The sequence below is a fragment of the Dyadobacter sp. LHD-138 genome (genome assembly GCF_030929615.1).
Classification (GTDB): Bacteria; Bacteroidota; Bacteroidia; order Cytophagales; family Spirosomataceae; genus Dyadobacter.
The window spans coordinates 115344-173014 of the sequence record NZ_JAVFVU010000003.1 but is presented as its reverse complement, the minus strand read 5'-3'; the positions used below and the strand labels follow the sequence as shown (position 1 = coordinate 173014).

The window sequence follows — 57671 nt, the reverse complement described above, 5'->3', positions numbered from 1 at the left end:
TGATAAGCGGATGCACAACAATGTACGCCAGCTAGGCGAACCGCGGACAGGTTATACCAAAGATTTTGTCGAGTCCTATCTTTGCACGGATGGCCTGCCGATTTCGATAAGTCCCTTGTACAAAGGAGACGCCACGTTCGGAACAGAATTTACGAACCGGGATCCCCGCATGAAGCAGTCTGTTTACCAGGCCGACAGGGTATACCGCATTTACGAAAACGGCTCTAAAGAATTTAAGCCTATGCCGGAATTTGACAATAACTACGCGCCGACTAGTTATTACATCCTCAAAGGATATTCACCCTATGAACGTGACCGCCAACAATTGCAAACCATCGTGGATGATTTTATATTTCGCTACGCTGAAGTGCTCCTTAACTATGCAGAAGCGCAGGCTGAGCTGGGACTGGCTACACAGGAAGTACTGGATAAATCGATTAATCTCCTGAGAGGCCGGGTGGGAATGCCGGGACTGAAACTGGAAGTTGGTTTTACGGATCCTGCGTGGCCAAACTGGGAAATTCCTGTTACGCCGCTGATCAACGAAATTCGCCGCGAGCGCAGGCTGGAACTTAGTGCCGAAGGCAAGCGCTGGGATGATATCGTGCGCTGGAAAGCGGGTAAATTGCTGGACAATGTAAAAACGTATACAGGGGCAAAAGATCCTGTAACAAAAGCCAACCGTATTTTATATCCTGGCTTCACCAGAAAATGGAACGATAAACTGTACCTGTTCCCGTTGCCTACCCAGGAAATCGCCTTGAATGCCAAACTGACCCAGAATCCGGGCTGGTAATACAGGCCAGCGGGACTGGATTTTAGCGTCGGTCCCGCTGGTCTCTTCACGTTATTGTCTATTTTAAATCTTTAAGGAAGAGTAAATTCTGACCTTTTAACTGCTTGAGCGTATAAGGACCTCATTCATGCATACTGAGGATCCAACCGCTTTTCTACCAACAACGTATATGATAGCCAAAACTGCCGTTTGTTTTTCTTCCGTGCTTATCGCTTTGAGTATCCTTTTGCCTGATCATGCAGGCGCAGCCGAATTGTATGTGGGGGCTTCCACGGTGGATATTACACCAGCAATGCCCGTTGCACTGGATGGCCAGATGCAGCTTCGCGTTGCCAAAACGATAGAGACTCCGCTGACCGCCAATGTGGTCGTCTTGGATTCAAGAGAGGGTAACACCGGCACGAATGTCAGTGTATTTGTATCCTGTGATCTGGTGGCGATACCGAAAGAATTTTTGAAAATGATTCGCGACGCTGTCTCTACCCGTGTCCATGGAATAGATCCTGACAAAATTATTGTCAACGCAACGCACACCCATACCGCAGCTGTGGTACGGGACGGATGGTATACCATTCCAAAGGAGGTAACACAGGTGAAAAGTTACCAGCAATTTGCAGCCGGGAGAATAGGGGAAGCGATCTTAAAGGCGTGGGCACAGCGAAAGCCAGGGCGTGCAACCTGGGGAATGAGCTATGCAAAAGTGGCTTACAACAGACGGGCAGTGTATGCAGATGGTACCGCAAAAATGTATGGGAACACCAGTCTTCCCGAATTTCGGGGCATAGAGGGTGTTGAAGATCAAAGTATCAATACGTTGTTTTTTTGGAATGAATCCGGAAAGCTGATCGCGGCCTGTGTAAATGTTTCCAGTCCAGCGCAGGTGGTTGAATCAAGATCGACCGTCAATGCGGATTACTGGTACCCGGTACGGATTGCCTTGCAAAAAAAGCTGGGAACAGATCTGGTTGTACTGGGATGGATAGGAGCGGCAGGTGATCAAAGCCCCCACGTGATGTATAACAATGCAGCGGAGCTCCGTATGAGCGGACTTATCAATGGTAGCAGCAATGAAACCGCAGCCCCGGGAACCAAGGAAGCCGCCGATGCCCATCTTCACGAAATTGCACGCAGGGTTACGGAGGCAGTTGTGCAGACTTATGAAGCCGTGAAGGGTGACCGTCACAAGGATGTCAGGATAAGCCATACCGTTACCGAGCTGCATTTACCCGCTCGTATGGTCACGAAGGAAGAATATGACCTGGCAAAAAAAATGAGCGATGAAGACCGAAAAGATCCAAAACAGGCTGTTCTTTTAAGCAGGCGCATTGCCTGGAATGAGGAGGTGATGAAACGCTTTGACAATCAAAAAATAAATCCGAAACCAACTTATCCGGCAGAAGTCCATGTGATGCGGATAGGAGATGTCGTGCTCTGTACGAATCCTTTTGAGCTTTTTACTGAATTTGGTGTCCAGATGAAATCGAGGAGCAAGGCCCTGCAAACCATCGTGTTACAGCTCGCGGGGCCGGGTACCTATCTTCCTACGAAGCAGGCTGTAAAAGACGGGCATTATTCCGCCATCATCCAGAGCAATCAGGTTGGACCGGAAGGCGGGCAGGTGCTGGTGGACAATACCGTAGAAATGATCAACAAACTCTGGCCTTGATCCGTGAATTTTGAAAAACCTGGCCGTTCGCAGCCGGTTCATTCCTTGTATCATTCGCTCATTCAAAATTAAATAGTTAGTTATGAGATACTTTGCAAGATGTATTTACTTACCTGTTCTTTTATTCACCAACATTATATTTTCGGATGTATCAGCTGCGGATGTTCTCTATATCGGACGTGCCACTGCGGATATTACCCCCAAGCTTCCAATAGCTGTATCCGGACAGTTTAATCTTCGTATCGCTAAACAGGCCGAAACTCCGATTCGTGCCAGCGTGCTTGTTCTTGAAACGAGGAAAAGCAATCAACCGGCAGATCTGGCCATCATGGTTTCCTGTGATCTGCTGTACATCCCGATTGACCTGATCAGCCAGTTGAGACAGGAGGTGACAAAAAATATTCCGGGACTGGATGTTAACAAGATTATTGTCAATGCAACCCATACCCACACGGCTCCCGTCGTTACCGAAAACGGAGAATATGCCATTCCCGGGCAGGGGGTAACGCAGGTAAAAGACTATCGGCTTTTCTTTGTTGGCAAAGTGGCAGCGGCCATATCTGAAGCCTGGAAACAGCGCGCCGAGGGTAGTGTTGCCTGGGGGTTCAGCTATGCCGTTGCGGGTTACAACCGACGCATTTCCTATTCCGATGGTACTTCCGGTATGAGCAGCAGAACCAATCTTCCCGAGTTCCAAAATCTGGAAGGCTCCGAGGATCATGATATCAACACGTTGTTTTTCTGGGATATACAGGGGAAATTGATTGCGACGGTCATAGGTGTTGCAAGTCCGGCGCAGGAAGTGGAAGGGAATTATGCCGTCAATGCAGACTTTTGGCATCCCGTACGCGAAGGTATCCGCAAACGTTTCGGTACGGACGTATGCGTTGTTCCCTGGCTTGGAGCGGCGGGCGACCTCACGCCACACATCCGGTACCGACAGGCCGCCGACGACCGCATGCGCGAACTAAGAAAACTAAGCAGGACTGAAGAAATCGCCCGCCGGATTATACTGGCTGTGGAAGAGGCTTATGAAGTGGTGAAAAACGACAAACACACAACCCTGGTGATGCAGCACAAAACTGAAATGCTGCCGCTGCCGGAAAGACTCGTCACCGACAGGGATTATAACGAGGCCACGGTTTTCGTTACAAATGCACAAAAACAGATAGCCACCGATCCAAAAGCGGCAGACAGGCTATACCGGATGATGAAATGGCAGGAAGCGACGCTTGAACGGCATGAACGGCAAAAAAATAACCGTAATGCTTTGTATCATATGGAGTTGCATGTGATCAGGCTCGGTGATGTGGCGATCTGCACCAACGAGTTTGAGCTGTTTTCGGATTATGGTATCAGAATACAATCCCGCAGCAAAGCACTGCAGACGTTTGTGATTCAGCTTGCGGGCAGTCCTGCCTGGGGCGCCTACCTGCCCACCGAAAAAGCGGTGAAAGGCGGGGCATATAGTGCAGTGATCCATAGCTCACTCATTGGGCCGCAGGGGGGACAGATATTGGTAGACAGGACGGTTGAGCTGATCAATAGCCTATGGCCTGAATGACATTGCCGGATTACACTGTGATTGTTAATATTAAACCTGAATGAATTTCATGACACAACGCGCTTCGATTACATATGCCACGCTATACCTGCGTTTGCTGGCCGGTTTGCTGGTTTTCTTTACCTTGACCCGCAGTGTTTTTGCCCAGGAAAAGGTATTTCGCGCCGGAGCTTCTACCACCAATATAACGCCGTCGTTGGGAGCTGGGATTGTGGGGAACTTTGGCACACCGCCACCGGCTCTGCATGTCCACGACGAACTGCATACCCGTACGCTTGTACTCGACGACGGTAAAACGATGCTCGTGTTTGTGATTTCGGACAACGTAGGGATCAGCCGTCAGGTGTTTGATCAGGCCAAAAGCTTTATCACGCAGGAAACAAAGATTCCTGCCGAACATATCATGATGTCATCAAATCATACCCATTCGGGCGTCAGTGCATACGGAGATTATGAGGAGCGCAGGCCGGGTGTCGAAAAACCGCTGGACGCTTATCAGCAATTTATGGCACGGCGCATGGCTGATGGTGTCCGCATCGCCATCCATAACCTGGAACCGGCAAAGATCGGATGGGGCGCAGGCAGTATGCCCCAGCATGTCTTCAACCGCCGCTGGAAAATGAAGGAAAAAGTCATGAATCCGTTTGGTGCGTTGGATGAAGTACAGTTCAACCCCGGCGTGGGCAATACCAATAAAAAAGAACCCGCTGGACCGACCGACCCTGAGATATCTTTCCTTTCCGTCCAGACACAGGCGGGCCGGCCGCTTGCCCTGTTGGCAAATTACTCGTTGCATTATGTCGGAGGTGTTCCTAAAAACGATATCTCTGCGGACTACTTCGCTGTGTTTGCCGACAGGATCCAGGAATTATTGAAGGCCAATCGTCAGGACCCGCCATTTGTAGCCATGATGACCAACGGTACATCCGGTGATGTCAATAACATCAATTTTCGCGGACCTGCCGAGAATCATCCGCCTTATGCAAAGATGAAAATTGTAGCCAACGACGTAGCCAATGAAGTCCTTAAAGGTTATCGGACTGTAAAATACCAGAACTGGGTATCACTTAAGGCGGCCCAATCGGAGCTTAAACTTGATGTACGGAAACCGACACCCGAAATGCTGGCCCGTGCAAAAAAGATACAGGCACGCCCCGATAGTGAAAAAGGCGATCACCCGCTGGATAAAACCTATGCCGACCGAATCATCAAATTGCAGGAACTTTGGCCGGATCAGATCAGCGCGATCATGCAGGTTTTCAGGATTGGGGATCTGGGTGTCGCGGCCATACCCTTCGAAGTGTTCACGGAAATAGGGTTGGAGATCAAAGCAAAAAGTCCTTTTAAACCCATATTCAGCATCGGCCTGGCCAACGGTTACTACGGATACCTGCCGACTCCCGAACAGCATTTGCTCGGCGGATATGAAACCTGGCTCGGAACAAACCGGGTTGAGAAAAACGCCTCCCGGAAAATCGTGTCTGAAATACTGAAACTGTTTAATGAGGTAAAATAATTGCCTGCCGACCATGTTTTACGGCAGGCATCAATCCTAAACAACAAAAATATTATCTACCCTAAGCCTAATAACATGCATCAGCCTAATTTATCCTGCGCAGTCACGCGACCGTTCAGCCGCTCCGTTTTTATCACCGGATTGTTACTTTCCTTACTTTCAGGTTTTCTGACGGTCAGAGCGACCGAAATTCACGTCGGTACATCCACGGCGGATATCAGCCCCAAACTACCGGTGGCGCTCATGGGACAGTTTGATTTGAGAATAGCAAAATCGGCAGAAACGCCGCTGTACGCGGGTATTATTGCGATCGAATCCAAAGAAGGAAACAGGTCGCTGGACACCGCAGTCTTTGTTTCCTGTGATCTGATCCTGATCTCTGCCAGTTTGCAGGAAGAAGTGAGGGCCGAAGTGTTGAGGCTTATTCCGGGGTTCAATGTCAATAAGATTATCCTCAGCGCTACGCATACCCATACCGCGCCGGTATTGGATGATGATCCCGATAAAGCATTTGTTTACCCCATCCCCAAAGAGGGCGTCGTAAAGGTGAAGGATTACCGGGACCTGTTTAGCCAGAGGGTGGCCGCAGCCATCGAAAAAGCGTGGAAAAGCCGGGCGAAAGGCAGTGTTACCTGGGGACTGAACCGCGCCGCAGTGGGTTACAATCGCCGTGCGGTTTATAAAGACGGAACAACCGTCATGTATGGAAAAACGGACAAATCAGATTTTCAGAATTTGGAAGGATATGAAGATCATGACGTCAACTCGCTGTTTTTTTGGGATGCAAAGGCAAAGCTGATCGCCATGAGCATCGATGTGGCCTGCCCGGCGCAGGAATTTGAGCACAGAGAATTTGTTAATGCCGACTACTGGCATCCGGTTCGTCAGGCGCTCAACAAGCGTTTTGGCGCCGATGTGAGTATTCTGGGATGGATCGGTGCCGCCGGAGACCAGTCGCCGCACAGCATGTATCGGAAGGCTGGCGAGGCTCGTATGCAAAAGCTCTCCAGTAAGACCCGCATGGACGACATCGTAGCCAGGATCACCAGAGCGGCCGAAGAAACGTACGAGATCGTAAAAGACGACAAGCATTCGGACGTAGCTTTTTCCCACAAAACCGAAAAGCTGAAATTGCCCCAGCGTATCATTACCGCAGCCGAATATCTTGAATCTAAAAAAGTCGAGGAGGATTGTGCCGCACAGATAGCACTGGATCCTAAGAAAGCAGGAGCCCTGTATGCAAAAATGACCTGGTTTGGAGACGTCCTTAGACGTTTTAAAGCGCAGCAGGGCGTCAAGAACCCGGTTTATGAAACGGAGATACACGTCCTGCGTATCGGCGATGCTGCCATTTGTACCAATCAGTTTGAGCTTTTTACGGACTATGGTATCCGTATGCAGGCCAGAAGTAAAGCGGTGCAAACCTTTGTTATCCAGCTCGCGGGCCCCGGTACCTATCTGCCATCTGCCAAGGCGGTGAGTGGGGGAGGTTATAGTGCCATTTGTCAAAGCAATGTCGTGGGTGCTGAGGGAGGACAGGTCCTGGTTGACAGGACGGTAGAAATGATCAATAGCCTCTGGCCGTAGTCGCTTTGAAGTGCAAATTTTCAACATTTATACAAGGGTGATAAAGCATCCGAAGGGGTACCTTTTGGTCTGTCCTTTTGGATTGCCATTTTAGAATGACTTTGATTTATGAAAAAAGCAAATAAATACCATTCAATTTCCGTGTCCCCCGTCATTTGGATAGTGATCCTGTTTTGCAGTGTTTGCAGTTGTGCAAAAAAACAGGAAACCGGGTCCAGGGAAGGTTCAACACCGGCAGACAAAGCACTGGCCACCTTCGAAGTTGAGCCGGGTTTTAAGATCGAGCTGCTAGCCAGTGAACCCGAAGTAACCAGTCCGGTGGATATGGAAATAGATGAATACGGAAGGCTGTATGTGGTTGAAATGCCGGGTTATCCGCTTGACAAAAGCGGCACCGGAAGAATAAAATTACTGTCGGATTCCGACGGTGATGGTAAGATGGATAAAAGTACCATCTTTGCCGAAGACCTGATTTTGCCCAATGGGATTCTGCGTTGGAAAAAGGGAATTATGATCACCGATGCTCCCAATGTGCTCTACCTTGAGGATACGGATGGGGACGGAAAAGCGGATGTGCGGGATACGCTGCTGACAGGCTTCTCCTTGTCCAATCCGCATGTGAATGTTAACAATCCGGAGTACGGACTGGATAACTGGGTGCACCTGTCGCATCTGGGGCATATCGGAACCCGGAAATATGGCACCGAGTTTGGCGACCTGGGATCCGAGATACACTTTCCGGATCAGCCGGATTCGCCCCGCCTTCCCAAAAATGCCGAGGGCCACAACGTGCGGTTCCGTCCGGATAGCCATGAACTTGAAATGGGCTCTGGCAGATCACAGTTCGGACATACGTTTGACCAATGGGGACGCCATTTTCTTACCCACAACCAGAACCATATTTATGAAGAAGTGATCAGTGCAGCCTACCTGAAACGCAATCCTGACCTGCTCATTTCTGACGCCACTGAGGCTATTTCCGATCATGGCAAGGCCACGGAGGTTTTTCAGATCACCAAAAATCCGGACCGTCAGCTGTTTACGCCAGTGGGTGTAACCACTTCATCCAGTGGTATTACAGCCTACCTGGGCGGCGCATTTCCTGCTCCCTACGACAGCATCACCTTTGTGGCCGAGTCGGTAAGTAACCTTGTTCATGCCGATATTATCCGGGGAAAAGGGGCCAGTTTTACAGCCGTCCGTCAACATAAAGACAAGGAGTTTCTGGCTTCCACGGATTCCTGGTCACGCCCGGTTAATATGTACGTGGGACCCGACGGAGCGCTGTATGTGCTGGACTATTACCGTCAGACCATCGAACATCCGGAGTGGATGTCTGAGGAGGCGGTAAAAGCCGGTGGACTGTATAACGGATTTGATATGGGGAGAATTTACAGAATCACACCAACGGCAGCCAAGGGGCCGCAATGGACAAAAGGGCTTAAATTGGGCGATGCGACCAGCGAACAACTTGTGCAATACCTGGCAGATCCCAATATCTGGTGGCGGAAAAATGCACAGCGACTGCTTGTTGACCGAAATGATGCAGGCGTAATTCCCGCATTGGAAAAACAAACAACCAACACCAGCTCAGCAATGGCCCGGCTCCACGCGCTCTGGACGCTGGAAGGTATGAAATCACTAAAATCCAGCCTTATTGCTACTGCACTGAAGGATGCTGTTCCCGGCATAAGGGAAAACGGGATCAGACTTGCAGAATTGCACCGCGGGGATTTTCCGGAACTTACTAACAATCTGATAGCCCTTCAGAATGATCCGGATCCTAAGGTCAGGTATCAGCTTTTATGTACCCTCGGATACATGGATACCCCTCAGGTGGGCGCGATCAGACAGAAATTGTTATTTAAAGATCTGGACGACGATTGGGTTCAGATTGCGGCATTGTCTGCAAATGCTTCCCAAACAGCCCCTCTTTTGAAAACGATGCTGGATAACTACAAAACGGAGAATCCAGCCTATGCATCGCTGGTTCAGCGACTGACCACGATGGTCGGTGCAGGAAGCGATCCGGAACCCATCAAAGTGCTGATTCAGAAAGCAACGCGCTCGGTTCCTGAAAAGCAGGCAGCCTGGCAAACCCCTGTGCTGAATGGTCTTACGGATGGACTTAAAAGGAAGAAAATTGATTTCACGCTTTTGGCTAATGAACAAAAAATGCTGATCAGCAGTGCTTTTGAAAACCCAACTCAGGGTGTAAGAAAGGCCTCGCTTCAAATTCTGAAAGTGATCGGTGTGGAAGACAAAATACAATTAAAAGCGACGATTGAAAAAGCAATAATGATTGCCAAAGATAGGAAGCTATCCGACGAAAAAAGGTCGGAGGCTATTGATTTTCTTGTCCTTGGCGATCCGGCTCCCTACGCGGCAACGCTGGAAAAGCTGATTATTCCCCAGGAGCAACCCGCAGTGCAGCTGGCTTCTCTAAAGGTACTCAGCCTGATACCGGATCAGACGGCCGCAAATTATATCCTGAAACAGTGGGAAACTCTGACACCCGAAATTAGGGATGCGGCATTGAACGCGTTCCTGACAACGCCGGAAAGAGTGACGCTGCTGCTGGATGCTATTGAGTCCGATAAAGTAAAACCGGCAAGCATAGGCTGGCCCAGAAGCGTGCAGCTGATGAGTCATTCTGATGAAAAATTAAGAGAAAAAGCGCGCAAACTGCTGACAAGAAATGACCAGGAAAAAGTCAATAAAGACTATCAAAAAGCCCTTATGCTGCCAGGTGATCTGACAAGGGGGAAGCTGGTATACATGCAGAACTGTGCACTTTGCCATCAGGTACGCGGGGAAATCGGGGTTTCGTATGGTCCCGACCTGGGCACCGTACACAACTGGGGTTCCAGGGATCTTATGGCCAATATTCTCGACCCAAACCTATCGGTAGCACCAGGTTTCGATTTGTGGGAAGTAGAACTCAGGGATGGAGAACCGGTACAGGGCATGATCATGAACGAAACTTCGGCGGCGATCAATCTGCGGACTGCTCCCGGGATCGACAAGACCATCAACCGTCAGGATGTTAAATCGGTGAAGGTTTTGAATATGTCGGTGATGCCCGTGCTGGCAAGTCAGATCGATCACCAGAAGATGGCTGACCTGATCGTGTTTTTGAAAAACAGTAAAAGTAACTAAACCAGACGCCATGATGAACCGGGGTACCTTTATAAAAAACAGCCTGTTGGCTGGTGCAGCCATGTTATCCGGAACCACAGTCCCGGTAATGTCTGCTGTTTTACCGAAAAAAGAAAAACCCTTTACGATGAAGTTCTCTCCGGAGTTCGGGATCTTTAAGGAGGTGGTTGGAAAGGATGTCGTCGAACAAATCAGATGGGGATATGATCAGGGGTTCAGGGCCTGGGAAAGTACCTTTCTCGCCCGCAGGCCTGTGGATGAGCAGGAGCGGATCAGCCAAACGGTGCAGCAACTGGGGATGGAGTTCGGGCAATTTGTAGGTACGATGAATTTCAAGGAACCTACCTTTGCAAGCCGGGACGGGAACATCAGGGAAAATGTACTGAAAGAGGTAAAAGCCTCCGTTGAAATTGCAAAAAGGATGAATACCAAATTCATTCACAATGTACTGGGCATGGCTGATCCCAAGCTTCCCTGGGATTTTCAGATGGCTAATGCGATCGAGCTCCTCAAAAGGGTGGCTGCTATCTATGAACCCCACGGCATTGTGATGGTGATGGAAACCATGAACCATAAGATCAATCACCCGGGCATGTTCCTGCATTCCATCCCGCAGGCCTATGCCATGGCGAAGGCCGTGGGCAGCCCGAGCCTGAAACTTCTGTTTGATTTTTATCATGTCCAGATACAGGAAGGTAATATTATGCCAACCCTTGATTACGCATGGGATGAGATCGCCTACATGCAGATAGGGGATACTCCCGGGCGCAACGAACCGACTTCGGGAGAAATCAATTTTGTGAACGTATTGCAACATGTTCACAACAAAGGGTATCGGGGATTTATGGGCATGGAACACGGGGTCAGCAAGCCTGGAAAAGCGGGAGAACTTGCTGCGCTTGCCGCCTACCGGACGGTAGATCCCAAATAGTATTTACTTTATTAATCATCTGTCATTATCTTAAAAGGACTTTCTTCGTATGATCAAGAAAATAACAACCCGTTTTGTGCCGATCCTCCTTTTGTTGGTTGCGGGTGCCTGCTGGGTCAGTTTTACCAAAAATCAGGGGCCACTAAAACCCTTGAAATGGAAGACCGGCGTCGCACTGTATTCATTCAACCGCTTTGCATTTCCGGAAACACTGGAAAAGGCCGATAGCGCTGGTGCGAAATATGTGGAGGGTTTTTTCTTTCATAAGTTGGGGGACGACTTTAACGGCCATTCCATACCGGGCCTTTCAGATAATGAAATCGTTAAAATGAAAGCCCTTATGGATAAAAAGGGTATCGAAATGCGCTCACTTTATGCGGGCGGAGCTAAAAATGCTGCGGAATGGAAAGCGTTCTTTGAATTCTCTAAAAAGATCGGGATTGAATTCCTGGTCTGCGAACCGGATAAGAAGGATTGGGATCTGCTGGATAGCCTTGCGGGAATCTATAAAATAAAGATCGCCATCCATGAACATGCCAAAGGTTCCAGCGTTTACTGGCATCCGGACTCTGTACTTGCTGCGATTAAAGGCCATCCGAATTTTGGCGCCTGTGCCGATTTGGGTCATTGGGCAAGAAGTGGCCTCGATCCGGTTAAATGTCTCCAGACGTTAAAGGGGCATGTCATCAGTGTACACGTAAAAGACCTGGATACGTTTGACAACCTTAAAGCGAACGACGTGGTCGTAGGCACCGGGGTGATCAAATATCCAGCAGTAATTGAAGAGCTGAAAAGACAAAACTTTACCGGTATGGCCTATATCGAACGGGAAGCAAACTGGGAGCATAACATGCCTGACGTGCGCCAGGCTCTGAAATATATCGGCGATCTGGCCGGGAAGTAGGGAAAAATTTTGTACTTCAAATCAGCCTAACAAACCTTAAAAAGCATGGTTGTCTTCCTGACGGCCATGCTTTTTAAGGTATTGGCGCGCCCAATAACCGAAAATGTATTCGGTTAAAAGTTAAGAATCCTATCATGATCTTTGAACCACTTGACGCCTTTTTTGCTATCGGGCAGTGATTTTCTTCCCCTTTCGCGCACACATTTCAATACAGTATAGCCCCTGAAAAATAGTATTACAAAAGCAAACAAAAGTAGAGGAACGACAGTAGCGCAGAACTTAGTTTTGTAAAAGTTAAAATGTGCAAAACCTTCTAAGCTTATTGTTATGCAAGATAAAATATTACTTAATCTTTTTTGCTGGAAGCATTGTTTGTTACCTGTCGTGTTAATGTGCTTGTGTGGATATGCTACATTCTCACAAACGACGTCTATCGTTTCCGGCAAAGTCGTTGACGAACAAAACGATGCGCTGCCTGGTGTGAATATTCAGGTAAAAGGAACCACAACCGGTGGCAATACGGATGCAAACGGACATTATTCTATAACTATTCCTTCAGGTGGATCGCTGATCTTCTCATTTATCGGATACCAAAGCCAGGATGTTCCGGTTGGAAACAGGTCGGTGATAAATGTTACGCTCAAAGCAGACATTGCGGTGTTAAAAGAGGTACTTGTGGTGGGTTATGGAACCCAGTCCAGGGAAACGCTGACAACATCCATATCCAAGCTCGATAACAAGGTTCTGGAAAATGTACCTTACGCCAATGCGGCCTCAGCGCTTCAGGGAACCATATCCGGGGTGCGGGTCCAAAGCACATCCGGGCAGCCTGGTTCGGCCCCAAGGGTTATTGTCAGAGGCGGAACATCAATCAATAATCCGAACGGAGCAAGCCCATTGTATATTATTGACGGTGTGATCCGAACGGATATGAATGACATTAATTCAGATGATATTGAATCAATGCAGGTATTAAAGGATGCTGCCTCTACCTCCATATATGGTGCAAGAGGTTCGAATGGTGTGGTCATCATCACCACTAAAAATGGAAAAGCAGGACAGACCCGAATTTCTTATTCCTACGATTTAACCACTTCAAAGCCAGGGAAACTCTTTGAAATGGCGAATGCAAGGGATTATCTGACCATAAATAGGTTAGGTGTTTTTGGAGCGGCAAAATTTGGAGATTATACTTCCAGATTAACGCTGCCCATGGGATACGGTACGGGGAATGACCTTACGAACAACACGGCATTTACCACGCAATATCTTACCGGCGCGAACGAACATAAACTGAAAGAAGGATGGCAGAGCATGCCCGATCCGGCTGACCCTAGTAAAACATTAATTTTTCAGGATACGGATTTTCAGGCGCTGATGTACCGGACAGGTATTTCCCATAATCATAATTTATCCGTATCGGGCGGTACCGAAAAGGCGACTTTCAATGCAGGGGTGGGTTACATGACTGCGGATGGAACCGTGATTACGACCAAGTACAGCCGTTTGAGTTTTAATATCAATGGAGATATTAAGGTCAGAGACAACCTGAGTTTTTTTTCGAGAGTCATGTTTTCTAAATCCGTATCCAACACGCCTTACGGATCTACGGCCGTGACCTTTTACCGCAATGTGGGCCTGGCACCCACCGCTAAATATAAATTTGAAGATGGGACATTGGCGCCGGGTACCAACAACGGCATCGGAAATCCAGAGTATCATATGAATTCAAGAGTGAACGATAATTCAAATGAAAAACTCACTTTGACCCTTGGCTCTCACTGGGACATTCTTCCCGGGCTGTCATTTGATCCGCAGGTGTCTTTGTATAACGTAACCGGAGATTCCTATACATTCCAGCCTGGATATTGGAATGGCCCGCTTGCGTTTGTCGATTCGCGGGTTGCTACGGCCAACAATTCCAGATGGAGGCAGACTCAGGCTGACGGTGTTTTTTCATATACCAGAATTTTACTGAAAGACCACAGTTTTGATGCAAAAGCGGGTATTTCATATTTTGCCAGAACAAATTCCAGTCTGAGTGCAAGCGGCAGGGGGGCATCTACTGATTTGATCCCAACCTTAAATGCATCAGGAGAAGCTACGGCTGTGAATAGTTCCATTAGCAAGCAGGTCATTTTAGGTTACTTTGCAAGTGCCAATTACAATTACCGGTTAAAATATCTGCTGACCGTAAACATGCGGTATGACGGAGCCTCCAATTTGGGTGATGCGTATAAATGGGGCTTTTTTCCGGGTGTTTCCCTTGGCTGGAATATTCATAAAGAAGATTTTTGGAGCGGCATGTCAAGAACCGTGTCGCAGCTGAAATTAAGAGGAAGTTATGGAGTGAACGGTAACATCAGCGGGCTTGGAGATTTTACCGCGCAGGGAGCCTATGGCGTTGGGGCTAAATATGGAGGCGCGGCAGCCATCCAAAATACGGTGATACCCAACAAGGACCTGAAATGGGAACAGTCTAAAACTTTCGATATTGGTGCGGACTTCGGCTTTTTGGATAATCGTGTCACCATGATTCTGGATTATTACAAAAGGACAACCAGCAACTTATTGACGAACCTTCCATTGCCTCAGTCCACAGGTTTTGGCAGTGTACTGACAAATTTGGGCACACTTGAAAACAGAGGATTTGAAATTGAGCTGGGGGCAAGGATGCTTCCTGTGAATGCTCCGTTGCAATGGAATTTATCCTTTAATGCTTCCAGAACCAAAAATAAAATCCTGAAACTGCCCTACAACGGAACTGAAAACAACCGGGTTGGCGGGGTGCTGGTCTGGGATGATGCAAAGCAGGATTACGCCTGGAAGGGAGGACTTCAGGAAGGCGGTCGTCTCGGGGAAATGTATGATCGCCAGCAGGTAAGGATATACGCTACGGATGAGGATGCGCGGAAGGGACCCGTCGCTTCTTACATTGTCGGCGCGGATAAAACCCAGTACGGTGGTGACGTGGAATTTTATGATGCCGACAAAAATGGGATCATCGATTCCCGTGATAAACGATACATGGGGAATGCCTATCCGCTATGGACGGGAGGCTTCTCGAATACGCTGAGTTTCAAAAATTTTAATTTGTATGTCAGAATGGATTACACCACGGGACATACCATTTTTAACTGGGGAAGAATGTTCCTGGATGGCAATATGTATTCGGATGGAAACCTTACCCAAAGAATGGTAGACCGCTCCTGGAAAAAGCAGGGCGATGTTACCGACATGCCCCGTTCTTACTGGGGCGGCGAAAGGGTGCAGCGTAATTTGTTCGATGGGGTGACCAATTCGGGAACCTCTCTTTACAATGAGCCGGGTGATTTTCTGGCCATCAGGGAAGTTACATTGAGCTACAATGTACCATCTAAAATATTGCGCAAACTAAAAATTGCAAACCTGCGCTTTAATGTAACCGCAAACAACATTCATTATTTCACCAAATATCTTGGATTGAACCCGGAAGAAGGGGGCGTGGATGACGGACGGTACGCTATGCCTAAAAATATAATTTTCGGAGCCAATATCTCATTTTGACAAATCGAAATCATGAAAAAAATTAAAATAATCTCATTTGTATTAACCGTTTGTTTTGGCACATTTTCCTGTGATGTATTGGATGTATCACCAACCAGTGTGATTACAACCACCTCGTTCTGGAAAACCCAAAATGACGCCGAAGGCGCGCTGAACGGCATGTATGTAAACCTGAGAAACGTGTCAGGTGCCATTTATACCCTTGGTGAGCAGCGAAGCGAGGTTTTCGAGGGAGGTGTTTACGGCAGTGGAAGAAACGACCTTTTTTTGAACGAGATCAGCGGCGATCAGCCAAACCATCCCGACTGGAGCGGCTTCTATACGGTTGTCAATGCTGCAAACCTGATTTTAAAATATGCCCCGGCAGTACAATTCAAAACCGATGCCGCTAAAAACAGTATTTTGGCACAGGCCTATGCAATGCGTGCCTACACCTATTTCGTGATGACCAGAACCTGGGGAGATCTTATTATCCGCACCGAGCCTACGGAAAGTTCCAGTGCCGAGGTCACCATCAAGGAAAGAGTACCGCAGGCAGAAGTCTTCAGATTGATTAAAGACGATCTGGAAAAGGCCATTACACTTTTCCCGGATAACAATTTGCCATCAGGAAGATTTAAGTGGTCCAAAGCAGCTGCCAATGCATTGAAAGCGGACGTATTTCTATGGACAGGAAAAAAGCTAAATGGAGGTCAGGCCGATTTTACCACCGCACTGAATGCGATCAGTGAAGTTGAAAAGGCGGATGTGTCATTATTGCCTAATTTTTCGGACCTTTTTGAATACGTGAACAAAGGAAACAAAGAAACGATTATGACCATCCGTTACCAGGATCTTGACGGGGCGGCCAACAATCAATTCTGGCTGCATTGGATCATCGATAGCGCCATTCCTGCCAATACTGATGCGGCGACCAAGGCATTGATACAGCCGGTTGGCGGAGGCCAGGGACTGCTTGTGTTAACCGGGCTGGTGCGTAACCAGTTTACAGAAGACGACACGAGAAAGAAAGGATCATTTCATGAAATTTTCACCTATGATCAGGCGGGTAAGGCGACTTTCTATACCACGCTGGCCATGAAGGGAAGGGGCCTTTTGACCGGAGGGAGCAGGTTATTCCTCAGTGATATTGTTCTTTACAGGTATGCCGACATACTTTTAATGAAAGCCGAGCTAAAAAATGCGCTTGGCCAGGATCCATCGGAGGATATCAACAAAGTGCGTCAAAGAGCCTACAAAACAAGTTATGACAAACACATATTTGTAAATGGTACGAAGGAAGCCAACGATGAAGCGATATTAAAAGAGCGGCTGTTTGAATTGGTTTACGAAGGAAAAAGATGGTGGGATCTGGTGCGGTTCAATAAAGCGTTTGATCTGGTTCCTAATCTTAAAAGTAAAAAAGGGCAGGACAATCTGTTACTTTTTCCCATAGCCAATACGATTCTTAGTCTCGAACCGAAAGTGAAACAAAACCCGGGTTACAAGTGAGTTGGATTTACTTGTCAGGGAAAATTCCACATGTATTGGTGGCGAACAAAGGAAGTAGACTGCTATCACATGTGAAGTGCTTGGAGCCCGCGCTAAGGCCCCGCAAAGTTAGTTGGTATATGGTCTGTCAATCTGAAAATTTTGGAAACAATGGATATTGAATTAATAAAAAAGAAATTTGATGCAGATGGTTACGTTTTTTTGCCAGGTTTTTTGTCCGGCTCAGAAATTGATCATTTAAATCAAAAACTGGAATTTTTTATTGAAAATAAAGTGCCGGGAATACCCGCCACGGATGTGTTTTACGAAGATAAAAGTGATCCGTCTACTTTAAAGCAAATCATGCATGTCTCGGCGTATGAACCCGATTTTCACCCGCTGCTGGCAGACAGCAAATTCAGCCGGATAGCGGAGGAACTGCTGGGGGATAAAGTTATTCCCCGCATCCTGGAATATTTTAACAAACCGCCAAAAATCGGAAAGCCCACACCACCGCATCAGGATGGATATTATTTCATGCTCAAACCGGCAAAAGCCGTCACGATGTGGATGGCACTTGAAAATGTGGATGAGGCCAACGGATGTGTTCGTTATGTAAAAGGATCCCACCGGAAGGGAATGCGGACACATGGCCGGACGCAGACTTTGGGGTTTTCTCAGGGGATTGTTGATTACGGCCTGCCTGATGATCTGGAAAATGAAATTGCTTTTCCGGCCAAACCGGGCGATTTGCTCATTCATGATTCCCTCACCATTCACCGTGCCGATGGCAACCAGACGAATGATCGCAGCCGGAAAGCACTTGGGTTTATCTATTTTGGGGAATCGGCAAAAGAAGATGTAGAGGCTAAGGCGGCTTATCAGGCCATGCTGCAAAAGGAAATGCGGGTAAAAGAGGCGGTTTCCGGCTCATAATGCGCTGGTCATTTTAATCATTATTTTTTATATCGATAAGTTATGATGAAAGTTAAACCCTTGCTGCTAGCACTGCTGCTTGGCGGATCCTGCTTTACGCAGACAAAGGCTGCGACTGCTTTGGATTCCCTTGAAGTGACCAAAATTTGGGATCGGGAAAAACACAATGCATTTCCCGATCTGATCAAGTTCAAAGATTATTTTTACTGTACTTTCAGGGAGGCTGTCAATCACGTTGGGAACGGAAACAAGGGCAAAGTGAGAGTGATCCGATCCCGAAATGGGCATGAATGGCAGGAGATCGCTTTGTTTGAAATGGAAGCTGATGACGTCAGGGAAGCGCGCTTATCGATAACACCGGATGGGAAATTAATGGCAATTGTTGCCGCGGGCATTTTTAATGAGGGCAGGTATCTCACGCTTGCTCCCTATGTTTCTTTTTCGGATAAATCGGGGACAAATTTTTCAAAACCTGAAAAAACCAACTTTAGCCAGGAAATTACACCATCTCTTGACTGGATCTGGCGGGTAACCTGGCATAAGGGAATCGGGTACGGGATTATGTACTCGGTTGACTATAAAATGGATAAGGGGAAAACCGTCAGAACCATGTATGCCCAGCTGTTAAGTACAAAAGATGGCAGGCATTACAAGAAAGTATCTCAACTGGATGTCGACGGAAGTCCCAATGAATCTACCATCCGGTTTGATAAAAACGACAAGATGTATGTGATGGTCAGAAGGGAAACCAATGATCAGATGGGCGTGCTGGCTGTCAGTGAATTTCCATATCAGAAGTGGAACAGCAAAAAGTTGAGTTTTAGATTGGGAGGTCCTAATTTTCTGTTTCTGGGTAAGAACAGATTAATCATGGGTTCAAGGTTTCACGAACGGAAAGGTACTTCAACGGCCTTACATCTCACCGACCTGAATGGAAAAGTGCTGAAAACGATAAAACTTCCTAGCGGCGGCGATAATAGTTACCCCGGAATGTTGATGGATCAGAAAAAATTATGGGTTGCTTACTATTCCAGCCACGAAGGAAAATCGGCTGTTTATCTGGCAAAGATTCCCGAAAAGGAATTGCAGTAATCCTCCAAACCCAATAGAGTCCCTAAACCCATATAAATTATGTCAATGTTTAAATTTAAAGGTTTTGTACTTTTTGCCCTCTTCATCGCGGGTTTCGATGCCTCGTCGCGCGCGTCTAATGTTTTGGCAGCCTCCGACACGCTGCGGCCTATGCTCATATCCAAAGGCGGAGATGCCGGCGAATATCAGGCATTCCCTGACGCCTGCCGCTTGAAAAACGGTGACATCGTTGCCGTTTTTTATGCGGGTGACGAGCACGTAACCAAGCAAAGCGAAAAATATCCGAATGCAGGAAGGATTTGCCTGGTAAGATCGAAAGATGAAGGCCGCACCTGGAGCAAACCTGTAACGATTTACGACGATGTTGATGATAACCGGGATCCGCATATTGCCCAGCTGCGTGATGGGTCACTGGTATGCAGTTTCTTTTCCCTTCAATACGCATCTTTCGGTGCCACAGCTTACAAGCCATTGGGAAGCCCACAGTTGATCCGGTCTAAGGACAACGGCAGGACCTGGGAGAAAAAAGCGATGGTTCTTGAGACAGGCGACATCGACTGGCTATGCTCGGCTCAACTGCGTGAAATGCCGGATGGAAGTACAATTTTACCGGTTTACCACCAGGAAGGTAAGGGCGGACTGATCGCCTGGGGAGGTGTGGTACGGTCCGTGGACAAGGGTAAAACCTGGGGGCCGGTTATTCCCATCGGGGAAAAGGCCAATCTGCCGCTGGCAGCCGAAACGGATGTCGTCTTATTAAAGGACGGTACGCTTTATGCAGCCTTACGTGCACAAAAGGAGGTTCACATGCATTATGCCACCAGCAAAGATCTGGGCAAAACCTGGTCGGAAGTGCAGGATATTGGTTTTCGGGGACATTCTCCGTCGTTTACAAGACTAAAAACAGGAGAGATATTACTGTCTACGAGGGCTTTTAAAGAAGGGCCGGTTAAAAGCGGATACACGGGTTTGCGTGTAAGCCGGGATGAAGCCAAAACCTGGGAAGGACCGTATCTGGTGGATGAAACGCTGGGCGCTTATCCTTCCACCGTTGAACTTAAAGACGGCTCGATTCTGGTTGTTTATTATGAAGAGGGTAAAGGCAGCGGTATCAGGACGTATCGGTTCAAATTACCTGAGAAGACCCAAGGCCAGCAATTTTCCGAACCCCGGAAATTGAAACTGCTTAGCCTGAATTAAAGTAATCGGGTACTTCATGATAACACCTCATTTCTATTTCCTTAACAAGCCTCATTCCAAATTATTTATGAAAAATTATTTTAGTCGATGTTTAGCAACTTGTTTTCTTACACTGATAATAAGTCTGGTGGTGTTAAAAACGGAGGCAGGTTCTTTTACGGCAACCGACAGTGTTCCTGGTGTCCGCAAAATACAGGATGTGGTGATTTATCAGGACAATAAATTTCATGCTGCGTTTCCCTCCGTGATAAAGAAAAAAAATGGAGAAATAATCCTGGCTTTCCGCAGAGCTCCCGATCGTAAAGGCTTCGGCGAAAAGGGGACCAGTCACGTAGATCCGAACAGTTATCTGGTTGCCGTGAAATCAAAGGATGGTAAAACCTGGACGGCGGAACCGGAGTTGATTTACGCACATCCGTTTGGTGGTTCGCAGGATCCCTGCCTGCTTCAGTTGAAAGACGGAACCTTGTTGTGTGCAAGTTATGGCTGGGCCTTTGTTCGTCCGGATGGTGTCCCCAATCTGAAAAAGCCGTATTTCCAAGCCGGAGAAGCTACATTTCTGGGCGGTTATGTACTGCGTTCAACGGATGGAGCCAAATCGTGGCAGGGGCCTCTGTATCCGCCGCATATCCAACCTGAAATTAATCATACGCCGCTGGGAAACATGGTTCCTGCCTACAACCGTGGTGCCATGTATGAAGGAAAAGATGGTCGCATTTTCTGGGTTGTAGCTGCAACGGACCGTGAAAAGCCGAGCAAAACATCGAACCATTTACTGATTTCTTCGGATAAGGGAATGACCTGGCAATATTCCTGCCCGGTGGCCGTGGATGACAAAGTATCTTTCAATGAAACCTCCATTTACGAAACCCCTAAGGGCGATCTGGTTGCCTTCATGCGAACCGCTGGTTTGGACGACCAGGCATGTATTGCACGTTCCACGGATGGAGGCAAAACTTTCACGGCCTGGGAAAAGATGGGTTTTCAGGGGCATCCGTTGCAGGCATTGCGGCTACCGGATAACCGGGTCCTGGTATCTTATGGGTATCGTCACAAACCGCTTGGCATTAGGGCCCGGATATTGAATGCAGAATGCACCGATTTTGCTACCGCCCCGGAAATTGTGCTGCGTACTGATGGCGGCACTGGCGATCTGGGTTATCCCTGGGCGGTGCAGCTTGATAAAAGCAAGGTACTGATCAGTTATTACTTTAATGTGCCGGGTGGGCCGCAGCACATCGCAGGAACCATTTTGGAGATCAAATAGATTTTTCGTGCCTGAACAGATTGAAGGCGAATTTCTGAGAACGATTAAAGGTATGTTTAAGACTGATACTATGTTTCGCTACAAATGCTGTTTTTGTATGGCAATCTTTTTGCTGACTTTAAACAGGGGTTACGGTCAGCAGATTTCCTGGGATAGTATTTCCCGACCTGAGATTTATCCGTCAAGGGTGGCTTTGATGCGAACATTCAGACATACAAAAAAGGACATCGTGTTTTTGGGGAACAGCATTATATTTTGGACCGAATGGAATGAATTGCTGAGAAACAGACATGTGAAAAACCGGGGGATTCCGGGAGATACCAGCTATGGCGTGCTGGACCGGCTGGATGAGGTTACATCCGGAAAACCGGCCAAGGTATTTTTATTGATCGGCATCAATGATCTGGCCCGAAATATCCCGGCAGACGTACTGCTGCAAAATTTTAGTCGGATTATCAGGCGTGTGAAGTCAGAATCTGCTTCTACACGCATCTATATTCAGACCATACTGCCTACAAATGATTCCTTCAACAAATTGCCAAACCACTGCAATAAGGATGCGCTGATCAGAAAAGTCAACAGCGAGCTGTTGAAACTGGCTCAGGAAGAACATGTTATTTTTATTGACCTGTACAGCCATTTTGCAGATCAGGCAGGGAAATTGAAAAAAGAACTAACCTGGGACGGCGTCCATTTAACACAGGAAGGGTATAAAAAATGGGCGGATATCCTCAAAAACGAGAAATATTTATAAGCAAAGAAAACAGACATGGTGAAAACAGAAAGTGTTGTATCGCAAACAAACCGCGCCTTTTATCCCTGGCTGGTAGTGGCGATGCTCTGCGTGGTAGGCTGCCTGAATTATCTGGACCGTATGATGCTCACGACCATGCGGAGCTCTATTACCGAGGCTATGCCGATGACCGATGCACAGTTTGGCCTGCTGACTTCTGTTTTTCTATGGGTGTATGGATTATTAAGCCCTTTCGCCGGTTTTCTTGCAGATAAGTACAACCGGAGCCGGGTGATCATCGGCAGTTTGTTTGTATGGTCGGCTGTAACCTGGTTAACGTCTTACGCGACAACCTTTGAAGAGCTTTTAATCACAAGGGCATTGATGGGCGTCAGCGAAGCCTGTTACATTCCCGCAGCGCTGGCATTAATCGTTGATTACCACAAAGGGCCAACCAGATCTCTGGCCACAGGCATTCATATCGCAGGTATTATGGTGGGACAAAGCCTGGGATTTGTCGGAGGCTGGATTGCTGAGAAACATCACTGGAGTACTTCTTTTAGTATTTTCGGTGTTTTTGGTATTCTGTACACGCTGGTTTTACTGTTTGCGCTAAAAGATTCCCCCAAAAGCATAAAGCCTCGGGATACGAAAAAGGATCAGGATGTTGACTTTTTTAAAGCGCTCAAAAGTCTTTTTAGTCAGAGTTCTTTTGTGCTGCTGCTTTTGCTTTGGTCTGCACTGGGCATCATCGGCTGGATGGTTATGGGCTGGATGCCGACCTATTACAAGGAGCATTTCAACCTGACCCAGGGAATGGCTGGTTTGTATGCAACGGGATATTTGTACCCCGCATCGATTGTAGGCGTTATTCTTGGTGGTTTTCTTACCGATCGATGGAGCAAAACCAATCCGCGTGCGCAGATTATGATACCGGCAATCGGCCTGAGCATTGCTGCTCCCTGTATTTTCATCGCAAGCAATACGTCTGTACTTCCGGTGGCCATTGGTATGTTTATGCTTTATGGGCTTACCCGCATGTTCAGCGATGCCAACATCATGCCTATTCTTTGCCTTACAGCCGATCCTCGTTACAGGGCCACCGGTTACGGCGTGCTGAATTTATCGGCCTGTATTGTGGGTGGAATTAGTCTTTATGCAGGTGGGGTTTTAAGAGATATGGATGTCGATTTGGGGCGGATTTTCCAGTCAGCTGCGGTCCTGATGGTTGTATGCATTGGGTTGTTAATGCTTATAAACAAAAAAACGGCTGATCCGGAAGTATGACTTTTCAAAATTAGGGCTTGGCATTTCAAATAACAAAGCAGCATGACTTTAACAAACAGTTTTCCGGATTTATTCACTCTAAAAGACAGGAGTATCTGGGTTTTTGGCGGAGCGGGTTACCTTGGATAGGAGACGATTTTATGCCTTAAAAAACAGGGGGCAAACATACTTTGTATAGACCTCGATAACCGGGCTGAATCCTTCGTGAAAAAATACAATCTCACCGATGTGGTCTGGGCAGCGCTGGATATTCGGGACACTCCGCAAGCTGAACAGTTTGTAAAAGAGCAGGTTGCTCAGCGGGGAGTTCCGCACGGTTATGTTAATTTAATAACGGCCACCACGGCTCAAAAAATGGAGGAAATCACCGCAGATGAATTTGATCAGGTGAATCATGGGGGCCTAACGGCCGCCTTTATCCTGACGCGTGCGATTGGTATGCAGATGGCTGCCCTCAACCGTGGTAGTATTGTGCTCTTTTCAAGTATGTACGGATCGGTTTCTCCATATCCGGAAGTATACCTAGACCCGATGACCAAAAATCCGTTGGAATATGGTGTCGGCAAGGCAGGTATTATTCAAATGACGCGTTACCTGGCTGTTCACTGGGGCAAGTCCAACGTCAGATGTAACTGCATTTCACCAGGGCCGTTTCCTAATCCGGCAGTGCAGCGGGATCACCCTGGATTTGTAGGAAGACTTGCCGGCAAATCGCCGCTTGGCAGGGTTGGTCAGGCGGAGGAAATAGCGGGCTCGGTTGCCTTTCTGTTATCTGAGGCCTCGTCTTATATTACCGGCCATAACCTGGCGGTCGACGGTGGCTGGACAAGCTGGTGAAAAACCCTTAGCAACTGTTTTTTGTGTGGCGATTTTCTACTATTTAACTCTGAAAACACTGTCCGTGAAAATTTATCAATTCATTTTATTTTTCGTCATGATTTTAACCGGAGGGTGTATTCGTATTAAACCAGACCAGGCGTCTCAAAATCAGCAGGCGCTTGCAGTACTTCGGCACGTCATGGCTACGCAATCCGAATGGGTAAAGGTGCACGCAGCCGAGTATTTGATATGGTCAGGCAATCCACAGGGTGTACAGGAGCGTTTCCTGCTGGAAGATAAACTTTATGGCAGCAAGCCTCAATACCGGATTGGCATCTGGCGGGTTTTGGCGCAGCTGGCGGCAACAGCCGGGGAGCGAAAAGTCTGGACCGATAAAATAAAGGCGGCGTTTCTGGACCCTGCCGGAACCGACCGGCTTCATGCCGCAGAAACACTGGCGAAACTCAGAATTTCTCCCCTGCATGACAATCAATTACTGACAGAAGAGACGTTAAAAAGCGAGGTTAAACCGCTTGCACTGTATACTTTCTGGAGTGTTTGCTTTACTTCGCAGGATTCACAGCAAGCGGCACCCGGCCAATTTCTGGAAATGATCCAACAAGCCGGTAAGGATGCCGTGCAAAAAACCATTCCGGCCTATGCAATGCGTCAGTTGAAGGGACTTTCTGAACCGCAATGGCAACGTTTTTCGAAGATTGCCCTGGCTGAGCCCACCGGTTCTTCTGCCCGGATATATCTGCTTAGTGCCGCCTTTTCAACGGCAGATACAAAAGATTTCCCTCCATTGTTAACAGCATTGCATTCCGAATTGATAAAATACAAAGACGCCCCCTCAAAAGGTGAAAGAACAGAAATGACGGCTGCACTTGCCGAAAACGGCACATCGGCGGATCTGCCACTTTTGCTCTCATTGTTTAAAAATGAAAATCCTTTTGGCAATGAAACGGATTCGGAAGATGTAAGGGCCGCCGCGGCTTATGCCATTTTAAAGATCAATCAGCGATCCCGTTAACCAGGAACCGATACAAATCCATTTTTGTGAAAGATTGTACCATAAACAGGTGTGAAAGTAATAGATGCTCAGGATTTACTACATTACTTTTGACAATATAAAACGACCCAATTCCAACCCTTTAACCATCGAAAAAGTGAAAATGCGTGAAAGCCGGGTATTGAAAAAACTGAGAGCAGGAGAAGTAGTGAGTTGTTTCAAAATAAATCTCTCGGATGCCAGAGTCGCTGAGATTGCTGCGCTATCCGGGTTTGATTGTGTGTGGACGGATCAGGAGCATATTGGCCAGGACTGGTCAATTCTGGCGGCGAATATATGGGCCACAAAAGCGCATGATACCGATATCCTGGTGCGCGTCCCGAGGGGAAGTTACAGCGACTATGTCCGCCCGCTGGAACTGGATGCCACGGGTATTATGGTGCCCCACATCATGAGCCTGGCCGATGCAAAAGGTGTAATCGAAATGACGCGCTTCCATCCCACAGGTCGCCGCCCAATCGATGGTGGTAATACCGATGGAGCTTATACGTTTATGGATTTTAATGAGTATCTGGTGCAGGCAAATCAGCAGCGGTTTGTCATTTTGCAGATAGAAGATCCGGAACCATTGGATGAACTGGAAGAAATTGCCGCACTGGATGGTTTTGATATGCTCTTTTTTGGTCCGGGTGATTTTAGTCAGGGCATTGGCGCTCCGGGAGAATGGAACCATCCGAAGCTAATTGAAACCCGTAAAAGGGTGGCAGAAGTAGCACGTAAGCATGGCAAATTTGCCGGAACGGTTGGTGGTCCGGGTAATCTGGATGAACTGATTGCGATGGGATATCAATTTGTCAGCATGGGTGCCGATGTGGTGGGTGTAAAAAATTACTGTCGGGATCTGGTGGGTGCCTTTAGTAAATCGGCCTCCGGCGGATCGAAAACCTCTTATCTGGAAAACTGATGCAGACGCTTTGATAGCGTGGCAACAAAATTAGCACAACTTAAAAATGAAAAAACGGCAGCTGGGAAAAACGGGACTGGAAGTTTCTGAAATTGCTTTTGGGGGCGTTGAAATAGGACTTCCTTACGGGATTGGTATCGAAACTGCGGAAGATATGCTCTCCCAAGCGGATGCCATTCACCTGCTTCACGCGGCTCAGGAAAAGGGTATCAATTTTTTTGATACGGCCCGCTTGTATGGGGAAAGTGAAACAATCATGGGAAAGGCATTTTTCGGACGAAGAAACGATATTGTGCTTGCTACAAAATGCGTTCATTTTCGTGATAAGGATGGGAATTTGCCATCTGAAAAGCAGTTGGAACGGGTAATTGAAAGTTCGTTGAAAATGAGCCTTCAGTTACTGAAAACCAGCTATGTTGATGTATTTATGTTGCATCAGGCAGATATTGAAATTCTGAACAATCCGGTGATTGCAGCGGTATTTGCCGGGTTAAAAGAAAAAGGGATCATCAGGGCAACAGGTGCATCAACTTATACTATCGAAGAAACTGAGCTTGCCATAAAAACAGGGAATTGGGACGTGATACAGCTTCCCTTTAATCTGATGGACCAGCGGCACGGCGCATATTTTGAAAGTGCGAACCAGCAGGGTGTTGGCATTGTGATCCGCTCGGTTTTGCTGAAAGGATTATTGAGCGACCGCGGTAGCAATCTGCACCCGGCGCTGGCGGATGTAGCTGGACATATTCGAAGTTACCATGAACTCATTGGGGATCAATTTCCGGATTTACCAACATTGGCCACACAGTTTGCCTTGTCGTTTGAAGGCGTATCGTCCGTTTTGGTGGGAATTGACAAGCTGGAATATTTATACAAAGCGCTTGCAACGGCCAACGGGCAATACATGAGCCAAACAGCGTTGGATAATGTCCGTAATCTGGCCTATCCTGACCCGGCATTTTTAAATTTACCGCATTGGGACAGAATGGGTTGGTTAAAATAATTGAAAGATAAATTTCAGGAAAAGGGTGATTTTTTCCGAATTGCGAACAGTTCAAAATTATTATGATAAAAATTGGAATCATCGGGATGAGCCCGGGAAATGCACATCCGTATTCGTGGTCTGCCATCATAAACGGGACTTTTGATGCGGAGGAAATAACCAAGGTGGGTTATCCGGCCGTGGCGTCCTATCTGGCTGCCAATCAGGATACGCTTGGGATTCCTTCGGCCCGGGTGACACATATCTGGTCTCAGGATCCTGCAATCTCAGAAAGTATTGCCAGGTCCGTCGGTGTAGTCCATGTTGTGGATACGCTGGAAGATATGGTCGGAAAGGTTGACGCAGTACTTCTTGCGAGAGATGATCCTGAAAATCATAAGGAAATGGCCAGACCTTTTATTGAGGCAGGAATTCCGATTTTCATTGACAAGCCGCTGGCCTATTCAAGAGAAGATCTACATTGGTTTTCAGAGCAAAATGCGAAAGGAAAGTTCATCATGTCATGTTCCTCCATGCGGTATGCCAGCGAGTGCCGGGCTGCACGCCAGGATTTGCAGCTGATTGGTAAACTGGAATTGGTGACGGCGGTAGGAAAGAAGGATTGGAAAAAATATGGCGTTCACCTTCTGGAAGCCGCATTTGGCATGCTGGATGATCCGGAACCATTATCTGTAAGACATATTGGAGAACCTGATAAGGAAATTGTGCAGCTGCGTCTTAAAAGCGGCCTGGAATTGACATTCCATTTATTCACAAACATCACAGGCACATTCCAGCTTTCGCTATTTGGACAACAGGGCTGGAAACTCGTTGATATTAAAAACTCCTATGCCATGTTTCGTGACAATATAATTGAATTTGTGAGATCGGTTGAGGAAGGCAAGCCACGGTTGGCCTTTGAGAAAACGGAGAATATTATCCGGATTATCATTGCTGCCAGAGAAAGTATGGAGCAGGGGGGAAGGCCGGTTTATTTGTAGCCGGGATAATGGGTTTTATGTGCAGGAGGAGCGTTTTAATCTAATAATTTATCATGAATGTAAAAGACTTACTCTGTTTAAAAAATAAGGTTATTCTGGTAACGGGCGGATCGGGCAATTACGGGAAGTGCATTGTTGAGGGCCTGGCGGAAGCCGATGCGACAGTCATTACGACATCCAGAGATATTGCCTCGGCGCAGAAAAACGCAGATTACTTCCGTCAAATGGGGTTGGATGTCCACGCCATGCAGGCTGACCAGGGTGAACGGGAATCGGTAAAGATTTTAAAAGCACAGATCCTGGAGAAGTTCGGCAGACTTGATGGCTTTGTAAACAATGCGGTTTCCAGACCTATGAAAGGTTACAATGCCCCCATTGAACAGTTTGAAGAATCGATGCAGGTGAATGCTACCGGCATGATGGATCTTTTAAGAGAAATGACGGATCTGATCGTGCAAAGCGGGGGAGGGAGCGTGATCAACATCGCGTCAATGATGGGTATGTTCGGGCCAGATTTATCCAATTATGAAGGAACCCGGAACATGGGTGATTTGCCGCCGGATTACTTTTTTCACAACGCCGGGCTGATCAATCTCAACCGTTACATGGTACAAATGAATGCAGGGAAAAATATCCGTTTCAACTGCATAAGCCCGGGCGGTTTGTTCAACAATCAGCCTGAGGCTTTTCTGAACAATTATTATAAGAAAGTGCCCCTGAGACGGATGGCTAATCAGGATGATATCAAAGGGCTTGTCGTACTATTGTCTTCCGACGCCGGCGCCTATATCAACGGCGAAAATATACTCATGGATGGCGGACTGAATGCCTGACAGGGTTTGCTCCGACTTCGGATATTCCAACTGAAATCTGTTCGGGTGGGCCAGGAATCCGGTTATCTGTTTTTAAATAAGAAATAACAAGAAAAAAACCTGCAATTGGCCATTTTAAGGCCAATTGCAGGTTTTTTCGATTTTTTACAAAGATAGAAAAGGAGAGAATAGCCACATGAGCAAAGTGCGGACGAACTATTGTTTATCCCACCAAACTCTTGTTTTGAAATTATCAGCACCCTGACGGCCTACGGCAGCATTATAATTTGCCGTATTCAATACCGGTTCATCCTCCGGGTAGCGCAATCTGCGTGGGTACGTGCCATCCGTTTCGTTGCTCGGATAGTTTGTTGGAACCAGCTTTGGGTACCCCGAGCGGCGGACGTTGGCGAAGGCTTCAAGACCATTCATGAAACATGCCGCCCAATATTGCGTATTGATCTGCTCATATGCTTTTTCCTTGTCGGCAATGCCCACGAAAGGATTTGCTGTCAGATAAGTATTGATTTCAGCATCGGTGATTACGGCAGACGCGTCATATTTGGCCAGGTTTTTCATGGCACCGGTTACACCATTTTTGTAAAGCGCCGCCGCATCGCCGGTGATCCAGCCCCGAACGGCCGCCTCTGCCAGCATAAACTGGACTTCACCATAGGTAATGCACATTCTGGGACCATCCAGCTTGGCATAAACATCACGGTTGATTCCGGAGTACTGATGCTGGTCCAACTTAGGATTCCAGCTTGCATCCGCTTGAATGGTTACCAGGTTGAACCCATTGGGCATGCCCTTCTGAACCGAAGGATCTGTATTTTTGGTACTTGCCTGGGTTGGATTTGAGTAAACGGCCACCATGTATTTCAGGCGTGGATCGCTGTTGTTTTTCATAAAGTTGAAGATCGTCGCACTGATCTTGCCAGGCGATACACCTGATACGGACAACGTCCAGCTTTCTCCGTTCACGAGTGCCTGATTGGCCCCGGTTTTGTCGGTTGCCTTGAAAAACATATTGTCGTCGACAGAAGTAAATACACCGCCTGCAAAAGCCTTTTTTACCCAGGCTTCGGCTGTCGCCGGTTCTACTTTCTGCAACCGCATACCCAGACGAAGCATCATCGAGTATCCGAATTTTTTCCATTTTGCGATATCGCCTGCGTAGATAATATCAGCGGTTACAGCGGGTTTGGATGCATCCAGTTTGGCCGTGGCATCTTCCAGTTCGCTCAACATGCTATAATAGATATCTTTCTGGGTATCGTATTTGGGTTTGTAGTTCTGCGAATAGTATCCCTGATTTGCTTCGGAATAGGGTACATCCCCATACATGTCCGTCAGACGGGAGTATATCACGGTTTTCCAAATCCTGGCCATGTTGTACAGATTGCTTAACGCTGGTTTGTCCTTGGACAATTGTATCGCATCTTCGAGAAACTTGCTGCCGCCAAGCTCCGCATTGAACGTATGTTTCCACAAATTCTCGCTTCCCCCTTTATTGTATACGTACTTGTCCCCAAAAAAATCGAAGGTTCCGGCGTCACTGAGTGTCGAAAAATGCTGAACAAAAGTTTCACCATAGTAAAGGGAGGCCGCATCGTCGCCTTTTGAGGAGAAAAGCTGAGCGGAAGTAAACAAATAGGCGGGATTGAATTGATCGCCGGTAGCCGCATTGGGGTCGTTGTTCAATTTTTCAAAATCGCCATCACAGGCCGACATGAACACCATGCCGCTTGCAAATAACAGGCTTAGTATTTTTTTCATTTCAAATAGATTTATTCCGTTCCTGATTTAGAATTTCAAATTCACATTAAAACCATAGCTCCTGGTTGGTGGCAGCGCCGTATTTTCCAGCCCCTGGTCGTTGCCCGCAGAAAGATTAGACTCCGGATCGATACCAGGCGTGTGCTTCATCAGGACCTGAAGGTTTCTGCCAACAAGCGACACACTGGCTCCCTTTATAAACCCGATTTTTTCGTACAAGGCTCTCGGCAGGTTATACGTAAGTGATACATAACGGAGTTTGATAAAGCTGGCATTATAAAGATAGTCGTCCAGGGCATCGCGACGTCTAACGATGATATCCCTGTTGTTGACCCGGGCAGCGGTGACCAGAACTTTGTTCTCCTCGCCCTTCTCCGTCACGCCTGGTAATATAACGCCATTATCTCTTCCCAGTAATGACCGGTACGACATGCCCCGATGTTCCAGGTTGTAGTTTGTGTTAGCGTAGATATACCCTCCGAATTTACCATCCACCTGAGCCGAAAGCGTCAGCGCCTTGTAACTAAAGGTGTTGGTAATACCAGTTGTGTATCGCTGAATACCCGAACCGAATGCCTTAACATCCTGAGGTACGATGGGCAGACCACCGGCATCCATCACATCCCGTCCATTTGCATCCCGCTTAATCGTACGTCCTACGATTTGTGAATATTCCTCACCCACGACCTGTTTGATGAAAACTTTCGTTGCGGTCGCCAGAAGAAGTTCTTTGGCCGAATTAGAGATTTTTAGAATTTTACTTTTGTTGTAGGCCACGTTTAGCGAAACATCCCAGCTGAAATTTTTCTTCGTCAGTGGCCTTACAGAAAGCAGCATTTCGACACCACGGTTCCGAAGTTCACCCACGGTAACTACGGCACCATTATAGCCGGTAACAGTGGTTATACTTTCTGTGGTAATGTCGTTGGTCGTAACCCGGTTATAGGCGGCAATATCCAATCCCAACTTGCTGTTGAACAAGCGGAGGTCCAAACCTGCTTCCAATTCGTTCACGCTCAATGGGCGTAGGTTCTTGTTGGGAACCACGGCCTGTTTGATTGAGCCCAGCGGCTTACCCTCGTAGCTGTAAGGCAATACGTCGTAGGTCAGATTGAGCTGGTAGGGATCGGTATCCCCACCCACGGATGCGTAGGACATTCTGAATTTACCGAAACTAATGGCTTTGGGTAAATCGAAGGCATCCGAGAACACATAACTAAGACTGGCAGAAGGATAAAAATAATTGTTTGATTCCGGGCTCAGGGTCGAAAACCAGTCATTCCGGCCGGTGACATTCAGGAATAGGTAATTTTTGTATGCCAGCTCGGCGGTACCAAACAAAGAATTGATTTTTTTATCTGTAATATTCGTCGTTGTCTTGCGAACCGAGGTGTTGTTAATAACCTCCAGACGTGGTGTAATGATACCGGAACCGCTGATGTTCGTACCATTGCTATGCTGGGACATCATGTTTCCTCCCAGGTTCACGACTAAGTTGAGAGACTTGTTCAATGCCTTGTTCAGTCCGATCATCCCTTCAAAGTTTCTTTCGTAGAAATTGGTCTGTATTTGGTCGATTTGGCCATTCGGACGGTACCCGGTACCTTCCGGTACGATCTTGTTGAGCTGATAGGAAAAATAATCCTGTCCTGCTTTTCCCTGTACAAATAGCCAGTCAAAAATATTCCAGCGCGCATTTACGGCAGCAATGAAGCGGTCTTTCTTCGTATTGTTTTTGATCTGATTCAATGTATAGTACGGGTTTGTGGCGCCCAGGTCCGTACCCAGATTTTTTTCTTTAAAAGTAACAGGATCGTATCCCGGAGCAAGTGCGCTGGTAGGCATGTTGCTGTTCACGTACAAAATGGTTCCGGCACTGTTGGCATTATTGCTTTCCAGGACGTAGCGATTGTCAACCTGCTCGTTGATGTAATCCACATTGGCACTGATGGCAATGTTTTTTGTGGCGTTCTGGTTGATGCTCAGGCTGATATTATCCCTGCGCATTTTCGCATTGGGGATGATGCCTTTATTGCGCATATCGGTAACAGCCACTCTGAAATTGCCTTTATCCCCACCGCCTGTAAAGGCGATGTTGTTGGAAGAAGTAAACCCGTTGCCATAAAAATCCTTTAAAACCTGGTCCTTTACATAGGAATAAGGCCTTTCCACGCCATCCAGCTGGACAACCGGTGTTCCGTCATAACGGGCACCCCAGTGATTTTGCCCGTGTGCCGCAGCCACGCCCACATTTGCAGGTTTTACGCCATTATAGCCCTGTCCGAATTCCTTTTGCAGTTGCCAAATAAAGTACGGTACTTCAACGGTATTGTTGGTATTGAATTCGATACCAATCCCTTTGTTGCCTTTTCCCGATTTGGTGGTGATAATAATGGCACCGTTTTTCGCCCTTGATCCGTACAGGGCGGCAGCCGCTGCTCCTTTCAAGACGGTCATTTCTTCGACGTCGTCGGGATTGATACTCGATATGTTGTCACCCCAATCCGGATTGTCGCCCTGTGTTTTCCCGAACTGTGTATTGTTCATGGGCAAACCGTTGATAATAAACAATGGCGCGTTGTCTCCCTTGATCGATGTGTTACCGCGGATGGTGATTCTGCTTGATCCGGCAGGCCCCGTCGCCGCCGCAGAAACATTGACACCCGCCACTTTTCCAGCCAGAGAGTTTCCGATATTGGTTTCCCGGGTTTTTGTGAATGCGCCGCCGTCTATTTTCGTCACGGAATAACCAACTGATTTCACCTCTTTCTTAATACCCAAAGCGGTTACCACCACCTCATTTAGCGACTTGGTATCCGTAAGCATTTTAATTTCCAGGTTCGACATATTCCCCACCTGAACTTCCTGCAGCTGATATCCCACAAACGAAAATACCAGCACCGAATTCGCCGCGGGCGTTTCAATACTAAAGAGTCCTGATATATCCGAGGTGGTTCCTTGCTGCGTTCCCTTTACCAGAATGTTTACGCCCGGTAGAGGGTCTCCTTTGTCGTCGGTTACCTTTCCTTTGATGGTCTCAGCGACATTTGGTAAAATCAAAATAGGACGCACTGTGATCCCCTTACTTTCCGGTGCCACCGGATTCATTGATGCTGTGGCGTAGCCGCTCATGGCGATGGTGGCCATGGCAAGCACCAGGCTACACTTCTTGCTAAAAGACGTGAAGCATGTACCGTGCTCTGGTAAAATTTTCTGTTTCATGCACTTTAATGAGGTTATGTTTTAGAAAAGGTCGGCACAGCCCTCGTTATTGCTAAAAAAGACGTGTCGATGATAACTACATGTACGCGACAAAGTCAATATTAGGCATGTGATTAATTCTATTTTTTTATAATAAATTCATAAATAGTTACAGTGCTGATTATGTACGTACTATGCAATATTTAAATTACCATATTTTGTGTGCGAAAAACTGTGTTCTGGCTCATATCGTCATTGGGAAAATTACAAGACTAAAAAAAGTTGCATGGGATGGTGACCAATCGTATTCATTTTCAGTACTCTTTTATAGACACCGATAAATCCTAACGATTAACGTTAAAATGAAAATGGAGCAAGAACTTACCCGACGAAAATTTCTGGAAAAAATGGCACCTGCGACGCTCAGTCTCCTGGTTGGCAGCGAATTGATGAAGCCCGGATATGCGCTGGCCAACAAGCCGGATCCTGCATTTTCAGGTTCGGTAGGAACGAGCGAAAAAAAGTTTGTCCCCGTGATGATTACGCCTTTCACCGCCAGTCTAAAGATCGATTACGATAAGGTTTCGCGTATCATTGACTTTTACCTGGCTGCGGGTGCGAAAGGTTTTTTTGCCAATTGCCTGAGCAGCGAAATGTATTTTATGAACGATCAGGAACGCATAGACCTGACCCGTCACGTGGTGAAATATGTAAACGGGAAAGTTCCTGTCGTATCAACCGGTTCATTCGGAGATTCTATTGCAAGCAAAGCACTATTTGCAAAGAAAATTCATGATACCGGTGCCGATGGGGTTATCCTGATATCCAGCCATTTTGCGGAAAAAAATCAGAGCGATGCTGTGTTAATGGAGAATTTAGAAAAGTTTTTTGCCCTTACCGGAGACATCCGATTGGGGACATACGAATGCCCGTCTCCCTACAAAAGAATCATTTCTCCGGAAGTGTTCAAATTCCTCGTTTCCAATAAAAACATGATCTACCACAAGGATACGACGGAGGACCTGAAAGCGATTGAGGGCAAACTTGTCATTTCGAACGGAACCCAGATGGAATTTTACAACGCACATGCAGCAACGGCGCTGAAATCCTTACAAAAAGGCGGAAAAGGCATGTCACCTATTTCCGGAAACTTCTATCCGGAAATACACACCTGGCTTTGTAAAAATGCCAATAATCCGGCCAAATCTGAAGATGCGAACTGGATACAGGCGGAGATCGCACGGATGGAACCGTTGATATCCATACCTTATCCACTCAGTTCAAAATATTTCTTAAAGAAAAGAGGGCTTCCGATTGAGTTGGTATGCAGGGCAAAAAGCAAGGTTGTATCGCCGGAACAACAGCAAACGCTGGACTATGCCCACAGCGTGTTTCTTGGCTGGTGCGACCGGCTGCATATAAAGACGGTAAAAGGGTAATTTTATTTATTCAGCGCACAAACTTTTTCTTATGAACCGTGTTGTCCCAATAAATAATTGAGAGAACATATACTCCCTGCGGCAGCGTTTCAACAGCGAATATCCCGTCCGCCGGTGGCAATACATTGTATACGTCGATCCCTGCGAGGTTGTGAATCGTTACAGTTTTGACTTTTTCCAGTCATCAATGCTGATTGTTAAATTACTGCCTACAGGGTTTGTAAATACTTGGTTCAGGAATGGGGAGTCAAAATTTACATTACGAATGGTACTATACGAGAAGGTTTGGTCCTGGTCGATCATTTTAAGTCGGTACAGGTTTTGACCCCCGCAGCGGGTTTGGGTCTTCAAAGGTATGTTACTAACTTTTGACTGTTGCGCTGGGCAGGAATGTCTTTGCTGCAAGGATTGTTAAATTGAACCCCTTAAATTTATTGTTATCTGGTAATGAGGGTCTTGTGTGTTACGAAGGTCCCGTATATCAAATTTTCAGTCCTCTTTACGAACATTTTCATAATGATCAAGGGATGAATTTTGTGAAGGGGCTGGTGATGTTCAAATATAAACAGCATCCTGTTGAATCGAAATGTTTCTAGAAATCCATGTTACTACGATAATTTGAGGACGTATTTATTTGCTGCGTGACCGGTCGAACGGTCTTTTGCAGCATAGATGGTTATTTGTATCAGCTGGAATAAAAGCCTCTTTAAATTTTGACGCACACATGCATATATTTCTACTTCTTTTGACTTTTCATTCAAATGACTTTGAACACTAATATCGTGATCGGTTATCGGGATACTCCCTGCGGTATTTTACACACGTGATAAAAAGTAACAATTCATGGGAGATTTGAAAAAGGACTTGGAAAATGAAGAATACGTTCTTTGGCTGCGCTTCAAAAGCGGAGATAGCAATGCTTTTTCCCAAATCTATAGCAGGTATGTAGGGATTCTCTATAACTACGGCTATCACATCCTGCCCGATACTTTTTTAGTGCAAGACGCCATACAGGATCTGTTTGCAGATCTTTGGCGCACGAGACAAAATCTGTCCGATACGAGTTCTATTAAATATTACCTTTTTAGATCGCTTCGCCGTAAAATTCATCGTCTTACTGAAGATGAACAGCTTTTCGACTCATTTCCCGAAGCAGATCAAATTGCCTCCATCCCTTGCACGCCTTCAGATGAGACGCTTCAAATCGAAAGCGAAACGATGGATGAACAAATCCATACGCTGCAAAGGGCTCTGTTGAGTCTACCCCCGCGGCAAGCTGAGGCAATTCGTTTACGGTTTTATGATGGATTTGAATTGCATGAAGTTGCCAATATCATGCAAATGAATGAACAATCCGTTCGAAACCTTATCCAGCGGTCAATCCGAAAATTGAGACTGTCTTTTAATTTACTGATGATTCTATATCTCATTTATAATTTTTTCTAAAAAAATATAAAATAAGTGAGTTAAAATGTGAAAAAGCTTCTTTGGTACTTACGAAGGAGTTAATCTATTGCATTTATCCCTGTAATTTTATGAATTATTGCATTTTCAAGACAGAGGACTTTTTGCTGGACCCTTCTTTCGTACAATGGGCGAGGAATGGTGAGAATGATGAATTCTGGCAAACATTCCTCATTAAAAACCCTTCTAAAACCGACGATGTAGAACGCGCGAGATTATTGATTCTTGCAGCAAAATCGCTTCCGGTATTTTCGTTAAGTGCGGAAAGTCAGGATTCTTTATGGGAACGGGTGCAACAAAAAATTGCAGACGAGACAGAGCCTTATTCAAATCCGGTTCCGTTGCTGAGAAGAATCTGGTGGGTGGCGGCCTCGATACTAATGATTGCTGGTTGGCTGGGTTGGCAAACGATGCATAAGGAGAAATTAGCGTCAGTGACCTATGAAAAATTAATTGCAGGCACAGAAGCAAAAAAGGACAATTTGGTGGAATACATTAACAGCACCAATAAAGTTATGCCGGTCAGTCTGCCGGATGGAAGTTCTGTATTGCTGCAGGGTAGAAGTCGCTTGGGTTATTTTAAAGACCGTTTTGGAATAACCAAACGGGAAGTGTACATATCCGGCGAGGCTTTTTTTGAAGTTGCGAGAAATCCTGAAAAGCCGTTTTTGGTGTATGCCAATGAGTTGATAACAAAAGTGTTGGGTACGAGCTTTACGGTCAGGGCATACCCTGACGATAAACAGGTAAATGTATCCGTAAAGACCGGGAAGGTTTCTGTGTTTACCCGGTTGGAAGCAAAAAAGAACTCGGAGCTTAGCGGTTGTGAACTAAGCGGTGTGGTACTCACACCAAATCAACATATCACGCTCAATAGACAGGAACTTAAGCTTTCGAAGATATTGATTCGCCAGCCTGAATTACACGCTGCGATAGCGCAGGAGCAACTTCAGTCTTTTGAATTCGACGATGTGCCGGTTTCTGATATTTTTGAAAAAATTGAGAAAGCTTACGGTGTCGAGATTGTTTACGACCAGGCATTATTGGCAAAATGCAGAATAACTGCATCCTTAACGAAAGAACCGCTCTACAAAAAAATACGATTGATCTGCGAGGGATTAGGCGCTAGCTATGAAATGATCGATGCGCGAATCGTAATACAATCAAATGGCTGTAAATAAATTACTTAATTTTTTATATGTGACAGAGAAGATCCAATTTTTTTAAAAAAAAGGTCAGTGGTGTTTTGCACGACTGACCTCAATGAACTCTCTCTACTTGTTGGTCCTTGGAGCGAGAGCCTTTTTGTCAAATTTCCTAATCTAACAAAATCATCCCAAATGTATGAAAAATTCTGTACTGTTCAGTAGGTTAGCGCTTAAATTTGTGCGGCTCACTTTTATGCAGCTCATGCTATCGGCTTTGCTCGTCAGTGTCGTATCCGCCCGTGAAGGCAAGACGCAGGAGCTTCTTAACCAGCGAATTACCATCAAGAAAAAGCAGGAGACCATCAAATCGATACTCCTGGAGATCGAAAAGTCTCTTGATGTCAAATTTCTTTACAGTTCAAACATTCTCAATCCCAACCAGAAAATAACTTTCTCGGTAAAAAACGAAACACTGGGAGCGGTTTTAACAAAAATATTAAAACCACTTGACCTGGGATATGAAGTATCGGACAAGCAAATTATCATTAAACCTATATTGGTACCGTTAGAACAAAAACGGCAGGCGAGTTTAACGACGTCGGCACGCATGGATAGTTTGGTAAAGGGGATTGTGATCGATGAAAAAGGAGAAGCCCTACCAGGTGTAAACGTTTTGTTAAAAGGCACCCAAAGAGGAACGGTCACAGATGAAAAGGGAAATTTCAGCATTGATGTCTCCGATGCTGTCAGGACTTTGGTATTCAGCTATGTGGGGTTTTTATCTCAGGAGGTCGACGTTAACAACGCCAGTTCGTTGAAGATTTCTCTTCTCGCCGACCAGAAATCGCTCGAAGAAGTAGTGGTGGTTGGCTATGGAACACAGAAAAGGAGTTCAATTTTAGGATCAGTCGCATCCGTATCTGCTGATGAAATCAAGGCAATTACCTCGTCAAATATTGTCAACGGGCTAGCCGGTAAGCTACCAGGTTTGCGGGTTACGCAAAGGACCAGCGAACCGGGTGCATACAATACGGCATTTGATATTCGGGGCTACGGAGCGGCTCTTATTGTGGTGGATGGCGTGGTGCGGGACGACTTTAACCGATTCGACCCCAATGAAATCGAGAGCATATCGGTGCTTAAAGATGCTTCCGCCGCGGTTTATGGCATAAAGGCTGCCAATGGCGTAGTATTGGTGACCACAAAAAAGGGAAGTACGAGCGGAAAGCCGGTTATTACCTATTCTACCAAATACGAGATTGCAAAAATCCTAAAAATGCCAGAAGTAGGGGATGCTTATCAGTTTGCGGTGCTTACGACTGAAAACGAAATTTTTCAGGGAAAGGGAATCGGTTCCACAACATTTTCAAAGGAAGATATTGAAAAATTTAAGGACGGAACCTATCCCAGCACCGACTGGCTGGATGTTGCATTCAATAAGTATGGCAACCTGATGCATCATAACTTAAATGTTACCGGAGGAAATGACAAGGTGAAATATTTCGCTTCGGCGGGGTATCTTAATGAAATGGGTCTGTATAAAAGTAAGGATTTGAATTATCAGAAATACAACGTCCGGTCGAGTGTGAGCATTAATCTGACAGACAATCTTTCGGCCCAGTTGAATATTGACGCCATGTCTGAGAACCGGAATGAATCCTCTTATCCGGCGGCGAATGTTATGCATTACACGTGGATGAACAAGCCGACATTTTCTACCTATGCCAATAACACAGCGCCCTACATGCAGGATTTTTCATATCCTTTTCACCCGATTGCAGTCACAACAGCGGACATAGGTGGATACCGGAAAACCAAAACATTGACTGTGCAGGCCAATGCCAGTGTCGATTATAAATTCCGGAAGATAGAGGGGCTTAAGCTAAGAGGAATGTTTAGCTATTATACCAGGCCGTCTTTTGAAAAACTGTGGAACAAACGTTACAGTGTTTACACGTACGATCCGCTGACAGAAACATATTTAGAAACCGGCGTTCAAAACTCGCCTTCCAGACTTACGGGTAATTATTTTACCCTGAACAGGAGTACGATGATGGGGCAGGCAGATTACAGTAAAACATTTGCCGATAAGCACAACCTGAACGTAGCGCTGGTATATGAGCAAAGGCGCGAGCAAACAGACAATATGTCCGCTACGAAAGAGTTTGCAATAGATGTTGACCAGTTTTTTGCAGGGGTGTCGGCTAATGCACAGATAAATTCAGGCAACATTTATGAAAACGCCAACAAAAATTTTATTGGTAGAGTAAATTACAATTTTTCGTCAAAATATCTGGTGGAAGCCGGGTTTAATTATGGTGCTTCGTCCCGGTTTCCGTCGGAAAGCAGATGGGGCTTTTTTCCTTTTGTTTCCGGGGGATGGATCATTTCACAGGAAAATTTCTTTAAAGATGCGCTGCCCTTTGTTACGAGCTTAAAAATCAGAGGATCATGGGGGAAGATGGGCGATGATGGCGCTTCGTCCTTTCAGTTTCTTACCGGGTATAATTATCCCAGTGGTAATTTCGTATTCAACAACAATGTCGTTTCAGGCTTGGGTTTTCGCGGTGCGGCCAATCCGAACATTACCTGGTTTACCGCAACAACAAAAAACCTGGGGATTGATTTAAGCCTGTTTAACCGGAAATTATCGTTTGAGTTTGATGTTTTTCAACGTGACCGGTCGGGTCTGCTGGGGACGAGGACCCTTTCTTTGCCGGCATCCGTTGGGGCCGCGCTTCCGCAGGAGAATCTTAACAGCGATATGAGAAGAGGTTTTGAGTTGGTCGTTACGCATCAGAACAGGGTAGGAGAACTTGCCTATTCGGTCTCGGGAAATGTAACTTATACCAGGGGGAAAATGACCTATATCGACCGGGCTCCGGACGGGAACTCTTATACGAACTGGAGAAATAACACGACAGACCGCTGGAATAATTTCTTTTGGGGATATAATCAAATCGGACAATTTAAAACACAACAGGAGGTCTACGAATCTCCGGTGCAGGATGGCCAGGGGAATAGGACTTTGCGGCCGGGAAATATTAAGTACGAAGATCTTAACCATGACGGAATAATCGACGCCGGGGATATGAAGCCAATCGGAAGGGACAATACGCCTGAAATCTTTTTTGGTTTGAACGTGACTTTAAACTGGCGAAAATTTGATCTGGCCGTTTTCGCCCAGGGTGCTGCTAATTTTAATATCCCATGGCAATTTCAAATGAACCCACTGAACTGGGGCAGAAATAGTATGACGCTTGTATTCGACAGATGGCACCATGAAGATATTTTTGACCCGTCCAGTCCATGGGTGGAAGGTAAATATCCTCCGATAAACTGGGCTCCGTCGGATACCTGGGAGTCAACTTTTTGGAGAACCAACGCGAGCTACCTTAGATTGAAAAATCTTGAAATAGGCTATACCATTGAGAATCCTTCTGTTTTTGGTAAAAAGATTCTGGATAGAGTCAGAATATCCGCGAGCGGGTTCAATGTCCTGACTTTGACCAAGGAAGATCTGAGTGCCAGAGATCCCGAACAGCAGGTTGGAGGATATCCATTGACGAAAAGTTACAATCTAGGTCTATCAGTTACTTTTTAACATTACGAAGATGCGATTCAGAATAAAAAATATTTTACTAATCTGGCTGTTTTTAACGATAAGTATTTCTTGTAATAATAGCCTTGATATTTTGCCGCTGGACATACTTACGACGGATCAGGTGTTTGAAAGTAAGTCGACAATTACGGCTTATTTGGCCACATTGTACAACAATTTACCGGTCCAGGATTTCAGGTACCGCGGTTGGGGGGCTGATTTGGCTAATTATACCGACGAATCCCTGGCCTCGTCCGCCACGGAGACCACCGCCATTCCAAACGGAACAGAATTCGGAATCTGGCCCTATCAGTGGATAAGAGCTATCAATGACCTTATCGAAAAAACACCGACGGCTAAGCTTTCGGACAAAGAAAAAGGCGAACTGATTGGTGAGGCGAAGTTCCTCAGGGCCTTTTATTACTTCGGGTTGGTAAAATTGCACGGAGGAGTTCCAATCATCAAGGTTGTACAGAAGTTTACCGGGGATAATATCAAGGATTTACAGGTTCCCCGAAATACGGAAAAGGAGGTCTATGATTTTATTGCTGCTGATCTGGACGAGGCCGCTTTAGCGTTGCCTGAAAACAGTGTTACAGGCAGAGCGAACAAATATTCGGCTCTGGCGCTAAAAAGTCGGGCCATGTTGTATGCTGCCTCCATTGCCAAATCGGGTTCGGTGATGTTAAATGGCACGCTTGGGTTTCCAGCTGCGGACGCTGCGCTGTACTGGCAAAAGGCTTATGACGCAAGTAAGTTGATTATTGATTCAAAGAAGTACGCTTTGTACGCAAAAAATACGAACAAGGAGCTCAATTTCACCGAGTTATTTATTGATCAAAATAATCCGGAGGCTATTTTTTCTATCCAGTTTAAATATCCTGATAAAGGGCATGTTTTTGATCGGAGCAATCTTCCTTTTAGTGTAAGGGCTCCAAGTGGATACGGCGCCGGTATTGGCCCATATCTTGATCTGGTTGAACAGTTTGAATATGTCGACGGGTCGGAAGGTAAGCTAAAAATCAACAACGCAGACGGCTCTCCGGTCTATTATAAACGTGCTACCGATATTTTTCTCAACAAGGATCCGCGCTGTCTCGCCACCGTGATAGCTCCATTCTCAACATTCAGGGGGAATATTATAGATGTTCAGGCGGGAATTTATGATCTGGGTGTAAAATGGGAGGCTGGGGATGAAAAGAGTTTTTTCAATCCGGAAACGCATAAACCGGATAAAGAAAAAGGTACGATAAGGATTGTAGGCGTTAATGGCTTTGGATCGGGGGCGACAGAGAAATCGCAAACGGGTTTCTATATACGCAAATATCTCAATTACACGATGGAGCAAAGCAGGGCGAACGTATCGGATCAGGCATGGCTGGAGTTTCGCTACGCGGAGATTCTCTTAAACTACGCCGAGGCAGCAAAGGAACTGAACAAAACGTCTGATGCAAACTGGGCTATTAACCTGATTCGCAACCGGGCGGGTATAAAACTCCTTTCAGAAGCCGAAACGACACTGGAGAAAGTCCGACATGAACGGTTGGTTGAGCTGGCTTTTGAAAACCACCGATGGTTTGATTACCGCAGATGGCGCATTGCAGATAAGGTACTGTCCAATTCCAAATTCAGTGCGTTGAAGCCTTACTGGGATATTCAGGAGAATGCCTACCGCTTCGAAAAGGTATTGGCGGGACGATATTTCAAAACTTTTGATGTCCGTGCTTATTATGAGCGCATCGATCCGGCAGAAATAAGCAGAAATCCAAAACTGGTTCAAAATCCTGGTTACTAAAAATATAACTTTATGATACGTTTAACTTCTTTTTTCATTTTGTCCATTTGCGTCATTTGTTCGTCATGCAAAATTGACGATTACACTTTTCCGAATGGTGCTATTTATGGAACCATCACAGATAAGCTCACCAATGAACCTCTTCAGACCGAACAACCCAATGGGGTCGTTATCAGGCTGTATGAGCGGGGGAAGTCCAAAAATGCCCCGATTTCGTTCACCGGCAAACCTGATGGATCTTTCGAAAATGCGATGATATTTCAAAATGAGTATCAGGCTATTCCGGTCGAGGGCGCTTTCTTTCCAATCGGGGACACCGCTGCCGTGAAGGTGGAAAGTCGTACTGAGGTTAACTTTTCGGTAACACCTTTTCTGGCTATATTAAATACCAAGATTACCGCCTCGACAGGGAAAATTATTGTTAGTTATAGTCTTGCCAGAGAGAAGGTCGGGGATAAAATAGTAGAAAGAAAGGTTTTGGTGTCAAAAATTCCCACGGTCAACAATGTGGTTTTTGATTTTAAAAAGGAAACGAATCTGACGAGTGTCCCGGACGTGGATATTTTAAAAACTCCGTTTACCGATGAAGTCACCGGTCTGGCTGCCGGGGGCTATTATGTTCGTGTGGGCGCGAGGACTGACAATTCGTTAAGAAAGTACAATTACAGCAAACCTTATAAGATAACCGTTCCCTAACAGCATTTTTTATATCAAAATCAAACAAATGAGATTAGCCGCAGGGAGTGTTGGAATCGCTCCCTGCCTGATCTTCATTTGCTTGGGCAATGAAATGCCGATAGGTAGTTTTTATCATAAGAATAGTCATTAACTGATGAAAAAACAGATTTTCTTTTTAGTAACGTTTTTAGGCATTACCGCAACACTGGTTGTCTCGTGTTTTCAAAAGAATGGCACCTTGCAAAGCAAGTCAGGCAACGAGACGGTAAGCTATAATTTCGATATACGGCCTATTTTATCCGACAAATGCTACGCATGTCATGGCCCGGATGCGAAAAAACGGGAAGCAGGGTTGAGGTTGGATATTGCCGATGGGGCCTATGCCAAATTAAAGGAAGGCAAGGGCGTTGCGATTTTTCCGGGTAAACCTGAACAGTCGGAGGTTTATAAAAGGATAACTTCGGTGGATCCCTCGTATCAGATGCCCACACCTGAGTCGCACCTGGGACTTTTAAATGAAAGTGAAATCGGGTTGGTACGCAAATGGATCGAGCAGGGCGCAAAATATGAGAAGCACTGGGCCTTTACAGCCCCGGTACTGCCCGCTGTTCCGGAGGTTTCCAATACGGAGTGGCCTAAAAATGAGATCGATCATTTCGTCCTGCAAAAGATGGAAGGTGCAGGGTTGTCCCCTAATGAGGAAGCCGGCAAGAGCCATTTGTTGAAGCGTGTGGCGCTGGATCTGACTGGTCTGCCGCCGACGCTCGAAATGCAGAAAAAATTTGAGACCGACGGAAGTGAAAAGGCCTATGGGAAAGTCGTGGATGAACTGTTGGGACAGAAAACATATGGCGAAAAAATGGCCGTTTACTGGCTCGATGTGGCGCGTTACGCCGATTCCTACGGATATCAGGACGATGAGGTCAGGACCCAGTGGCCATGGCGTGACTGGCTGATTAACGCGTTTAACAAAAATATGCCCTATGACAAGTTTCTTACCCTGCAAATAGCGGGTGATATGCTGAAAAACGCCAATAAGGAGCAGATTTTAGCGACGGCTTTTTTCAGAAATCACAAGTATACGGAAGAGGGCGGCGTAATTCCGGAAGAGTACCGGGTCGAATACAATATCGACAAGACGAAAACTTTCAGTACAGGTGTTTTGGGCCTGACCGTTGAGTGTGCCCAATGTCATGATCATAAATATGATCCAATTTCTCAGGAAGATTACTACCGTCTTTTCGCCTTTTTTAATAACTCAAAGGAAGTCGGATACGAAGGCACCGTGTTTGACTCTAAACCAGCTAAAAAACCGACTTTAACCATTTCGGATGAAGACGCCAGAACGTTGCTTTCTTTTATCAACCGACCCGACACCAGCCGTCTGATGGTTTCCGTTTTGGGTGAAAGGGATACATTGAGACCAACCTACATCCTTAACCGGGGTGTCTATGACGCCCCTGGGAAGGTCGTGACGGCATCGGCACTGCCCTCGGTTATGAAGTTTGATACAGCCAAACTTCCCCAGAACAGGTTGGGATTGGCAAAATGGACAACGAGCAAAAGTAACCCGCTTACGGCAAGGGTTTTTGTCAATCAGGTCTGGCAGGAATTCTTTGGGCGCGGGATCGTAAAAAGTACAGGCGACTTTGGTATGCAGGGCGAGTTGCCATCAAACCCCGCGCTACTGGACTGGCTTGCGGTCGATTTTATGAATCATGACTGGGATATTAAAAGGCTGGTCAAGCAGATCGTTACTTCTGCGACTTACAGACAATCTGCTAAAATTAGCGACGAAAAACGTAAAGCGGATCCTGACAATATTTTTCTCTCACACGGCCCCAGGTACCGCATCCCTGCCGAAATGATTCGTGATATGGTGCTCTCAACGAGTGGACTGCTAAACCTTAAAACTGGCGGGCCGAGTGTGAAACCCTACCAGCCCAAGGGGTTATGGGAAGCTGCGACATCGGGACGCGGTTCACTCAAAAGCTACCAACAGGATAAGGGAGAAGCCTTATACCGGAGAGGAATGTATACGTTTATCAAACTTACGGTCCCACCGCCTTCGATGATCATTTTCGATGCGAGTAACCGGGATCACTGCGAGATAAAACGCTCTAAAACCAACACACCCTTGCAGGCTTTGGTGATGCTTAATGATCCTACCGTCCTGGAAGCCTCACGCGTACTTGCCGAACGGATAAGTCTGAAATCAACGAATACGGAAAGCAAAATCAAAGAATCATTCCAGCGTATTGTGTGCCGGGCTCCCACGGAAAAGGAACTGAAACTTTTGACGGACTACTACAACAGCGAGATTTCCATGTTTGCAAAGGACAAAAAACAAGCTTCCAAAGTATTGAGTATAGGGGAGTATCCACGTGAAGCAAAGGTCAATGAAGTTCAGGCAGCGGCTTTGATGCGGTTAATCAATACACTTTATAATATGGAGGAGACAATTACGAAAAGCTAAAGGCTGGTCATTATGGAAAAACAAGTTTTTGATTTTGGAGTAAATACTACCCGGCGCCACTTTTTGTCCAAACTTAGTTTGGGCGTTGGCAGTGCTGCGCTGGGTTCTCTGCTGATTCCCGACCTTTTTAAGGGTGGTGGAGGTGAAGGCGACGTAAATGAGTTTATGGCAGGATTGCCGCATTTTGCTCCCAAAGCCAAACGTGTCATTTATCTTTTTCAAAACGGTGCGCCATCACAGCTTGATTTGTTTGATTACAAACCAATGCTGAATAAAATGCACGGGCAGGACCTTCCAGAATCCATTCGTGGTGGACAAAGGCTTACTGGTATGACGGCCAATCAGGCCAAGTTCCCACTCGCGGGTTCAATATTTAATTTTAAACAAAATGGCAAAGCCGGGGCATGGATGAGTGATTTGCTGCCACACATGGCTAATATTGTAGATGATCTTTGCATCATAAAAACCCTGAACACCGAAGCCATCAATCATGATCCTGCTCTGACATTTTTCCAGACGGGTGCACAGGTCGGTAACCGCCCAAGTTTCGGTTCCTGGCTCAGCTACGGGCTTGGAAGTGAAAATCAGAACCTGCCCGGTTTTTGCGTGCTGTTGTCGAGAGGAAAGGGGAACGGCCAGGGCGTATATTCGAAACTATGGACGAATGGTTTTCTGGATTCGGTGCATCAGGGCGTGCAGTTCAGCAGCGGCGAAAACCCCGTATTGTATCTCAATGACCCCGACGGTATGGACCGGACGCGTCGACGAAAAATGCTCGACAACCTGGCTGAACTGAACCAGGGCACATATAATGAATTCGGTGACCCGGAAATTACTGCCAAAGTACAGCAGTACGAAATGGCATTCAGGATGCAGACAGCTGTTCCGGAAATTACAGATATGAGCAAGGAACCAGAATCCATTGTGAAAATGTACGGTCCTGAATGTTTGGTTCCGGGAACTTATGCTGCGAACTGCCTTCTCGCCAGGAAGTTGTCTGAGCAAGGGGTGAGGTTTATTCAGCTCTACCACCAGGGCTGGGATAGTCACGGGGGGCTGCCAAACGAAATAAAAGGTCAATGTCTGGATGTGGATCAATCATCGGCAGCGCTAATAACGGATCTGAAACAGCGTGGATTGCTTGATGAAACTCTGGTGATCTGGGGCGGAGAGTTCGGACGTACTAATTATTGTCAGGGAACGCTCACCAAAGATAATTACGGTCGTGATCATCACCCAAGGGCATTTACGGTGCTGATGGCAGGCGGTGGGATTAAACCGGGAATCGTTTATGGTGAAACAGATGAATTTGGGTATAATATTGTCAAAGATCCGGTGCATGTCCATGATTTTCATGCAACGATACTCAATCAGCTAGGGCTAGACCACGAAAAGCTTGTATACAAACATCAGGGACGTCGTTATCGACTTACGGACGTTGCCGGTAAATTAGTGAAAGGAATTATTGCTTAATTTATTAATCTTAGAAACAGTGCGCCAATACTTGTCTGATTGGAAAGGGCTTATCTATAATTTGGCCTTTTTCGTAAATGGGTTACTCATTTTCCTTCTTCTGTTCGAAAGCCGGTTTTCTGTACCCTTTTGGATGCAGTCAATTGGCAGAATGCATCCCTTGGTGCTACATTTTCCCCTGGTTGCTTTAATGCTCTATGGTTTTTGGGTAATTATTGTGAAAAAGTCTGAATCGACGCATTGGAACCCTGAACTGGCTGATGCGCTGTTGTTAATAGGGACATTTATGGCATCCATTGCAGCCTTTTCCGGATTTATTTTATCGAAGGAAGAGGGTTATGAAGCCGATGCGATTTTCTGGCATAAATGGCTGGGCATTGCCATATCGTTGGTTAGTCTTACCTGGTATAGCTTTCGGGTGTATTTATCTCCCTGGAAAACTTTGTCAAAATTGATTGCGTCCGGCTTCTTGTTGCTTCTTTTCATAGGCGGACACTTAGGCGGAAATCTGACCCATGGAGAGGATTTTTTAATTTCTCCGGTAAAATCCTCCGGCGAAGGTGCTGCGAAAGTAGCATTTGATCAGGCTAAAATATTTCAGGATCTTGTTCAGCCGGTGTTGGACCAAAAGTGCATTTCGTGTCATAACGAGGAAAAGTCAAAAGGGAATTTACAAATGCAAACCCAGGCCTTGCTGGCAAAAGGAGGGAAGAACGGTGTTCTTTGGGATACAACGAAAACAGATCTTGGGTTGCTGATCAGCAGGGTGCATTTGCCCCTGGATGATAAGAAGCACATGCCGCCAAGAGGTAAGGTCCAGCTTACTGACGAAGAAATTGAGCTGATCGCAGCCTGGGTCAAATTGGGTTCCAGGTTCGATCAGCTTGTGAGCTCGCTGCCTCCTCAGAATCCAATCCAGACCTACGCACAAAATGTTTTGGGGGGAAGCTCTGCGGAGGAAAAGTATGATTTCGGCGCTGCTGATCCGGATGAGGTTTCAAAGCTCAATACAACTTACCGTTTGATCAAACCTTTGTCGGCGGAGTCGCCTGCATTGTTGGTTAATTTTTACAATCGGGCTAATTTTAAAAGTGAAGCGATAGAGGCCTTGCTGCCGTTGAAAGATCAGATTATTTCTATGGATCTGAGTAAAATGCCTGTTAAGGATGGGGATCTCAAGACACTGGCCAAATTTCATGCGCTGCGCAGACTGATTTTGAATTTCACGGAGATTACCGGAGCATCTTTGGCTGACTTAAAAAAACTGACCAACCTGAAAGAATTGTCATTGAGCGGTACAACCGTTAAAGCCGGGCAAGTTAAATCACTTGCAAGTTTCCCGTCTCTGAAAAAGGCTTTTGTCTGGAGCACCGGGCTTACTCCGGAGGAGCTGGCTCAGTTGAAGAAAGAAAAGAAAATTACTTTCGAAACAGGTTTCAGAAGTGACACATTGATTCTACCGCTTAATGCTCCGATGATAGAAAATGAAAATCAGATCATTGCCGGCAATGCACCTATCTCAATGAAACACCAGATTCCAGGCACCGTAATTCGGTACACGCTGGACGGAACAGAACCGGATAGTGTTAAATCTCCCGTTTATAACAAGCCATTTGCCATTGGGAAAAATACCTTTTTGAAAGCCAGGGCTTTCAAAAAGGGCTGGTACGGGAGTAAACAGGCGGAGAAGTTTTTCTTCAAAGCAGGTTTTCACATTGACAGTGTAAAATTAATCACAGCGGTCGACCAGAAGTACAAAGCCAATGGCAATATTACGATCGCCGATGGTGTCAAAAGTGAGAGGCAGCAAAATAGTGGAAAGTGGCTGGGTTATCGCGACAATGAGTTTCAGAGTTATCTGCTGTTCAAAAAACCGGTTAAAGCAAGTAACGTTACGCTGAGTATGCTCCGTAATGTAGGCGGATTTGTTTTTCCGCCGGTGCGTATAGAGGTGTGGGGCGGTGCTAATGAGAAATCACTCAAGTTACTAAAAGTGATAACGCCCGAAATGCCGGTAAAAGAAACGCCGAATTCGGAAAACCTTATTTTCGATGCGGGATTTGAGCCTCAGGAGCTCAGTTGTATAAAGTTGGTTGCCCGGCCTTTGTCAAAGTTACCCGCCTGGCATCCTAAGAAAGGGGAGAAGGCCTGGGTATTGGTGGATGAGGTATTTGTGAATTAAAGGTATCCGTCCGACGCATGTATTGATAAGTTGATAAATAAATTATCCAAATAAAAATCCGGATTCTGTTCACTGAACGGAATCCAGATTTTTAAAAGCGAAAAAGATTTGTACACCCGGGCTACTTAAAATTTGAAAGAAAAGTTAACCACAAAGTTTCTGGAGAATTGCGGGTTTCCTACCGAGTCCCAGTACTTTACATTTGATATGTTGTTTAGTTTAAAACCAAGTTTCCATTTTTCCTTTTGGTAAAAGGCGGTGGTATTGATGGTGTGATAGGCCGGGATCGTATACGTGTTGCTGGAATTAAAATACGAGTCCCCCACATAGTTTCCGCCAAAACCCAGTCCAACCCCTTTAAGATTTTGGAAAGGCAGGCGGTAGCTAACCCAGTAATTAACGATATGTTGCGGCGCCTGGGTTTCGAAATTACCTTCATACACATCGGCCTTGACAAATTTGTTTTCATTGAATCCATATCCGGTTACAACACTCAGGCCGGTCAGCGGGTTGGCAGTAAGTTCAACCTCAACGCCCTTGCTAACCTGTTTGCCGTCTTGAAAACTATACTGAGCGTCATCGGTACGCAACGCATTGTCAATGCCGATATGATAATAGCTGATGCTGCCACTCAGTTTATTTCCTGGTAATTCAGCTTTTACACCGCCTTCCAATTGGTTGGCAAAAACGGGTTTGGGTTTAAAGAGGCTGCCGTTGGGCTGCTCAACCGGCCCTTGATTTCGAAAACCGTTCATGAAGTTTCCAAACAACGATACCTGGTCTTTCACTACCTGATACACAATGCCTAACTTGGGCGAAAGCGATGGCTGAACAAAACCTCCTTCATAGGTTTGCTCAAAACGATCAAAACGCAGGCTCAGCATGGTTGACAAACGATCGGTCCAGTTGATTACATCAGAAACATAGACGCCAAAAGCATTGCCTCCGTAGGCGTCGTGCGAGGCAGCTGTTGAAGGATCTGCCAAAATACTATTCACGCGGCTCAGGCCTGATTTTTCAAAAGGTTTATTGACGTTTACTTTATCAAGAGGGACAACGCTGTAAGTAAGTGTTTCGTCATTGTATTCATAACTGGCTCCGATCAACAGGTTATGATGAAATCTACCGGTGTTAAAACTGCCGTTGAAATTCTGCTGGACATTGGCATAAGTTCTTTCTCTTGGACCAAAATGTCTGATACTCGTCACGGCCGTGTCAGCACCAATCCAGTTGACATAGGGCTGGTAGCTATGATTTAAAAATTCATTTACATGGGATATCCCTGTCGTGGATGTCCAGTTTTTACTGATCTGATACCTGGCCTGTCCAAAATATTTTGTGGCTGCTGCATCGCTGAGCAGATCATTTTGAAAAAAGGATTTTTTAAAACCCAACGGAATATCTTTTGCAGTTTTGAAGGGCACTTCATCCGCAAAAAGCAACGTATAGGCTAAACGGGTTGCGTCACTTTTAAAATATTCAAAATCGAACAGGAATGAAAGGCGTTCGCTGGCCTGGTAAGAAAGGCTTGGACTGATGACAAACCTTTTGTTTTTACCATATTCGTTTGAACTGTTTTGCTGATGCCTAACGGCATTGAACCTTAACAATACTGTTTTTTCCTTATCTAGCGGGGTATTGATGTCAACTGTGGCCCTGCTTAAATCAAAACTCCCCATGCTGTAAGACACTTCACCCCCAAAACCCGCGTAGGGTTTTTTCGTGACCAAATTCATGGCTCCGCCAAAAGTGGATACCTGAGAGCCAAAAAGAGTACCTGACGGACCTTTGATTAACTCGATGCGTTCGAGATTAGCGATTTCCGTTCCTGACCTGTACACTGAGGTCGCCATACCGTTTCGGGCATAGTCGAAGTTGGTAAATCCCCTAAATACGACGGCAAAACTTCCGGTGACATACTCCGTAGGAGCAACCCCGGCCGCAGCCCGAAAGACTTCCTTGACGTCCGTCATCATTTGCTCTTTCATCAGGTCTTTACCTACAACATTATACACCTGTGGATTTTCGAGATTTTTCAAAGGCATCCGCGCAACATACTCGGTTTCCTTGTTCATCAGCCGGCTATCACCGCTCACAACGACTTCCTGCAATTGCCGGTTGTCTTCGGCTAAAGTAAAATTCACGGAACTGGTTTCTCCCGCTGTCACGGTTACCGTATTTTTTTGCGTAACAAGTCCCGTAAAACTCGCTGTAAGCGTGTAGGTTCCGGCTGGGACTTTATTGAGTGTGTAATGACCCGCTTCATTGACCACCGTGCCCCTGGCCGTTCTTTCCAGAACGATATTTACAAATTCGGCAGGTTTGCCATCCGAAGTGATTACTGTCCCCTTGATAGTACCCGTTTGGGCAAGAGCCTGCGCCGAAAAGATGCAGAAAAATAACGTTAGAAATCGTAACATATGTTTCATTTTATTTGGACTAAATTTAAATAAATGCAAATGTAAAAAAACTTTGCAATCATTTCCGCAAAGCACCAATATTTTAAAACCAGTCACGTCCCGCAACGAGACCAGGTATTTTAAGTTTTTGAAAAGCCAGAACTTTTAACAGATTAAGGGAGGCTGGGTGACTTGTAAAATGTATATTTGGAGACAAGCTATCAATGACCCGACCCGAATGGTCTCTTACATTCCATATGAATAAAATGAAATGGTACATAATTTTCTTTTGTCTTGCTGACATTTCAGCCTTGGCTCAAACCGAATCACTTACCGAGGTCAATAAAACGCTGGAAGCAGTGCATGCGGTAGATCAAAATGCGAGAAGCAGCTTAAGATCATGCGAAGCTAGGTTTGGCGTTTCCGCTACCGAGTGTAAACCATTGGTAATGAAGATGGATAGTCTGGATTCCATCAATCAGGAAGTTGTTTTTCAATTACTTGAAAAAGGCTGGCCGAATGCGGGTCAGATATCCGAAAAGGCAAACGACGCCATATTCCTGGTTGTCCAGCATTCCTCTTTAGAAAAACAAATAAAATATTCGGCTGTACTGAAAGAAGCCTTTGTTCTGGGGAAAGTTAGTCCGTCGAAATACGCCATGTTTCAAGACAGACTAAATGTAAGGCAGGGGAAATTACAAACCTATGGTAGTCAAACCGGTGCAGATCAGTATGGTAACGTCTTCTTTTATCCAATTCATAATATTACTCGGGTGGATAGTGCCCGGCGGGAAGTCGGACTATCATCCATTGACGCGTACAAACTTAATTTTCCAGGCGGTAATGTGTATCTTGACACTGCCCGTCATGTTTCAAACGCTAATATAATCTTGATTGTCCATGTTGGTAATGGTAAACAGCAGGCACTAAAAGGAATAAAACTTTTCGTCCAAAATGAGGTAATCGGTGAAACAGACGATAAAGGGTTCATGTATGTTTTAATACCTCGGGAAAACTATCAGGATTTGAGTTTGAAATTTGTGGCAAATGATCAAAAACAAATTCGCTATGCTTTAAAGGGAGACAGAGATTTCTTTGACATTTACCTCATGTTCAATACACTGTAAGGCGTATTTTAATGGAATCAATTGCATTGCGCTGCCTGGGAATAATTATATTCGCAATGATCCAGGAAAAACCGGTACGATCTCTGAAAGGTTACGGAGTAACTTGGGAAGGCGACGCAGTAGAAGATCAAAAAGCAATTAGAAAAGGATATTTTTGGAACATTATAAATAAAAGATGACTAAAACCATTTTGTCTAATCTAATTTTGATAATACTTCTTTCTAGTTCAGAAAAAAACGAATCAGCACTTGGTTTATATAGTGATCTGAAAAACAAAGAAACAGAGGTAAGAAAGGTCGATGGCATATCGAAAACAGTTAACCAATCCACGATTAAGCATCAATCATGAAAGGAAATATATGAGATCGTGAAAGAAATTGTGTAAATGTTCAAATAGCGATAAGGAAGCGGAATTACGCATCAGAACTTAAAAATGGCAAAGCATTAGATTTACGTGCTCACCGAAAGAAAGTGCCTAGCTGCCGACATCTGAAAGAGGATACTGTTATGATTGTGTTATGACATCACTGTACACCGAGTAGCGCAAGTGTTCAATTTGCTTTCTTAGGTAGTAAATAAACCAAACCATTTGCATGGATTCAAGAAGAGAGTTTTTGAAAAAGGCGGCCCTGTTAACCAGCGGCGCAGGAATGATGGGTTTTTTACCCGAATCGGTGCAGCGCGCCATGGCCATTCATCCTGATCCGGGCACGACATACCTCGATGCCGAACATGTCGTTATTTTGATGCAGGAAAACCGTTCCTTCGATCACACTTATGGTAAGCTGCAGGGGGTGCGGGGTTTCAATGATCCGCGTGCGATTTCTTTGCCCAATAAGAATAAGGTATGGCTGCAGACGGACAAGAAAGGAGATACTTACGCACCTTTCCGGCTCGATATGAAGAATACCAAAGCTACCTGGATGCACGATCTGCCGCATTCGAGGGAATCGCAGGTGGATGCTTACAATGGAGGTAAATACGACAAATGGCTGTCCTCGAAAAGATCCGGCCATAAGGAATATGCGGATATGCCGCTCACCCTTGGTTATTATGACCGCGAAGACCTGCCATTTTACTATGCATTCGCAGACGCCTTCACGGTCTGTGACCAGAATTTTTGTTCGTCGATGCCCCCCACGCATCCGAACCGTTATTTCTTGTGGTCTGGCACGATCCGTGAAAATCCGGATATTGACTCGCTGGCGGTGGTGCGGAACAGTTATTTTTCTATCAATAAGCCGGTCAAATGGAAGACATTTCCGGAGCGGCTGCAAGAGGCGGACGTTTCATGGAAATTTTATCAGAATGAAGTTGGCGCCATCATGCAGTTTCATCCGGGACTTGGTTCCTGGTTGAGTAACTTTGGGTGCAATCCGCTGGAAAGGTATGCCCAATACCACGTTAAATCGTCTGAGGATTACATTCGGTATGCTAAACTGGAAGTAGAAAAGCTCAAAGGTGAATTATCTGGTTTGAAGGAAAAGCTGGCGGCCGCCTCAGCAGAGGAAAAAGTGAAGCTTTCAAAAAGCTATGACAACCAGGCAGCATTGCTGGAGAAATACGAGGAAGATCTGGCTCGATATAGTGACGAAAATCTCAAAAAATTCTCAGTGGCCGAGCGCGACCTGCATAAGCGCGCATTTGTGTCCAATCGGGAAGATCCGGATTACCTTAAACTTAGTACCATTACGTACGAGGAGAATGGAGAGAAAAGGAAAGTGCAAGTTCCGAAATCTGACATTTTTTACCAGTTCCGGAAGGATGTCAAGGAAGGTAAGCTGCCGACGGTTTCCTACCTTGCCGCTCCGCAAAACTTTTCTGATCACCCGTCTGCACCCTGGTATGGAGCCTGGTACGTATCAGAAACGCTCGATATTCTTACCCAAAATCCCGAGGTCTGGAAGAAGACGATTTTCATATTGTGTTATGATGAAAATGACGGTTACTACGACCACGTTCCACCATTTTCCATTCCCAATCCGTTCAAATCCGATTCTGGAAAAGTCTCGGAAGGTATTGATATCAAAGCCGAGTACGTAACGCTGGAACAGGATATGTCCCAGGTACCAAAAGGCAATGCGCGGGAAGGTGCTATTGGGCTCGGTTTCCGGGTTCCGCTGGTCGTCGCTTCGCCTTGGTCGCGCGGGGGAAAAGTTTGCTCACAGGTGTTTGACCATACTTCCATTATTCAGTTCCTGGAAGAATTTACGAGTCATAAATCAGGTAAAAAAATAAAGGAAACCAATATTTCCGAGTGGAGAAGGACGATATGTGGCAACATCAGTTCTGTTTTTCAACCATACGATCCTTCTGTTTACAAGAAGCCGCAGCCTGTTAATCGCGACGAAATTGTGACAACGATCCATAAAGCACAATTCCGTGATGCGCCTGCAAATTTTAAATCGTTGTCAGAGAAGGAAATTGCGGAGGTTAATAAGAATGCAGCAATCAGTGCGTTTCTGCCCAGACAGGAGCCAGGCACCCGGCCGTCCTGCGCAATTCCATACGAGCTGTATGTTGGAGGCAACCTATCCAAAGACAAAACGACGTTTGAAATATCGCTGCATGCAGGAAATAAGGCTTTTGGTAAAAAAGCTGTCGGTGCACCATTTATCATATATGCCATAAATCCTTATCAGGGTGAGGAGCTCAGGGTCTGGAATTATGCTGTCAAAGCTGGGGACACTTTAACGCAAACCTGGAATCTATCCGATTTCGAAGGCGGAAAATATCATCTGAGAATTTATGGTCCGAATGGATTTTTTCGCGAATTCGCTGGCGATGGCCGGGATTTGAATACCACGGTAATCTGTGCGTACACCCAGGACAAGGTGGGTAAACTGAAAGGCGACCTGGAATTCAGGATACACAACAATGGCGCTAAGATGGCCTCGGTTTCCATCATCGACAATGTTTACGGAGCACAACCATTAAAACTGAAAGTATCGGCAGGAGGCCAGTCATCCGGACTTGTGAAACTTGATAAAAGTCATAACTGGTATGATATTAGTATACAAATCGACCAATCCGTAACGATCAGACGCTATGCCGGGCATGTTGAAACGGGAAGGGAAAGCGTAACGGATCCGTTTATGGGAAAGCGTTAATGTAAGACTTCGCAAGTGCGCGGTGTACTTATGGGCGGCTGATGCTTGCGAAAACGAGATAGGTTCTTAACAGCGAACATGATGTCCTTGTCAAATAAAAAAAACCTGCCTCCAAAATTCGGGGGCAGGTTTCAACGATCTGATGCGCATACGATACCTCAAACCAAAGCAACTGGGTCTGTTAAGTAAGGCATAATGTTACGTAAGCCGCGTTCAATGTATTCTTCTTTTTCTCCGACCGGCGCAACATAGTGCAGCGCATCTTTGGCAGCGTCGATGCCTTCCAATCGTGCGATGATCCAGGCCGCCAGGTAATGCGACGCTAAACAACCGCCTGCCCTGGTCTGACCATTTACACGATAAATTGAAGCAATTGGGCCTCTTGGCTAAAACGATGGTGTAGTTCAAATCATTCTCATAAAATCAGGACTTCCTACAAAAAAAATCATGGTCAGTATTTTTGGATTTAATGTTAAACGGTCCTTTTGATACCGGAAAACTGTCCTTTTTCTAAGCCATCGCTTTTCATGGTATAGCTTCGATGTTTCTGAAACA

37 protein-coding genes (1 of these 37 only partly in view) are annotated in these 57671 nt (G+C 46.1%); 33 read left to right on the top strand and 4 right to left on the bottom strand.

All coding sequences use genetic code 11. The features are described from left to right. From RB622_RS02225 to RB622_RS02120, 22 genes are all read left to right on the top strand, one after another. On the top strand, window positions 1–796 hold the 3' end of the coding sequence (locus RB622_RS02225; protein ID WP_308044859.1) for a RagB/SusD family nutrient uptake outer membrane protein. Its footprint begins 827 nt before the window's first position; the window shows 796 of its 1623 coding nt (coding positions 828–1623); its start codon lies off the left edge, out of view; the stop codon is at window positions 794–796. A gap of 169 nt (window positions 797–965) precedes the next feature. Continuing rightward, window positions 966–2462, top strand: a complete 1497-nt coding sequence (locus tag RB622_RS02220) for a hypothetical protein (protein ID WP_308044858.1) — start codon at window positions 966–968, stop codon at window positions 2460–2462. Window positions 2463–2544: 82 nt separating this feature from the next. Beyond that, window positions 2545–4026 (top strand): hypothetical protein, encoded by a 1482-nt coding sequence (locus tag RB622_RS02215; protein ID WP_308044857.1) that lies wholly within the window; start codon window positions 2545–2547, stop codon window positions 4024–4026. A gap of 49 nt (window positions 4027–4075) precedes the next feature. Continuing rightward, window positions 4076–5542 (top strand): neutral/alkaline non-lysosomal ceramidase N-terminal domain-containing protein, encoded by a 1467-nt coding sequence (locus RB622_RS02210; RefSeq protein WP_308044856.1) that lies wholly within the window; start codon window positions 4076–4078, stop codon window positions 5540–5542. Between the two features lie 75 nt (window positions 5543–5617). Then, window positions 5618–7129, top strand: coding sequence for a hypothetical protein (locus RB622_RS02205; protein ID WP_308044855.1), 1512 nt, complete (start codon window positions 5618–5620; stop codon window positions 7127–7129). 108 nt (window positions 7130–7237) lie between these two features. Beyond that, entirely contained in the window at window positions 7238–10288 is a 3051-nt protein-coding gene (locus tag RB622_RS02200; protein WP_308044854.1) for a PVC-type heme-binding CxxCH protein, read from the top strand. Window positions 10289–10298: 10 nt separating this feature from the next. Further along, entirely contained in the window at window positions 10299–11219 is a 921-nt protein-coding gene (locus RB622_RS02195; protein WP_308044853.1) for a TIM barrel protein, read from the top strand. A 49-nt stretch (window positions 11220–11268) separates the two neighbouring features. Further along, window positions 11269–12123: a sugar phosphate isomerase/epimerase gene (locus RB622_RS02190; protein ID WP_308044852.1), complete on the top strand. Its 855-nt coding sequence runs from the start codon at window positions 11269–11271 to the stop codon at window positions 12121–12123. A 390-nt stretch (window positions 12124–12513) separates the two neighbouring features. Next, window positions 12514–15669 (top strand): TonB-dependent receptor, encoded by a 3156-nt coding sequence (locus RB622_RS02185; protein ID WP_308044851.1) that lies wholly within the window; start codon window positions 12514–12516, stop codon window positions 15667–15669. Window positions 15670–15681: 12 nt separating this feature from the next. Then, window positions 15682–17160, top strand: coding sequence for a RagB/SusD family nutrient uptake outer membrane protein (locus RB622_RS02180; protein WP_308044850.1), 1479 nt, complete (start codon window positions 15682–15684; stop codon window positions 17158–17160). Window positions 17161–17310: 150 nt separating this feature from the next. Then, window positions 17311–18075 (top strand): phytanoyl-CoA dioxygenase family protein, encoded by a 765-nt coding sequence (locus RB622_RS02175; RefSeq protein ID WP_308044849.1) that lies wholly within the window; start codon window positions 17311–17313, stop codon window positions 18073–18075. A 42-nt stretch (window positions 18076–18117) separates the two neighbouring features. Further along, window positions 18118–19167 carry a hypothetical protein gene (locus tag RB622_RS02170; protein ID WP_308044848.1) on the top strand — a complete coding sequence of 350 codons (1050 nt, stop codon included), beginning with the start codon at window positions 18118–18120 and terminating at the stop codon, window positions 19165–19167. A gap of 45 nt (window positions 19168–19212) precedes the next feature. Continuing rightward, window positions 19213–20367, top strand: a complete 1155-nt coding sequence (locus tag RB622_RS02165) for a sialidase family protein (RefSeq protein WP_308044847.1) — start codon at window positions 19213–19215, stop codon at window positions 20365–20367. A gap of 67 nt (window positions 20368–20434) precedes the next feature. Continuing rightward, entirely contained in the window at window positions 20435–21634 is a 1200-nt protein-coding gene (locus RB622_RS02160; RefSeq protein WP_308044846.1) for a sialidase family protein, read from the top strand. 97 nt (window positions 21635–21731) lie between these two features. After that, window positions 21732–22388: a GDSL-type esterase/lipase family protein gene (locus tag RB622_RS02155; RefSeq protein ID WP_308044845.1), complete on the top strand. Its 657-nt coding sequence runs from the start codon at window positions 21732–21734 to the stop codon at window positions 22386–22388. Between the two features lie 15 nt (window positions 22389–22403). Further along, window positions 22404–23654, top strand: coding sequence for an MFS transporter (locus RB622_RS02150; RefSeq protein WP_308044844.1), 1251 nt, complete (start codon window positions 22404–22406; stop codon window positions 23652–23654). A 204-nt stretch (window positions 23655–23858) separates the two neighbouring features. Then, the gene (locus RB622_RS02145; protein ID WP_409021408.1) at window positions 23859–24491 is read left to right on the top strand and encodes an SDR family oxidoreductase; all 633 of its coding nucleotides are present in this window, start codon (window positions 23859–23861) and stop codon (window positions 24489–24491) included. 64 nt (window positions 24492–24555) lie between these two features. Beyond that, a complete protein-coding gene (locus RB622_RS02140) occupies window positions 24556–25506 on the top strand; it encodes a hypothetical protein (RefSeq protein WP_308044843.1) in 951 nt (316 codons plus the stop codon). A gap of 64 nt (window positions 25507–25570) precedes the next feature. Next, a complete protein-coding gene (locus RB622_RS02135) occupies window positions 25571–26449 on the top strand; it encodes an aldolase/citrate lyase family protein (protein WP_308044842.1) in 879 nt (292 codons plus the stop codon). 46 nt (window positions 26450–26495) lie between these two features. Further along, window positions 26496–27452 carry an aldo/keto reductase gene (locus RB622_RS02130; RefSeq protein WP_308044841.1) on the top strand — a complete coding sequence of 319 codons (957 nt, stop codon included), beginning with the start codon at window positions 26496–26498 and terminating at the stop codon, window positions 27450–27452. Between the two features lie 62 nt (window positions 27453–27514). After that, window positions 27515–28432, top strand: coding sequence for a Gfo/Idh/MocA family oxidoreductase (locus tag RB622_RS02125; RefSeq protein WP_308044840.1), 918 nt, complete (start codon window positions 27515–27517; stop codon window positions 28430–28432). Window positions 28433–28485: 53 nt separating this feature from the next. Next, on the top strand, window positions 28486–29265 hold the full coding sequence (locus RB622_RS02120) for an SDR family oxidoreductase (protein ID WP_308044839.1): 780 nt from the start codon (window positions 28486–28488) through the stop codon (window positions 29263–29265). 195 nt (window positions 29266–29460) lie between these two features. Here RB622_RS02120 and RB622_RS02115 read toward each other — a convergent pair whose 3' ends face one another. Next, the gene (locus tag RB622_RS02115; protein ID WP_308044838.1) at window positions 29461–31023 is read right to left on the bottom strand and encodes a SusD/RagB family nutrient-binding outer membrane lipoprotein; all 1563 of its coding nucleotides are present in this window, start codon (window positions 31021–31023) and stop codon (window positions 29461–29463) included. Window positions 31024–31050: 27 nt separating this feature from the next. Further along, window positions 31051–34245, bottom strand: coding sequence for a SusC/RagA family TonB-linked outer membrane protein (locus tag RB622_RS02110; RefSeq protein ID WP_308044837.1), 3195 nt, complete (start codon window positions 34243–34245; stop codon window positions 31051–31053). Between the two features lie 347 nt (window positions 34246–34592). Between RB622_RS02110 and RB622_RS02105 the strand changes: the two genes are divergently transcribed. After that, a complete protein-coding gene (locus tag RB622_RS02105; protein WP_308044836.1) occupies window positions 34593–35663 on the top strand; it encodes a dihydrodipicolinate synthase family protein in 1071 nt (356 codons plus the stop codon). 10 nt (window positions 35664–35673) lie between these two features. Here the strand turns inward: RB622_RS02105 and RB622_RS30270 are convergent, their stop codons facing one another. Then, complete coding sequence (locus RB622_RS30270) at window positions 35674–35844, bottom strand: T9SS type A sorting domain-containing protein (RefSeq protein ID WP_409021412.1); 171 nt, start codon at window positions 35842–35844, stop codon at window positions 35674–35676. A 662-nt stretch (window positions 35845–36506) separates the two neighbouring features. Here RB622_RS30270 and RB622_RS02100 point away from each other — a divergent pair. The 8 genes from RB622_RS02100 to RB622_RS02065 all read left to right on the top strand — a co-directional run bounded on the left by RB622_RS02100 (window position 36507) and on the right by RB622_RS02065 (window position 50480). Further along, complete coding sequence (locus tag RB622_RS02100) at window positions 36507–37109, top strand: sigma-70 family RNA polymerase sigma factor (RefSeq protein WP_308044835.1); 603 nt, start codon at window positions 36507–36509, stop codon at window positions 37107–37109. An 89-nt stretch (window positions 37110–37198) separates the two neighbouring features. Beyond that, window positions 37199–38308: a FecR domain-containing protein gene (locus RB622_RS02095; RefSeq protein WP_308044834.1), complete on the top strand. Its 1110-nt coding sequence runs from the start codon at window positions 37199–37201 to the stop codon at window positions 38306–38308. A 163-nt stretch (window positions 38309–38471) separates the two neighbouring features. Beyond that, window positions 38472–41879, top strand: coding sequence for a TonB-dependent receptor (locus RB622_RS02090; RefSeq protein WP_308044833.1), 3408 nt, complete (start codon window positions 38472–38474; stop codon window positions 41877–41879). Between the two features lie 10 nt (window positions 41880–41889). Continuing rightward, window positions 41890–43671 (top strand): RagB/SusD family nutrient uptake outer membrane protein, encoded by a 1782-nt coding sequence (locus tag RB622_RS02085; protein WP_308044832.1) that lies wholly within the window; start codon window positions 41890–41892, stop codon window positions 43669–43671. Between the two features lie 12 nt (window positions 43672–43683). Continuing rightward, a complete protein-coding gene (locus tag RB622_RS02080; protein WP_308044831.1) occupies window positions 43684–44367 on the top strand; it encodes a DUF3823 domain-containing protein in 684 nt (227 codons plus the stop codon). 136 nt (window positions 44368–44503) lie between these two features. After that, a complete protein-coding gene (locus tag RB622_RS02075) occupies window positions 44504–46825 on the top strand; it encodes a PSD1 and planctomycete cytochrome C domain-containing protein (RefSeq protein WP_308044830.1) in 2322 nt (773 codons plus the stop codon). 12 nt (window positions 46826–46837) lie between these two features. Further along, complete coding sequence (locus RB622_RS02070) at window positions 46838–48298, top strand: DUF1501 domain-containing protein (protein ID WP_308044829.1); 1461 nt, start codon at window positions 46838–46840, stop codon at window positions 48296–48298. Window positions 48299–48461: 163 nt separating this feature from the next. Further along, a complete protein-coding gene (locus tag RB622_RS02065) occupies window positions 48462–50480 on the top strand; it encodes an FN3 associated domain-containing protein (RefSeq protein ID WP_308044828.1) in 2019 nt (672 codons plus the stop codon). 125 nt (window positions 50481–50605) lie between these two features. Here the strand turns inward: RB622_RS02065 and RB622_RS02060 are convergent, their stop codons facing one another. Further along, window positions 50606–52900 (bottom strand): TonB-dependent receptor, encoded by a 2295-nt coding sequence (locus tag RB622_RS02060; protein WP_308044827.1) that lies wholly within the window; start codon window positions 52898–52900, stop codon window positions 50606–50608. A gap of 245 nt (window positions 52901–53145) precedes the next feature. Between RB622_RS02060 and RB622_RS02055 the strand changes: the two genes are divergently transcribed. Continuing rightward, a complete protein-coding gene (locus RB622_RS02055; RefSeq protein WP_308044826.1) occupies window positions 53146–54006 on the top strand; it encodes a DUF6624 domain-containing protein in 861 nt (286 codons plus the stop codon). Between the two features lie 593 nt (window positions 54007–54599). Then, entirely contained in the window at window positions 54600–57116 is a 2517-nt protein-coding gene (locus tag RB622_RS02050) for a phosphocholine-specific phospholipase C (protein WP_308044825.1), read from the top strand. The last annotated feature ends 555 nt before the right edge of the window (window positions 57117–57671 follow it).

Coding starts and splice junctions, on each gene's coding strand:
- RB622_RS02125 (WP_308044840.1), top strand. CDS start 27,515: ATGATAAAAATTGGAATCATCGGGATGAGCCCGGGAAATGCACATCCG.
- RB622_RS02205 (WP_308044855.1), top strand. CDS start 5,618: ATGCATCAGCCTAATTTATCCTGCGCAGTCACGCGACCGTTCAGCCGC.
- RB622_RS02160 (WP_308044846.1), top strand. CDS start 20,435: ATGAAAAATTATTTTAGTCGATGTTTAGCAACTTGTTTTCTTACACTG.
- RB622_RS02050 (WP_308044825.1), top strand. CDS start 54,600: ATGGATTCAAGAAGAGAGTTTTTGAAAAAGGCGGCCCTGTTAACCAGC.
- RB622_RS02105 (WP_308044836.1), top strand. CDS start 34,593: ATGGAGCAAGAACTTACCCGACGAAAATTTCTGGAAAAAATGGCACCT.
- RB622_RS02095 (WP_308044834.1), top strand. CDS start 37,199: ATGAATTATTGCATTTTCAAGACAGAGGACTTTTTGCTGGACCCTTCT.
- RB622_RS02175 (WP_308044849.1), top strand. CDS start 17,311: ATGGATATTGAATTAATAAAAAAGAAATTTGATGCAGATGGTTACGTT.
- RB622_RS02200 (WP_308044854.1), top strand. CDS start 7,238: ATGAAAAAAGCAAATAAATACCATTCAATTTCCGTGTCCCCCGTCATT.
- RB622_RS02195 (WP_308044853.1), top strand. CDS start 10,299: ATGATGAACCGGGGTACCTTTATAAAAAACAGCCTGTTGGCTGGTGCA.
- RB622_RS02130 (WP_308044841.1), top strand. CDS start 26,496: ATGAAAAAACGGCAGCTGGGAAAAACGGGACTGGAAGTTTCTGAAATT.
- RB622_RS02100 (WP_308044835.1), top strand. CDS start 36,507: ATGGGAGATTTGAAAAAGGACTTGGAAAATGAAGAATACGTTCTTTGG.
- RB622_RS02135 (WP_308044842.1), top strand. CDS start 25,571: ATGCTCAGGATTTACTACATTACTTTTGACAATATAAAACGACCCAAT.
- RB622_RS02080 (WP_308044831.1), top strand. CDS start 43,684: ATGATACGTTTAACTTCTTTTTTCATTTTGTCCATTTGCGTCATTTGT.
- RB622_RS02220 (WP_308044858.1), top strand. CDS start 966: ATGATAGCCAAAACTGCCGTTTGTTTTTCTTCCGTGCTTATCGCTTTG.
- RB622_RS02215 (WP_308044857.1), top strand. CDS start 2,545: ATGAGATACTTTGCAAGATGTATTTACTTACCTGTTCTTTTATTCACC.
- RB622_RS02090 (WP_308044833.1), top strand. CDS start 38,472: ATGAAAAATTCTGTACTGTTCAGTAGGTTAGCGCTTAAATTTGTGCGG.
- RB622_RS02110 (WP_308044837.1), bottom strand. CDS start 34,245: ATGAAACAGAAAATTTTACCAGAGCACGGTACATGCTTCACGTCTTTT.
- RB622_RS02085 (WP_308044832.1), top strand. CDS start 41,890: ATGCGATTCAGAATAAAAAATATTTTACTAATCTGGCTGTTTTTAACG.
- RB622_RS02170 (WP_308044848.1), top strand. CDS start 18,118: ATGATGAAAGTTAAACCCTTGCTGCTAGCACTGCTGCTTGGCGGATCC.
- RB622_RS02210 (WP_308044856.1), top strand. CDS start 4,076: ATGACACAACGCGCTTCGATTACATATGCCACGCTATACCTGCGTTTG.
- RB622_RS02190 (WP_308044852.1), top strand. CDS start 11,269: ATGATCAAGAAAATAACAACCCGTTTTGTGCCGATCCTCCTTTTGTTG.
- RB622_RS02150 (WP_308044844.1), top strand. CDS start 22,404: ATGGTGAAAACAGAAAGTGTTGTATCGCAAACAAACCGCGCCTTTTAT.
- RB622_RS02120 (WP_308044839.1), top strand. CDS start 28,486: ATGAATGTAAAAGACTTACTCTGTTTAAAAAATAAGGTTATTCTGGTA.
- RB622_RS02060 (WP_308044827.1), bottom strand. CDS start 52,900: ATGTTACGATTTCTAACGTTATTTTTCTGCATCTTTTCGGCGCAGGCT.
- RB622_RS02180 (WP_308044850.1), top strand. CDS start 15,682: ATGAAAAAAATTAAAATAATCTCATTTGTATTAACCGTTTGTTTTGGC.
- RB622_RS02055 (WP_308044826.1), top strand. CDS start 53,146: ATGAAATGGTACATAATTTTCTTTTGTCTTGCTGACATTTCAGCCTTG.
- RB622_RS02075 (WP_308044830.1), top strand. CDS start 44,504: ATGAAAAAACAGATTTTCTTTTTAGTAACGTTTTTAGGCATTACCGCA.
- RB622_RS02115 (WP_308044838.1), bottom strand. CDS start 31,023: ATGAAAAAAATACTAAGCCTGTTATTTGCAAGCGGCATGGTGTTCATG.
- RB622_RS02070 (WP_308044829.1), top strand. CDS start 46,838: ATGGAAAAACAAGTTTTTGATTTTGGAGTAAATACTACCCGGCGCCAC.
- RB622_RS02155 (WP_308044845.1), top strand. CDS start 21,732: ATGGCAATCTTTTTGCTGACTTTAAACAGGGGTTACGGTCAGCAGATT.
- RB622_RS02185 (WP_308044851.1), top strand. CDS start 12,514: ATGTGCTTGTGTGGATATGCTACATTCTCACAAACGACGTCTATCGTT.
- RB622_RS02165 (WP_308044847.1), top strand. CDS start 19,213: ATGTTTAAATTTAAAGGTTTTGTACTTTTTGCCCTCTTCATCGCGGGT.